The following is a 57671-nucleotide window of genomic DNA, read 5'->3' on the forward strand; positions in this document are numbered from 1 at the left end:
GGGATAGGGGGACAAGGGGAAGAGGGGAAATAATAGACACTCCTTTGGTGAAACTCGAAACCCCACTGAACAGGCAAGATGCCTGTTCCACTGACCTGTTAACAGTCAACAAAAATGCGATATAGATTTTTTGAGAAATGGGCGATAGGGTCGATGAGTTTGGCGATGGGACTGAATGGCTATTTAACAGTTTTAGCAGCACCGGAACCCCCAATAGATACCACTGAAACCATTCAGGAACAAATCGAACTTGCTGATCTTGATAATAATACGGAGACGAATGATGGGGTATTTAATGTTACCTCAGTATCTTATTTATCAGATGTTGATCCGGGGGATTGGGCGTTTCAAGCTTTGCAATCTTTGGTGGAACGCTATGGCTGTATTACCGGATATGAGGATAACCGTTATCAAGGCAATCGCGCCTTAACTCGATTTGAATTCGCTGCCGGATTGAATGCCTGTTTGTCTCGGATTAATGAGATAATTGCTGCTAATACAGGACAGTTGATCACGTCAGAAGATTTAACGCTTCTGCAACAACTACAAGAACAATTTGCGCCAGAACTCAGCGTTTTAACAGGTCACTTAACGGCCTTAGAAGCCCGCACCGCAGAAGTTGAAGCCAATCAATTTTCCACGACGACAAAACTCACAGGGGAAGCCATTACGACCTTCTCTAATGGGTTTAGTGGGTTGGTGGATGGCAATAATATTCCAGTGGTTCAACATCGAGTTCGTCTGAACTTTAGAACCAGTTTTACAGGTCAAGATACCCTCTATTTTCGGATGTTTGGGGGAAATGCGCCTCAATTAACTTTACCCGGAGGTTCCGCCGAGGGGTTAACCACCGTTAATCTCACTTATCCTAATGATGAGATTCGCAATGGTCGTCTCGCTTATTCCTTTCCCATTAATTCCCGACTCTCCGTTAATGCGATCGCCACAGGTGGTGTATTATTTGATCTCGCCCCTACCCTGAGCCCGTTTCTGGAAAGTGGAACCAGTGGGGCGCGAGCGTTATCAGAATTTGCCTCATCAAGTCCTATTTATCGAATTGGGGGAGGCGCAGGAATGGCGGCTAATTACCAACTCAATCCTCAATGGATTTTCAGTTTAGCTTATTTAGCGAGTAATGCCCACAATGCTGGAAATGGAGAAGGTTTATTTAATGGTGAATATGCCGCTTTCACCCAAATTCGTTGGAGTCCAAAACCCAAATTGGGCATCGGTTTAACCTATGTAAATGCCTACAAAAATAGGGGTGCAATTTTTGATTTTGGGACTACATTTCCCTTAGTTGGAACCTTGGAAGCTAATAAACCCTTTCCCCAAATGATCACCAATTCCTATGGATTAGAAGGATTTTATCAATTTAGTCCCCATTTTGCCATAAATGCTTATTTAGGTTATACCCAAGCTAAAAATTCTCCGGGAAATGGCAATGCTGATATTTGGTATTATGCCGTTGGCTTGGCTTTTCCTGATATTGGTAAAGAGGGAAATTTAGGGGGTTTAGTCATTGGTGCAGAACCCTATCGTAGTGATAATCCTCCTCCGGCTAACGATGTCCCTTTTCATATTGAAGCGTTTTATAAATATCGATTAAATGATTATATTGCCATCACTCCTGGGTTAATTTGGTTAACAGCACCTGCCCAAAATAATAATAATAATGATGCAGTTATTGGTGTGATTAGAACAACATTTACATTTTAAGTTAGAATATCGCTAAATCCTAATTGTCACCTAAAATGACTAAAACTCTTGATGTGAGTGGTTTGACTTCCGAACAAATCGAGCAAATTGATGGAATGATCCCCCGTGTAGAGACGTTCCATGGAACGTCTCTACACGGGGGGAATTTGTAGCAAACATTAAGGGATGGAATATAAGCCATTAAAATCCCATTACTTTTGCCACTGCTTCCATTTCCGGTGCAATTCCGGCTTTGAATTTATTGTTGCTGTGAGTAATAGCTGTATCAGGATCTTTTAATCCATTTCCTGTTAACACACAAACAATTTTAATTCCTTCTGGAACCTGATCTTTCACTTTCAATAATCCCGCTACGGACGCGGCACTTGCAGGTTCACAAAAAATCCCTTCCCCAGACGCTAATAATCGGTAAGCATCCAAAATTTCTGCATCAGTAACAGCACTAAAACTGCCTTTACTGGCATCTTTCGCTGCAACCGCAATATCCCAACTCGCCGGATTTCCAATCCGAATGGCTGTGGCTAAGGTTTCCGGGTTTTCTACGGGATGACCTGAAACTAACGGGGCGGCTCCGGCGGCTTGAAATCCCATCATTTGGGGTAAACGAGAACATTTCCCAACAGAATGATATTGACAAAATCCCATCCAATAGGCACTAATATTCCCCGCATTTCCCACCGGAATACATAACCAGTCGGGGGCATCTCCCAAGGCATCTACTACCTCAAAGGCGGCGGTTTTTTGACCTTCTAAACGATAGGGATTGACGGAATTTACCAAGGTAATTGGGTAATGTTCGGCCATCTCTCGGACAATATTCAACGCTCGGTCAAAATTCCCCTTAATTGCTAAGACTTCCGCCCCATATAATAAGGCTTGGGCTAATTTCCCTAACGCCACATAGCCATCAGGAATCAACACAAAGGCTTTCATTCCGGCCCGACGGGCATAGGCCGCCGCCGAAGCCGAGGTATTTCCGGTACTGGCACAGATGACGGCTTTGCTGCCTTCCTCCTTGGCTTTAGAAATCGCCATGGTCATGCCTCGGTCTTTAAAGCTGCCTGTGGGGTTGAGTCCGTCATATTTCAAATAGACTTGCACCTGTTTGCCAATGCGTTCGGCAAGGGTTGGGGCTGGAATCAAGGGCGTGTTGCCTTCTTGTAGGGTAATAACAGGGGTCGCTTCAGAAACAGGTAAATAGTTGCGGTAGGCTTCAATCAGACCGGGCCAGCACTTTAATGAGGACTGGGTTGTAGGCAAAGTCAACGTCATCTTGGTAGGAGTTAATAAATGAAAAATAATCCGTTTAAGGATTGACAAATAGACAAATTCATGATATTTGAGAACTCCCTGAACGGTTTAAATCCATTAACTTGATCAGTTGACAGGATCAGCCGTTGGGTGTATTCCTTATATTGAGTATAACTAAACAACGTAACAACTCAACTTTTATCGGTTGAGCGCGCGGTCACACCTAACAGTGTTGACGTTTAGGAAAGCTAAATTTGGACAAGACTTAAGTAGAAAAAACTTTCTTCTGTACGGTAGGACATACCGGAAGTTAAGCTTTAGGAGAATCGACCTCTACTTAGGCTTGAGAAATCTTGTCTAAGCAAGTTGACTCGATGATTAAAGAATCTCAGTGTTTTCAAACCTGAGAATGTCAATTAGTTTACCTTCTCGTTTACTTTTAATATTTTTTTCAATAAGAGTAAACGTTCAGGGTAGGATATAGTTAAGATTTGTTGAGCTAAAATTTTTTAGATGTCAAATCAACTGCTGATGTCCAATCGTTCCTCGACCGCATCCCGTTCTCAAACCTTAGATGCCCCTTCAAGCCGGACTTCCGGTTCTGTTATGTCTAAGCCTCTAACGATTGATGCGATGAAAAATCTTTACAGCGCTGATCAGCAAGTGAAGTTTCTGCATTTGCACGCTGAAGTTGAAACCTTGCTCTTGGAATTACAAACCATCAAGCAACAGCGCCAAGAAACAATATCACCCCCACAGACTTGTTGAGTAGCCGTCTAAGTTCAACTCCCTATCCTAATCATTCCCAACTGGGTTTGGCAAAGACTGCTAAATACCTCGGTTTTTGACGGACTCTGTTTATAGGAGGTTACTTTTGGAGTCGGGCTTAAATCGGTTGGATTCCCTTGAACATAATTTTTATCAGCAGTCTCTAATTGATCAAAAGTGCCTGCTTGTCTGATGCAGGTAAAGTTTTTCATGGAAAATTGGGGGATTTCTGCGGCTATCCATCGGAAATTAGAGGCAAAAAATCACGCAATTTTAGTATTACCCTAACCCTTAATACTGAGGGATTTAAAAGTTTGCAAGATTCTATGACATTATCATCTGTTCAACCTCAAACTTTAGCATCTTCTGCTAATTCCACATCAAACTTACGTTTAAAAGACATTATCAAAAGTCTACCCCGTGAAGTCTTTCTCAAAGATCAGAAAAAAGCTTGGCTAACGGTTTTTATTAATGTTGTTCTTGTTGTTGCTGGCTATTTTGCGATCGCTTATTCTCCCTGGTTTTTACTCCCCTTTGCTTGGATTTTTACCGGGACAGCTTTAACGGGATTTTTCGTCATTGGTCATGACTGCGGACATCGTTCTTTTGCTGACCGTCGTTGGGTGAATAATTTAGTCGGTCATATCGCGTTTCTTCCCTTAATTTATCCCTTCCACAGTTGGCGTTTAGGACATGATCATCATCATAAACATACCAATAAACTAACGGAAGATAATGCTTGGGAACCCTGGACAATCGAAAACTATGAAGCCTCCCCTAAAATCGTACAAGTTGCTTATAAATTAACACGAGGACGGCTCTGGTGGTTAGCCTCAATTTTACATTGGGCAATTGTTCACTTTGATTGGCGCAAATTTGATGGAAAAGGACGGGAACAGGTCAAATTTTCCTCTTTATTTGTAATCGGATGTGCTGCGATCGCATTCCCCACAATGATTTTTACAATCGGAATTTGGGGCTTTGTTAAATTCTGGTTAATGCCTTGGTTAGTTTACCATTTCTGGATGAGTACCTTCACCCTCGTTCATCATACAACCCCGGATATTCAATTTAAAGAGCCCCAAGATTGGGATGAAGCCTTAGCTCAATTATCGGGAACTGTTCACTGCAATTATCCCGGTTGGGTTGAGTTTTTGTGTCACGATATTAATGTTCATGTCCCGCACCACATTTCCACCGCCATTCCCTTCTACAATTTACGGACAGCCTATCAAAGTCTACAAGATAATTGGGGTGAATATCTCTATCCTGAATCTGATTTTTCCTGGTCTTTAATGATTCAGATTGTGGATCAGTGCCATTTATATGACCCGGAAAATGCTTACCTTTCCTTTAAGGAATACAACAAGCATTAATTAAATCCCACTTGAATTTATTCCTCAAACCCTCTCTAAATTTCAGAGGGTTTTTTAGTAGTGAGTCCTTCAGGACTCTCTATTAAGATTGAGTCCTGAAGGACTCACTACGGTTTTACTGTTTTTTAGTCGTGAGGCGTTCACGCTTCTATGAGAGTCCTGAAGGACTCACTACGGTTTTAATTGTTAATCCGTATTAGACAGGAATCATCGGTTATCTTAAATTGACTAAGATCAGTAATTTAACAGATGTTTTTTGCTGAAGAGGTTGGTATAATCCTTCAAAAGTGCATCTGTTCACTTCATGCTGTTAACAAATTCAACGCTTTCTGAGTGGTTTAAATCCATTACTCCTGCTAGTCGTGAATCAGATATTGAGCAGAATATTATTATTCCTCTGTTAGAAAATTTAGGCTATAATGCTCAGGACTGGCGAGAACAAACTGTTATTCGTAAAGTTAGAGTTGATTTTTGTGTTCACCCCCATGATGCCGTTGCACCTCATCCTCCCTATTTAGTCATTGAAGTTAAAGCACCCCAGAAAAAAATTGTTTATTCGAGTTGGCAAATTCATGATTATATGAGAAAGTCAGGTGCTATTTTGGGCTTATTAACTAATGGCTATGAGTTTAGAATTCTCTATAATTATAGCGGGGATGTCCAGACAATTTTAACCTATTCTCAATCCCAACTGATTCAAGATTTTCAACTGGTGCGTAAATTATTGGGTAAAAAAATTGGATTAAAATTTAGTCAAGCGTTACATAAAAGTCAACAAAAAGTTCATGCTCGGTTTTTAAGAGCGATCGCCAATTCCTTCCAAAATCCAACTATGCTAGGATTATTTAATCGGAGTAAAAAGTCTAATTCTAAACCTCCTAAACCATCAGGAGAGAATTTGGAGCAGACAGAATCCAAATTTATTGCTAATTCTAATCAGGAGAAACAATCAATGATTATTACTGTTTTTAATAATAAGGGTGGAGTGGGTAAAACCACGATGACGATTAATTTAGGAGCCGCCTTAAATCATTTAGGTTATAACGTGCTTTTGATTGATATAGATCCTCAAGCTAACTTAACAACAGGTTTAGGAATTGACCCCTTAGAAGATATTGAAAATCAAGGAAAAAAAAATATTACCCATTTATTACTTCATCCGAGAGTTAAACTAGAGGATACAGTGATTGAAAAACAATGGGGAAATCTAAAGTTACATTTAGTTCCGTCCCATATTGAATTAAGTTATAAGGAACCGGATTTACTGAGTGCTGTTGATATTGATAGAGTTTTAGCTAAGAAGCTTAAAAATCATCATTATGATTTTGTTTTAATTGATCCGCCTCCGTCTTTTAGTAAAGTGAATGCGATTTCCTTGATGGCTTCTTCAGGCATTTTAATCCCCACACAACTATCTCCTTATCCCGTCAGAGCCTTAGAATATGTGATTGAAAAAGCTCGTAAAGTCGGAGAATCTAAAGAAGAAGCGTTACCGATTTTAGGAATAGGCGTGAGTATGTATGATCAACGTTCTTCTAGTTTTAATCTGTCGATGAGAAATCGAATTTTTGAGATATTAGATAAAATCGGAGAACAGGATAATATTGATTTATTCCCAGAACATACTTGGGTTCCTCGGCTGAATATTGTTTCTAATTGTCCCGATAAAGGATATCCAATTTTTTCCTCTGAATTTGATAATCAATTGACTTTTCAAGAAAAGGAAGCCGCCCAAAAAGCCAGTGAACGTTATCTGGAATTAGCTCAACACTTAGTTAAAATTTCTAAAAAAGGGAGTTAAAATCGATGAGTTTATCAGAGCGTCAGATTCAAATTGGTTCTTATTTAGGAATTAAACCCATTAATCATGGTCAAATTTATACGTTTCAAATTGCTATACCGAATGCAGAAACGATAGAAATTTTACCAGAAAGACGAGAACGTTTAGCTCAAACACTGAGGGAACATCAAAGTAATTTAGGATCTTTAGTGGTGCGACGAACCCAAGCTTATGATGAAGAAAAGGAATATGAAATTGTTTATGGTGCAGATTGGTGTATTGTCGCTGAAGAATTAGAAATTGAGCGTCTTTGGGTTTGGGTTTTTGATTTGACAGATGAACAAGCAATTACCATGAAAACCGAATTGGAACAATTGCTTGGTGGTGGTTTTATTCCACCTAGAACTCCAGAATTTCAAACCTTATCTCAAATGATATCCTCTGAAACTACACAAATTAACAATCGATTAAAACAGCTTGAAAATACCGTTAATAATTTAACGGCTAATCTTGATAAACTGACTCAGTTAGTTGAACAGATTATTATCAGGCTTCCGCCTCCCCCACTCAACCTACAAAATGCTAATCATCAAGAAATTCGACAAAAACTTGAAAACGTTGGAGTCAAAGACGAGCAGATTAAAGCGGCACTAAAAGCCATTGATCATTGCAAAGAAGCTGAAGGGGGATTAACTTGGACAAACCTTCAAAACTCAACTAAACCAGGTAAAGACAAAATTAAAAACTTTGGTCAATCTACCTATAAAATGCTTGCACAGATTGGTGAAATTTCTAATACCTGATTTTCCCTCAATCCTAAAAAGTAGTGAGTCCTTCAGGACTCTCTATATTTGAGTCCTGAAGGACTCACTACGGGTTATTGGGTGCGAATATCATGACTCCAGATTCTTGCTCGGTTTTATAGGTAATTTGCAGTTGACCTTCAGAATTAATAGTAAATGTTTTTGAGGCTTGTAAAGCTGAGAGAAATTGATCTTCTTGCTTCATAATTTCTTCAGGACAAGCCATTTGAGTGCTTCCAGCGACACCAAATTTTAATTGATCATCCTTCAGGGTGTAGGATGCGAAATAACGGTTACAACCGGATGAACCACTAATTTGATCATCTTGAAATTGTAAGCTGATTTCCGTTTCTTTTAACACGGTTTGGGGGGATTTTTCATTACCCCAGGAGAGTAATTTCCAATTAGTTCCACTGAGAGAGTCAGAAGCCATAGCTAAATTAATGATTGGTAAAAGAGAGAAACTGGCAATAGATAGGGATAGAAGTAGTTTTTTCATCGTTAGGAATTTGAGTTTTTAATTGTCCAAAAGGGGATTTGTTGAGTGAGTTGTAAACGGATGTTCTCAAGGCCGTTTTTAGCAAAAATAAAGGTTTTATCTTGCCAAAGGGGAACATAGGGAACATCTTCGGCCAGGAGTTTTTGAATTTCCTCAAAAAGTGCTTTCCGGGTTTGGGGGTCTTGTTCTTGACGTTCTTGAGCGATTAATTGATTCATGCGATCGCTATAATAAAAAGAACCCTGATATTGACTCGCTCCTTTTTCACATCCGGTTTCTGCCGAACCTTTACTACAGTCTAAAAAGGGTTGAATATAGTTATCAGCATCGAGGAAATCGGCATACCAATCTAAAACAAAAGTTGGGTAAATTCCCTCCTCTAAATATTTAAAGGCTGTGGTTGATTCTACACTATTGAGTTGCAAGTTGAGTAACCCACCTAAATCTCGGTCTGCTAAGGCTTTTAACGTTAATCCTAAAAATCCTTTATTAGAGGAATTCGACGCATACCAAAGTTCAACAATTGCTGGATTTTCTGGGGTATATCCGGCTTCAGTTAAGAGTTGTTTTGCTTTTTCAATATTGCCATCACCGTATTGTAAATTAAAGCTGGGTTGATAATCGGTAAAGGTGGTGGGAATTAAACTATATAGTAGTTCTCCTTGATTTTGTAATACCCGTTCATTAATAACTGAACGATTAATTAAAGCAGCGATGGCTTGTCTGACTTCTTTTCGGTTTAAGGGTTCCGATTTAACATTCATCATCAGATAACTAATGTTATTGCCATTGGCTGCTATCATTTGCCAATTGCCTTTTTCTGCTCCTTGTTTTAAGCTGGAAATTTGGTCAGCATTTAAGGATAAATAGGCAATATCAACAGCACCACTGCGAAAGGCATTAAATAAATTAGAGGCACTAGAAAATCGTTGAATATCAATTCCGGTATTGGCAGGTTTTTCTCCCCAATAGTTTTCAAAGGCATCTAAGCGAATTACATCAATTTCTGAAGATTTTAATTTATAGGGCCCCGTTCCGACAAATTCATTGGGTTTAAATTTACCTTCTCCAATTTCATAAAATTGAGGAGAAACCGCCACGATTCCTGAAAAAGCTAAAAGGGAAGGAAAGGCAGAAAAAGGTTGTTTGAGTTTAAGGGTTAATTCATAGTCTCCCGTTGCTTGAACGGTATCAACGGCATCGGATAATAAGGAAGAGGGAGAACCTGCATTTTGAATAAATCGTTTGATGGAAAATTCCATGGCTGCGGCATTAAAGGCAGTGCCATCATGAAAGGTAACACCTTCTCGCAGGGGAATAGTATAGGTTAATCCATCGGAACTAACGGTGGGTAAAGCGGTGGCTAATTTAGGAACCAGTTGATTAGTTCCGAGTTCATAATCATAAAGGCGATCGCCTAAATTATACAAGATATTTCCTGACATTAGTTCATAGGCATCTGCGGGATCTAAAGTTCGAGCTTTTAAGGTGGTTCCCATTGTAATTCGTCCGTTATTGGCAGACGTAGAAGCAGATTGATGACTTGTTTGATGGGGAGTACAACTAATAATAATTAGACAACAGAAGCAAAATAAACTGACCCATTGCAGTAAAAATTTTCGGGAAGACGGATGTAGATTTTGCAATCGATTCCACTGGGGTATTTTAGATTTCACCATAAATCGAAAATATTAAAAATAAATTTTAATTACAGATTATAGCATTTGATAGCCACTTAATCAACTTGGAGAAAAGAATTAATCTTCTTTTTTTTAGGATAAATACTGATCTTATCCTGGTTTTTTGTAAATGTAAAATAATATTGCAACTCCCATGAGACAGCCATAAAAAATAGCAGGTATCCATTATGGAGTTATAATATTAGGGAATAGGTGTTGGAGAGGATAGAATATTTTATACCCCAGATCAACGGTTGTGACTGTTTAGGCAACGAAACCGACGGGAAAATAGGGGTAAATGGTTGGGACTCAATATTTTATTAAAGTTACCCTAGAGAAGGTTGAGAAACTTTTAATTTCTTTAAGCTTGTTTAGGAAATGGTTAAATTTTGGCAAACTTAACCCTGATCTATCACAATAGAAATATCAAAGACACGATTAACAGACTGTTTAGGGATTTATTTTATTCCTATAGGGAGTTGACACGGGCACTTTACCACTTCTTTGCTTTAAGTAGATGATTATCTCATCTGGAGGATTTACATTTTATGTCTCCCCAAGCTGACCTCCAAACCTTTATGCAGGTGGTTCCTGTTTGTCGCCATGATTCGCCCTTAGAAGCATTGCGGTTTATTTTTTCTCAGGGAAACTCCGAACAAGTTGTGATTGTCAATTCTGAACATTATCCTTTAGGTCTAATTTCCCTGCATCGGTTTCTTCCCTATCTCCTCAATACCACCTTCCCGACTTCCCCCGACCCTCAACTCTTTCTCAATGAGGTTTTGTCTGCTATTATCGAACCCATTATTGGCGTTCCCTCCCATTTAAGCTTAGAAGACTTTTGGGTATATTTACAATATCAAAGTTCCCATCCGGTACTAGAAAATAGCCTCCCTCAAACGGTATCCCTGGCTTTAATTAATCAGAAAGGAGAGTTTATTGGATTAATTAATAGTTTGCAAGTATTACGATATTTAGCCCAATATTCTCAACGCTTTACTCAGATTCAACAACCTCGACCTTCCCCTACTTTAGACTGCAATTCAGAACCTCATCAACAGTTAGATGGGTTAGCGGCGGGAAATTTTAGCGTATCTCAACATTTAATTCAGTTTTTAGATGAACTACCCATTCCCTTAATGATTCAAAGTGATGATGGCATCATTGTTAATCAAAATTTAGCATGGAGATCCCTGATTGGTCGAGGTTCAGAGGTTTTGCAAGAAGTCGCTGAATCGGTAACCCGTTGGTCAGAAGCCAGTGAAACATTTTCCTCGACTGAAAAATACCCAACTTCCTCCTTAGAATCCTCAATCGATTCTGGATTTCCAAGCCGTCATTTAACGAATGTTTCTCAACCTTTAACCTCGAATTCACCCACCTTACAAATGCCGAGTTGGTGTCAATTAGGTAGCCAACCGGATACTTATATTTGTATTTGTCCCATCGCCCACAATCAAGAACGAGTTTGGCAATTTACTCGCCAACATTTAAACCCGGAATGGGAAATGGCGTTATGTTTAGGAAATCAAGCCAATGACCTCTGGTTAGTCTTAGCTCAAGATATTACAGAACAGCATCGAGTCGCCCAAGAACTAACGGCAAAAAATACGGATTTAATTCAACTTAATCGCCTCAAAGATGAGTTTATGGCTTGTATTAGTCATGAGCTTAAAACGCCCCTAACTGCGGTTTTAGGTCTATCCAGTTTATTAAAAGATCAAGCCTTAGGAGAACTCAACGAAAAACAAGCCCGTTATGCTCAACTGATTCATAAAAGCGGTCGTCATCTGATGTTAGTCGTGAACGATATTTTGGATTTAACTCGGATGGAAACGGGACAACTCGAATTAGTCCCCGAACCTTTACAAATTCAGGCAGTTTGTGAACGAGCTTTTGAAATGACTTTACAACAATACCAAAGTCAAGATAAATCCGATATCAAACTACAAGCGGAAATTTTAGAACAACTGAAAAATCGATTTACCTTAGACATAAAACCCGGTTTGGAAACCTTAGTCGCCGATGAATTACGCTTGCGACAAATGTTAGTCAATTTATTATGTAATGCCCTAAAATTTACTCCCGATGGTAGCGAATTTGGTCTACAAGTTAGCCGTTGGGAAAATTGGATTGCTTTTACCGTTTGGGATAAAGGAATTGGCATTCCTGAAGATAAACAACATCTGATTTTTCAGAAATTTCAACAACTTGAAAGTCCCTTAACCCGGAAATTTGAAGGAACAGGATTAGGGTTGGTTTTAACCCAACGGTTAGCACGATTACATGGGGGAGATGTCAGCTTTATTTCTAAACCGAATAAAGGCAGTCAATTTACCTTATTATTACCGCCGAGTCCCCCTCGATGTAATTGGGAATTAGGCAATCACAATTCCTCAGAAGAACCCGAATTTTTACCCTCTTCTCGTTCTTCTTCTCCTCAACAATCTCGTTTAGTTTTAGTGGTTGAAACGGTTCCTCACTTTATTCAAACCTTGAATGAACAACTCACCCATTTAGGATATCGGGTCGTAATTGCTCGTTCAGGAACAGAAGCCGTTGAAAAAGCCCGTCGCCTCCAACCGAGGATTATTTTGCTTAATCCTTTAATTCCTTTATTGTCCGGTTGGGATGTTTTAACCTTATTAAAAACCGATGTACAAACCCATAAAATTCCCGTCATTGTCACAGCAACATTAGGGGATAAACAACGAGCAGCCGCCAATCATTGTGATGGCTTTTTGAGTCTTCCTGTTCAAGGAGTAGAATTAGAAAAAATCTTAGGAGAATTGCTTCCAGAGGTTTCATCTTCCGAGCCTCAACAGTTAATGATTCTCTGGTTAAGTTTATCAGGAGATCAACATCACTTAAACTCAATCAATACCCTAGACCAGCCTAACTCAATTTATCATTCTGCTTTATTTTTATCGCAGTTTTCTCAGTGTCGAATTTTAGAAGCCGATGATATTAATCAAGCCGCTCTCATTGCTCGAATTTGGCATCCCAATGTTATCGTTTTAGAACGATATACTTCTGTTAAAAATCCCTTATATTTATTAACAGAAATTAGTCAACACGAAAGTTTAGTCCATTTACCCATTGTGACTTTAGACCCTGTAACAACTCAAGTTGCAAATCAAGTTAAAAACTTATCAATTTTTCCCTGTTTAGCGAGTCCCTCGGATGATGGGATGAGTCTTCAATCTTTTTCTCTGGCTATGGGTTCTGCTTTATTAGAAGTGATCCAAATTGCGACCCGTTTAAGTTGGAAACCGAGTATTTTAGTGGTCGATTCTTCCGTTTTACCGCAACAGCAATTAAGTCATCCTGTAGACACTAAAGATCATCCTTCAAAAGCAAGATTAAACCCTAAATCTTCTACCTCAGTTCAAAATTCAACGGTTAATTCTGATTGTTTAGATGCTCCCAATAATGCTAATATTAAAATTGAGCAAGCCTTAGTTCAATATATTGAAATTGCTGGATTTCGGAGCATTATGGGCAAAGGCTGGGAAGAAATTCTTCAGAAAATTCAATGTAAAAGTTTAGATTTAATGCTGATTTGTTTTCGACAACAATCTTTTTCTAATTTAGTTGAAGCTCTCTCGATTTTAGAAAAAATGGAAGCTAGAATTCCTATATTGATTTTAGCACAATCTGATGTTAAAGTCAAAGGTAAATCCCTCGACAAAAAACGTAAAACTAAATCGTCATCGTCTGTTGAAATCCCCAATTATTCCTGGGAAGAAATTATGGTTCATTTACAACGCTTTAGCTCTAGTTTTCCCCTAAAAGTCTTACCCTTTAATCTATCAGTTGAGTCTCTATTAGAAGAAATGAAAACCCTATTAACTCACTTACAACCGTGAAAATCCATCAGGAAAATAAAGCTTAAAACACAGCAGTAAGGAGTGAGAATCAACGCCCACTTTAAGGGTATTGGGTTTCTGACCGGAGTTAGGAACCAAAAGGGAAAAATTGAATCAGATCCCAGGAGTAGGCTATGATGTGACCTTTTAATAAGGCTCTGATCAATGACTTCCTTATCTGTTAAGATGGTTATAAAATGATTGGGGTGCATTTGACAGGATTTTTAAGAACGTTGTAACTGATATTTAGAGGCAATTAACCCCATTATGAATCAACATACACTGGCGATTACAGCCCCATCTAGCTTAACATTAAATCTCTCGTTAAATCGGCGGAGAATTGTGTCTGTACTGGGTGGACTTTTCGCCCTAGCTTTTTCTGCTGTTCCCGTACAAGCAGCCGAAAATGTATCTTTAGCCCTAGGACAAGCTAAAATTTATGTATCCGTACAAGCCTTAGAAAACTATGCTCAATCAGGAACAATTGATCCCGAATTAAAAAGCTTTTTATTGTTATTAAATCAAACTGATCAAAATCAGTTTAAAACAGTCTTATTGGATCAGCATCAATTAGATCCGATAATGATTTCTCAATTTTTAAATTCCCCCACAGGAGCGTTATTTCTGAATAAACTGGGAGATATTATTCAATCCGAAACCGATTCGCAAAATTTATCAACGCTTAAAAATGGGTCGGAAGCACTTAAAATAGCATTAATGAAGGCTAATCAAGATTCTGAAGGCATCACCTTACTCAATATTTTACGTCAATTTCCAGCAGCAGAAATTCAATTAAATATCCACAAGATTTTTCAACTCCGAGAACAAGTCAATAGTCTCGTAAAAGAAACTAATTCTATTATTACAGAAATCGTTAAATTATCCTTAGAAGAATCAGCCTTATCCCCAACTTCAGATTTTAGTAGAAAACCTGATTTAAAGCAAACTGGAGACTTTGATGTTACCCCTAAAACCCTAACCTTAACAGACTCCAAACGCCATCGAGAATTGATTGTCGATCTTTATATTCCCACACCCTTAAATACCGTCAAACGGGGAAAACCGAACACAATTCCTGTGATTATCATTTCCCATGGATTAGCTGCAAATCGTAAAAATTATGCCTATTTAGGCGAACATTTAGCATCTTATGGATTTGTCGTTGCTCTCCCTCAACATCCGGGAAGTGATACCAATCAACTTCAAGCTTGGTTATCGGGTCACGCATCCGATGGGTTCAAAGTGAGTGAATTTATTGACCGACCCCTAGATATTCAGTTTTTAATCAATGAATTAGAACGCTTGAATACAACGGAATTTAACGGTCAACTGAACCTGAAACAAGTTGGCGTTGCAGGGCATTCTTTTGGCGCTTATACAGCCTTAGCTTTAGGGGGAGCAGAAATTGATTTTAATCACTTAAAACAAGACTGTAACTCGGCATTTAATTCTGTTAATCTCGCCCAAATTTTTCAATGTCGAGCCTTAGAAATACCTCAAAAAGACTATAATTTGAGAGATGAACGGGTTCAAGCAATTTTTTTGATGAATCCGATTAATAGTAGCATTTTTGGGCAACAAAGTTTAAGCAAAATTCAGATTCCGGTATTCTGGAAAACCAGTGGTAAAGATAATATCGCTCCTGTTGCTTGGGAACAAGTTCGCTCCTATACTTGGTTAACAACACCCGATAAATATTTACTCTTAGCAGAAGGCGATCATCATATTAATCTAAATTTAACTGCCATGAATCAAAGTATGAGTGCCTCTTTAAAAGAAATTGTGGCTCCAGTTCCTGAACCTGTTAATGATTATATTCGGGCTTTTAGTCTGGCTTTCTTTGAAGTGTATATCAATCAAGATTCAACCTATCGTCCCTATTTAAAAGCCACCTATGCTAAAACGATTAGTGAACCAGCTTATCCCCTAAGTTTAGTTCATTCTCTCTCCCTAGACCAATTCTTTCAAGCGGTAAAACACGTCAAAAATCCATCTGATTCTCAGAATAATTAAACTAGAATTTTAAACATTTAACCCCTCTGTTGCCTAAAAGGAAAAGAAAACGATGCAATGGTTTGTATCTTTTGTATTAACAAGTGTATCTATCCTGTTTGCAACTCTACCCGCAGTTGCCGCAGAATTTATTATTGTCCCCTTGGGAAAAACAAGGATTTCTATTTCCCTAGATTCCTTAGAAAATTATGCTAATCAAGGTAAAATTAACCCTCAAGAACCTTTAGCCAGTTATCTAGGATTATTAAGTCCTGAACAACAACAAAGTTTAAGACAATTTTTGCAAACCCGTTACACACCTCCCGATATTTCAATCCAACAATTTGTTAACTCCCCCTTACTTGTGGCTTTTTTAATTCATATTGGAAACATCATTCAAACTCAATCTGAAGAAAATGGAGCCGATGCCATTCGTGCCAGTTTAATTGATGTCGGGAATGCACCCAATGGGTTTACAGTATTAGAGGTTATGCGTCAGTTTCCCAGTCCAGAAATTCGCTTGAATGTGGAACTCGCCTTAACAACATTAACTAAAGTTTTTGCCTTTATTCGACAAACTCATGCGGTCACGCAATCTTTAGCAGTATTATCAGAAACAGAAGCCCAGAAAGCAACGATTACTGATTTTAGTAAGATGCCAGATTTACGAATTTCAGGAAAACTTTATACATCTACAAAACAAACCCTAACCGTCAATAATCATTACAATAATCGTCGCTTTGAAGTAGATATTTATCTTCCGAAACCTATTTCTCCAGAGGGGGAAAATTCACAGACATTATCTTATCCTGTGATTGTTATCTCTCATGGATTAGCCTCTGATCGCTCACGATTTGAAAATTTAGCTAAACATCTCACTTCCTATGGTTTTGTAGTCGCTGTTCCTCAACATCCAGGAAGTGATTATCAGCAACTTCAATCCTTACTGAATGGAGACGCAAAAGACTTATTTGAACCTGAACAATTTCTGGATCGACCTAGAGATATTACTGAATTACTCAACCAACTTGAAACACTTAATTCCACTGAGTTTAATCAGCAATTAAATTTACAAAATGTGGGGGTTATTGGTCATTCATTAGGAGGATATACAGCCTTAACATTAGGCGGAGCAACCCTTGATTTCACCCAGCTTAAAACCGACTGTCAACAACCGAATATTCCCTTAAATCCTTCCCTATTTCTTCAGTGTCGAGCCTTGGAACTTCCCCCGGAAAATTATGCGCTACAAGATCCCAGAGTCAAAGCTATTTTTATATTAAATCCGGTGAATAGTAGTATTTTAGGAAAATCGGGTTTAAGTCGAATTAAAATTCCAGTTTTCATCACAGCAAGTACCGAAGATTTTTTAGCCCCAGCATTGTTAGAACAGTTAAATGCTTTTACTTGGTTAACCACTCCTCATAAATATTTAGTTTTGCAAAATCATGCCACTCATTTTTATGATATTACTTCTGAAAACGCATCGGAAGTATTAGGAAATTCAAGTATAATTATTCCAACATCAGAAATTAGTCGCTCTTATATTAAAGCTTTCAGTACGGCATTTTTTAAAACCTACCTTAGCCAAAATTCTCAATACAAACCCTATCTAAACGCCGCTTATACTCAAACCATTAGTGATCCCCTTTATCCGGTCAGTTTAATTCAATCTTTAACCCCTAACCAATTAACAAATGCAATTAATGGTGTTACCTCGGAATAACTTTACCGAATTAAAACTTTAATGATAATATCAGGTTATTCATTTTATTCTAATACCCCATGAAACCACCGATTAAACAAGAGAATAATAGACAATACACTCAAAACCAGAAAAATATCGGCTTTCTCGGCTTCCAACTCTTCAAATTTTCATTAGGAATAATATCCAGTTTAAGCACCCTAACCAGTTCAGCAGTTGCGGCTGAAACAATTGCAATTCGGTATAATATTGGTACAGCTTTTATTTCTGTTAAAGACTTAGAAAATTTTGCAAAAACTGGAAATATTTCTCCCGTTTTATCAATTTATGGCAAAGTTTTGAAGGTTGAAGATGCTGAAAAACTACGTCAACTTTTATTGACTCCGATGACCGCCAGCCCTTGGAGTATTGAACAATTTAATAACACGACCATGGGCATGACAATGTTAACTCGCTTTGGGAATTTTATCCAAACAGATAACGGTGACAATGGTGTAACGGCTCTAAAAACGGCAATTAATCAAGCTTCTCAACTACCCGGAGGTTTGACTTTACTGGGCGTTTTACAAAAATTTCCAGGTCAAACCCTAGAAATTGATGTCAACTTTGCTGTAGAAGCTATTAGAGATTTATCTCAAGTCATTTATGAAGATAAATCTGTCATGAATTGGATTAACCAACAGGCGAAAACACAAATCGATAATCCTGCTATTAATAACCGACCCACTCAATTGAAAGAGCCGGGTACAATTCAATGGAAAAAAGAAACATTTACTTATGAACATCCTCAACGAAATATTTCTTCTCCTGTTGATGTTTATATCCCTCAAGTTTCTACTCCGACTCCGGTAATTGTGATTTCTCATGGTTTGGGTTCCGACCGAACGACGTTTAAATATTTAGCCGAACATTTAGCTTCTCATGGGTATTTTGTTGCAGTTCCTGAACATTTAGAAACCAGTGCAAATGGGTTGGCTAATTTCTTGGCCGGGAATGCTCCTCCTCCTGGCCCAGAAGTCTTTATTAATCGTCCCTTAGATATTACTTCTGTTCTCAATCTTTTAGAACAAAAAGCTAAAAATTCAGAATTTCCCAGTCCTTTACTATTAAATAATGTTGGGGTTTTAGGTCAATCTTATGGCGGTTATACGGCTTTAGCGGTCGGGGGTGCAGGATTTAATAGCAGTAAAATTAATCAAGAGTGTGCAGAGTCTGTTAACCGACAACTCACCTTAAATATTTCGATATTACTGCAATGTCAAGCCAGTTCCGTTGCGAATAAAAGTCAAGATCTTCAAGATGAACGAGTAAAAGCGATTATTGCTATTAATCCCATTACGAGTGTTGTTTTTGGTCAAGAAGGGATGAGTCAAATCAAAATTCCGGTCTTAATGATTGGGGGTAGTGATGATTATATCGCTCCCGCAGTGCCTGAACAAATTTATCCCTTTTCTTGGTTAACCAGTCCAAATAAATACTTAATGTTATTAGATCGAGGAACCCATTTTTCCTTCTTAGAACCCGGAGAAGAATCCGTGCTTCCAGTTCCCCCTCAACTCATTGGCCCTAATCCTGAATTAGCTTTTCCCGTGTTGAAAGCGATCAGTCTGGTGTTTTTTAATAGTTATATTCGCAATCAAACCGAATATTTACCTTATTTGAATGCGGGTTATATTCAGAGAGGAGAAACTTCTCCTTTTAGTTTAACTATTGTTAATTCTTTAACCCAAGAGAACATTGAATCAGCCATTAATCAACATCGTTAATTGTCGTTGATAGGCAAAAGTATTACCTCTGCTCCATCAAAAGGAAATAGGGGTAATACTTTGGGCTATTTTATAAAAGGAATTAGGAAAGTTTCAATTCACTAATTTTTTGGCTAATTCGGTAGCTTGGCGATAGGCTTTAACCGCTTCTTTTAGGTTTCCCTGTTCTCGCAAGGTATCTCCTAATTTATGATAAACTTGCCAAGCATCAGGTTCCAATTCCAGGACTTGCCGATAACAACTAATAGCCAATTCCCAGTCCTGATTTTCAAACCCAATATCCCCTAATATTTCCTGAATAGAGACTAATTGGGGGTTTAATTTTACTGCTTCTTGATAGCAAACGATAGCGTCTTGCCATTGTTCCTGCTGTACATAAATATCTCCTAATAAGGCTTGAGTTTCTGCTAACCAATCCGTTTCATAGTAAGGTAAAAAATCCGGGTTAAGTGAGGACTTATGGGTTTTAGTTTGTTGTTGAATTGCAACTTGATAGGCTTGTTGATAATGAGCAATAGCGGCTTCGAGTTGATTTTGTTGTTGTAACCCCTGAGCTAACCGTTGATGAGCAACAATTTGCTGGGGATCACGGTCTAATACCTGACGATAACAAATCATGGCTTGAGTCATTTGCCCCCGTTTCCAGAGGGCATTTCCTAACTTGAGATAATCCTCTAAAGTAGCCTTTTCTGGGGTTAATTGTAAAGCTTCATACAAACAATCTTCGGCATTTTCTGAATGTCCTAATGTTTGCCAAAGATGAGATAATTGATGATAAGTTTGAGCTTGAGGTTGAATGATAAGTGCTTTTTGATAACAGGCGATCGCTTGTTGCCATTGTTGATGTTGGGCAAAAACATCACCTAATTCTAAATACAATTCTTCATTTTGCGGCTGCAAAGCAATTGCTTTTTGATAACACAGTTTTGCCTTTTCTAGCTTTTCCTGTTTAATCAATACTTTTGCTAATAGTTTATAAACAGCAATATCTTGAGGACTTTTTTGTAACAGTTGCTGACATAAACGCAGACAAGATTCATATTCTTGTTGAGTATAATACTCTTGTGCTTCTTGGAGTGAAACAAGCTCAGTAACAGCACGTTTTGGAGTAGAGGCTTCAGGAATAATATTAGCAGAACGCATTTGGCTGGCGAGAATCGGTTGAGTGGGTAAATTTCCTGCCATTAATAATAAAACTTGCCGATAGTCAGAATTTTCGACTACACCTTTATGGTGATGTAAAAGGGCTTGAGTTAAATTTTGTAATGCTAATAGTAACCGAGGATTTAATTCTAAGGCTTGATGATAACAAGAAACAACTTCTTCCCATTTTCCTTGAGCGACTAATACCTTTCCTAAACTATTATAAGATTCAAAGGATTTAGGATTAAGTTGAATGGCTTGTTGATAGAAACTTTCAGCATCTGCCCATTTTTCTTGAGTTGCGAATAGTTCTCCTAAATTATGATACACTTCAACTGGGTTAGAATTTCCCTTAAGAGCATAACGATAACAGCTTTCAGCTTGATTAATTTTGCCTTGACGAAACAGAATATTTCCTAAAGAAAGATGTTCTTCGGGTTTTATAGTGTTCGGCTCTAAACTGAAGGCTTGATACCAACAAGAAGCCGCTATTTTGAGTTTACCAATTTTACTCCAAACCTTTCCTAAATTTCGATAAGCTAGAGCTAAATCGGGTTGTAATTTAATTGCTTTTTGATAGGAGTAAATAGCTTGTTTCCAATGTTTGAGTTGTGCATATAAATTTCCAATATTTGCATAAACAATTGCTTCATCTGGTTTCAAATTAACAACATTTTGATACCATTTAAGAGCTTCTTTCGGTTGACCTAAACCTTGTAAAGCTTTTCCTAAAAGGTGATAAGCATCAACGGCATTTGGATCGAGATCAATCACTCGTTTACATTCTTCGACTACCTGCTGATAGTTTTTTTGTTCAAAGTAGGTGTGAGCCGTTTTTAGACTAATTTCTATAACCGTTATATTTTCTTGTTTAGAAAGACGAAACAAATCTAAGGAAGTTAACCGACTTCCTAGACTATTACTTGAATTTTTAGCTTCAAGGATTGATGATTCTTCGGAAAAAGTAGTGCGGTTTTTATTGTAAGAAGTAGTAACCATGTTAGCTTTTGAACTCCCTTGATCAATTTTTTGTTCAGTCTGTCGTAAATCTATGGAAATTATTCCAGTATCTATTAAGTCTATTGTGGGTGTTATCAAAAAAAAATGATCTTTCTCCTCCGGTTGTCCTCTCGCTTTAAATGGACTAAAACAAGAGTAAATTTGAGTTTGATTTTGGAAAGTAGGAGTTAGAATTTGTAAGATGTTTTCTAAAGTATTTATTTTGACATAAATATCCTCAATTAATGGCGATTGATACATTAACTTTTGCAAGGGATAACAGGAAAATTCTTCTCCTGTAATGTAATAATGTTTCAGTCTTAATTGTTGGCTAATGATCCAATAATAGTGACGAATATAATGGGGAGATACCAGTTCAATTACAAGGGTTTCAGGACGACAAAACATCAAATTTGTCAATCCAGCACCATGAGGAGCAATAATGACTTTAGCATGAGCAAATAAACGAGCTTGTTCTTCAACCGATAAAGTTTCTAACTCAACGGGAACGACCCCCCATTCACTCAGATAAGCAATGACATCACTTTCGTTTAGAATTTGTCGATATTTAGCTCGATTTCGGCGAATAAAAATTCGCTCTGGATAGTTATTTTTAGAGGGGGTAATAGCCACATCAAACAACTGACGATGAAAGTTGATAATTTCAGGCGTTACCCATCCCACTGACCCGGTAAAAGAAGGAATAATTAATTGTTTTGCTTGAATATAAGGATGGCGATCGCTTTCTATAATTTTAGCTTCAGGAATTCCTAACTTTTGTAAGGTTTCTCGCTGAAAGGGTGCTTTAATACTATTCAATAAAAACCAATCAATCGATTGCAAATAATCCGGTTTTTCCTGTAGTAAAATAGCAAAACGAGGTAAAATATCGACCATCCAATGAAAATACACATTTCCTGATAAACCAGATACAACAGCGACGGAACCGGAAATTTTTTCTAAAGGAGGAAATTCTTCTAAAGAAAAGATTTGATGTTGATTCCAATCAATGGTTTCACATCCGGGTAAGGGAGTGGGATAAAATCGGGATAAATCCGTTAAAAGTTCATTTTTGGAGTTGAGAATCGCGATCGCATTACAAACATTCCACCAACTTTTTTGAGGAGCTATCCAGGCTTTTCCATCAGGAATAATAGTAATAGATTGGGGTAAAGATTCCCAAGGAAGATCTTGAGGTTGAGAACAATCATAGATTCCTTCTGCTAACCGAGTGGGATTTAAAACTTTAAACACTTGATTTAAACAAATCGGACAGTCTAAACCTTGACAGTTAGCATGGGTAAGCTCGGATTGATGAAAATTAGCAGAAAATTTAATGTTTAAATTAGATAAATTGTGCTGTTTACAATCTAACTTTTGTTCTTCTAATACCCCAGTTAACTGTTGATAGATTTCGGGTTGATCCGGGTTAATTCCTAAAGCTTTATGGTAATAAATTGCAGCACTAACAAAGTCTTTTTGATGAATAAAGCACTGCGCTAATTTTAGATAAGGATCAATCCAATTTTGATGAGCTTGAATAGATTTTTGATAATAATATTCAGCCTGGGGGTAATTTCGATATTCTGCTAAACTATTCCCGATATGAAAGTTAATTTTAGCAAAATATTGATAAACCTTCCCAGATTGGGGATTATGTTGTAAGGCTTGGATGAATTTTCCACAGCTAATTCTCGCTTGATCAAGTTCGTCCTGACCGTCTAAATGTTCTACACTTTGACAATAGGCGGTAATCCAGGGTTTTTCTAATTCAATAATCGCTTTAAAATTAAGCATCGCTTCAGAAAGTTGACCCTGTTCTAAGAGTAAAGCTGCACATTCACTATGAGCCAAAATTGATTCAGGTTCAAGCTGAATCAGTTGTTTAAAATATTGAATAGCAACACTATGTAACCCTTGCTTTTTAAAAGCTTTCCCTATATTTAAGTAAGCTTCTTTTAAATCCGGTTGTAGTTGAATTGCTTGCAGATAACCGGCGATCGCAGCATCAATATTGCCCTGTTTAAAGTAAGTATGGGCAAGGTTATGATGGAGTTTAGCAGATTGTGGGGAATGAATTAAACCTTGTTTAAATGTTGCAACTGCTTCTTTTAAATTCTCTTTTTGAACCCAAATTAATCCTAAATTAATATAGGAATTAATTCCTTGAGGATTGAGTTGAATTGCGGTTTGATAGTTTTCAAAAGCGGCATCCATTAACCCTTGTTGTTGCAGGGCAACGGCTAAATTATAATAGGCTAAATCTGAGTTAGGATCTTGAACAATTTCTTGTTGATAACGTTCAATTTCGATCCGTAATGACGGATCAATATGGTTAGTCTGAACAGGGATAGTTTGCTCTTCCAGATTCAGTTTTATATCAGGAGATAGCACGATAAAAGGATGGTTTGATAGTTTTTTTGTTTTAACAAAATGATTGTTAATCATGGAAGATAAAATTATCACAAAAGGGTCAATTTTTGCTTAAATTAAGCGGAAGTTATCATCGCTGAGACTCAAGTTTGTCCCCATTTGAATCACAGGTGTTGCTTGTCCTTGTTTATCAAGGTAATACAATGTTCCGGTTACATTGTCATAAACAAGGTTGGCATTACCAGCAACTAAAGAATTGTTGGGATTAAAATTCGCAATCACAGTCAGTTCTCCAGACTGAAGAGAACCGTTTGTTGCTTTACTAATCGCATTAAATAAATCTGCGTCTAGGAAAATCTCGTCTTCTGAGACATTAAAATCAGTGAGGGTATCTAAGCCCAATGCTTCTGTAATATTATTAGCTGTTGATTCGCCTGTAAAGACAAAACTGAATGTATCATCACCTAAACCGCCAATTAAACTATCATTTCCTTTATCTCCACTCAGGTAGTCATTCCCATCTCCACCGATAATCGTATCTTGGTCTTTACCACCATAGAAGGTATCATCGCCTTCTCCACCTATTAGGCTATCCTGACCTTCACCACCATAAATGAAATCATTTCCTATGCCACCGGATACGATATCATCACCGAGATCTCCAAATAATAAGTCATCGCCTTCTCCACCATCTACAGTGTCATTGTCTTGTCCAGCGTAGACGGTATCATCACCAGAACCGGCAATAATAGAATCATTCCCTTCATTACCAAACAAAACGTCTTTGCCCTCTCCACCAAAAATTAGGTCATCCCCTTCATCCCCAAAGATGAAATCATCCCCATCACCGCCATCGATAGTATCGTTTCCTTTACCAGCATAGATAGTATCGTTCCCATCTTCTCCGTATAGTTTATCGTTACCTTGGAAAGCCAGGATAATATCATCTCCATCTCCAGCACAAACTCCGTCATCCTGATTACCCAGAATAAGACGATCACTGCCATTTGAGCCTATCAGATTATTAGATTTATCGATAAAGCCTTCTATAATGAACCCACTATCTTTGGAGTCAGGGTTGGGTTGTATAAGGGTGGGTTCCGTTGGATTTTGACAGGGTAAAGACATAGTAACAACCTAGCTTGTGATGATAGGGTAATAAAGCCACGGGTTCTTAGAGTTGAAATCTCGACCACTTAAAGTTTCAACCCCAAGGCTTTTAGATAGGGACGGTCGGAAAATCAGAGACAAGCGTACAAACTTGTCATCCTTGAGAGGGTACATTATGGAAATCATGATTGATTTGGGGGTTTTTTCGGATGTTACAGTTGTCAAGCAACTGTTGATAACTCTTGCACCCTAAGTGTTTGAGATCTCAGGTTGAAGTTAATTGAAAACTACTATCCCCACATACCAGTATCTAAGTAGTGATCCGGATTGAACTGGGAAAAATTTATCTGAATAAATACTGATGAATCCTACGGATTAATAACTCCGTAGGGATGGGTCTTAATCGGTTGTTAAATCAGTTACAAAACGACTAATAATTTTTTTAAACTTTAAGAATTAATTATCAAAAATCCGTTAGCATTAGGAATTCTATTCTAAAAAAATTTTCCCCATCTGCCGGGATAGTAGAAGTGAAGTATCAAGGACTCATGAACCGGATTTAATCTGAAAATAAAATTAATTTTCTCTTAACTTAGCTGCTAAAAATATTGACAAACAGATTCTCCCCTAACCTGAATAATACTTTGCACAAAAATCAGGATAAGGAAACTCAGAATTGATGTCTTTTTTTAACGTTTAGCCCTATAATTCCCTACAAGGGTTTCTGGAATGAATTTTTGAGTTGATTCTGAGATCATGACAGATGGGATCTCAGCAAAGCCCAATACTAGACGTAATGATTCCCGATTAGTTCCCTAATCATGATAAAATAGTAGAGACGTTGCATCGAACCTCTCTACTGAATAGCGATTTAAGACTCCTGTATTTTAAACAGACATTAAAGGATTTAACCAATACAAAATTTGTTTTTTGAGTTGATTCAAATCTTGATAAACCGCTTGTTTAATCCATTGACCGACAGCATCGAAGGGGGTAAAGGTTTCTCCTACTGACCAGCTAACATTTTGACCGAGGGGAGTTTGATGATCACCGTTGAGTTTTTGCAAGGTTGTTAACCCTGGAAACCGTTGATCTAAAATTTGATGTAAGTTAGAGGTTTGATCAATGGTATCTTTAGAGAATTTAATTAAAAGATTTCGTCGAATTTGATAGCGATCGCTAACTAAACGATTTGTTTCTTCAGGAGAGGGGGTAAATTCTACATCCATAACTTGAGAAATTTGTTCAACCAAAGGAATTGATTGACGAGCGGCATAATTATTAAATGACATTAAAATATTACCCGATCTTTCTATAGGAAATAAAGAACCCATTAACAAATGTACTTTACATCCCATACTATGTCCTAATCCATAAATCGGTAAACCTCGCCGTTTTAAGAATTGCAGATCATATAAATCTTCTAATCCATCTTCAAATGTCCATAAAACCTCTTTAGCAATGGCAGTATGATCGAGGGTATTAACAAAAGGAGTCGCAACAATTGCATAACCTTGATGTGCTAATTCTTCTAATAAGCAACGATAGGTTAAATGGGGTGCTGTTGCCACAAATGCCCCTCCTAAAAAATGCAGTATTGCTTGAGGACGAGGGGGAATTAAAACCCAATTTCCAGAAATTGAAAGCCAGTCCATGAACCCTTTTATATTATAATTTGGTTTCACCTCTGGAGCCATGATTCTGACTTTGTTACAGAGGGTTTTCAATGTATGTTACCTAATTTTTAGACTTTTGGGTTAATCTAAATTATGCTTTAGTTCGATGAGATTGAGCCAGCATTTGTGCAGCGAAGACACCGCCGATAAATCCAAATAAATGCCCTTGCCAAGAAATCCCATATTGTAAGGGTAAAATTCCCCAAACTAAGCCCCCATAGAGCCAACCTACCAGTAAGGATAAGGCAATAGAAACGAAACTGCGTTCAAAAAATCCTCTTAATAGCAAAAATCCTAAATATCCAAAAATAACGCCACTGGCCCCAATATGAATGGTATAGGGAGAACCAAATAACCACACTCCTAAACCACTAACCATCATGGTTATAAATGTGACTACAAAAAAATCTTTAACACCCCGCAGCATGACAAACCAACCCAATGTAATTAAAGGTAAAGTATTGGCTGCTAAATGATTAAAGTTCCCATGTAAAAACGGGGCGAAAAAAATGCCTTCTAACCCTTGTAAACTATGGGGACGAATCCCTAAGCGATTTAATGTGCCTCTAAATACAAAAAAATCAATAATTTCAATGATCCACAGCAATGCCACAATTCCCCCTAAAATGAGGATATGGCTTTTGAGCTCCTGGGTGAGTGAGGTTTCGGTTTGATGAGACATAATGGTTCAGACTTTAAAGATCAGGGGTTTGGGTTAACTACAAAACCAGCTTTCGTCGTTTCGCATTCGGCTATTATCAATTATATGATAATCAAAAATTGAGTCAATTGCCCATGAAAGACGTTCTATTAGGAAAATATCTCAGCTTAAATCATTTTTGCACCTGTACAAATACTTATCAAAAATATTCAGATCAAATTAATCCTTATCCTAATTCTGAAGAATCCATTCAAGCTTTAAAAGCGTTAAATTATTATATTATTGATCCCGTTATTGACTATTATAGTCTGGCTAGATTTAAGCTAACTTACGGTTTTTGTTCCCACAACTTAAGAATTTATTTGGAGAAAAAAGATCCGATAACCGGATTAAAAAATGGTCGAGTTGCTCCTAACCTTGATCAACATATTGCCCATGAAGTTAAACAGAATGGAGAGTATTATTGTAAACGATTAGGAGCCGCTTGTGATTTCCTGATTTTAGAATTAGAGAGTGATCAATTAGTTGATTGGATTTTAAAAAAACGGCTTCCCTTTGATTCTCTTTATTTTTATGGTAAAAATAGACCGATTCATATTAGTTATGGCCCCCAACAAAAACGAAGTATTTGGACATTTACCTCTACTGGTAAACCGACTCAAAAAGGAATTGAAGTTTGGGTTAAAATAGCAAAAGAGTTCTGATTCATCAGTTTTATTTAGGGAGGGGAATCGCTTAAAATGATCAACTTCTGATGTTGTTTTTAATTTCAGTCAACACCAGAAGTGATTTTGTTGAGTTAAATTAAACGGTTAATTGACATTGAGGACAATTGCATCCTGTAATAGCAGTATTGCTGTGATCTGTCGTTGTCCAGGTTGAAGCTAAGGTGGTAGAAATTTGATTGAGGCTGATGTTTTTTTCAATACCCTGATTCGGAGAAATTTGAGGTGTTACCAAGGCAACTTTAGTACGAATGATGGGGATGAATTGAGCCACTAACTGATGAGTATGCCGTGAATTTAAAACGGGTTGTACGATTGCTAACATAGAGACAATCAGAACACTGAAGGTTAAGATAAAAATTGGAAATTTTCGGAGCAATTTCATAGCTAAAATGATCACAATATTGGGTTTTAACCTGTTACCTATTTGGGTGAATCGGATCAGGATGATGTACCCATTATAGAGCAAGTCTGAATTCAGTGTAAAAACTCATCAATACCAAAGGTGCGGGTTTGAACAACAGCAGATGTTCTGTAAAAGTTAAACAAAAACCAAATTACACCCTCAAATTGTTAATCTAGCTTAAACTGGATTAAATCAACTGATCCCAAAATTTGTAAATATTTATTAAAGGATGATCAATCATGAAAATTACTTTATCTCACTGGATGATTTGGCTCCTCGCTATCGGTGGAGGGTTCACCGCTTTATCTGCGATTACATTAGCAGGTGGCCCCCCTCCCGGTAAACCAGTACAACCACAAGCAGCACCTGCCACAACACCCTCTAATTCTAATTCTAATTCTAATTCTTCTAATGCTGAAAAAAATAATATTCCCCCTCAATTTCCTTTACCCAGTGCAAGAGTTGGTGCAGTCAATGGAGTTGTCACCCTTAAATTAATTAATAATGCTAATGTACCCATTCAATATCAAGTGATTGGAGGAACTCGTGAAGAATGGTTAGTGCAAAATTCTACCATTCAAGTACAAGGTTCACCTCCGATTACGTTAACCTATCGCCGCCAAGATGGAGGTTTATTACTTGTTCAACCCAAGCAAACTTCCCCTGGAGTTTTAGAAGTTCAATTCCGAGTGACCAATGATTTCAATATTGATACGAGATCTCTCAATATTACGGAAACAGGAAGTGTATTTTTGAATTAATTTCGATTCGCATTTTCCCTGCCAATTTAAGGCTTTAATATTTGTTGATCGGAATTTTGCTCTAACTGAGAAGCTAAACTCTTTTCATTAAGATAAATTTCCCGAATATCAGTGGGTAAATTTTCCTCTAATGTGCGATAAGCTCCATTCAATAGTTCTTTAACTTCATTCGGAGAAACAGACTCTCCCTCGGCTTGTAAGTAAGCTGAAATTCGAGTTTCACTCCAATGAAAAGTTTGCGCCATGACGAGAATTAACCTTAATAAAGGTTCCATTCGATCTAATACTAATCCCACATAACACCACAGAGGAGGGGGTGCTGCGGATAAAGAATATTGAATTGATTCTACAGGGGGTAACTCGGCTTGATTAATACAAACTGCGGTAACATTAATTAACCAGTTTTGTAGCGTGGTTCCCCCGTCTGTATTCTCTTGTTCCCTTAAATTTAAAGGACGCATTTCATAAAAAATATGTCGCCAGGTTTGAGAGAATAAATAATCGGCTTGTACAGGAGATCGTACCGAATGACGAATTAATGTATAGACAATTAAACCATAGCGGCAGAAAATAGCAACAAAGTATTTCCCCTGATCAGGATAATTCTGAAACAGAGTTAACAATTCCTGGTCTTTGTGATGAAATAGAGATTTGACCAGGGGATGATTTGATTCAGGTAAGTGAAGCGTTTGCACGGCAACTCACAGCGAATTTTAGCTGGATAGTGTTTTCCCGTTGCATGATAGCTGATTTTGGATCAGAAATCAACTCTTGAACCTTAATTTATTCTCTGCTGACCTCCTCATCCTTTGACTCTAATATTCTTAATTTTGATTTATGGCTTTCTTACTGCAAAAACCATCTCATTCAACCCTAGAAACCCGAAAAACAAAAAACTTATTGCTTTTATTACTTCCTCCTATAATTTGGTTACTTGTTTTTTTTATTATTCCTCTGGTGATTGTCTTTATTTATAGTTTTTTACAACGAGGAACTTATGGCGGAGTCACTTGGGAATTTACCTGGAGCAATTATCAAAGGTTAGCCAATGATTTATACCTAAATATTTTTGGACGTTCCCTTGGACTAGCAGCATTAACCACTTTAATTTGCTTAATCATTGGTTATCCCTTAGCCTTTTTTATTGCTACGGCTTCTCCCCGTTGGCGAAATCTCCTTTTGTTTTTAGTGATTATTCCCTTCTGGACAAATTTCCTAGTTAGAACCTATGCTTGGATTATTATTTTGCGTTCTGAAGGTGTAATTAATACCGTCCTCCAAAGTTTAAATTTAATTCAAGAACCTTTAAACTTATTGTTTACTCCCTTTGCTGTGATTATAGGTCTAATTTATGGGTATTTACCCTTTATGATTCTACCCCTCTATGCAACGATTGAACGATTAAACTTTTCTTTAGTTGAAGCAGCCCAAGATTTAGGTGCAAACGATATTAGAACATTTTTGAGAATTATTTTACCTTTAACTTATCCTGGCATTATTGCCGGGTCTATTTTGGTTTTTATTCCGGCTTTAGGCGCATTTATTACCCCCGATATTCTTGGCGGTGCAAAAACAGTTATGGTAGGTAATTTAATTCAAAATCAATTTTTACAAGCTCGTCATTGGCCTTTTGGGTCAGCCTTATCAATGGGATTAATGATTTTAGTCTTAATTCCGGTCATGATTTATTTTCGTAGTTCTAATTCAGAAAATTCTCTTTAATAAATATCATGAAAACCGCAACTCTTGAGACTTTTATTCATGCTTGGGGAAGACGAGGATTAGCCCTACAAGCCACCTTTGCTCTCACGTTTCTCTACTTACCCATTTTAATCTTAATTATTTATTCCTTTAATGCTTCTCGGTTGAATTCCAATTGGACAGGATTTACCTTAAAATGGTATCAAAAGTTATTGAGTGGCTTAACAGAAAGTACCGCCGATATTTCTACTCAAAGTCTCTGGATTTCTCTACAAAATAGCTTAATAATTGCTATTATTTCTACGGTAATTGCCTCTATTCTAGGAACAATGATGGCATTAGCTTTAGAACGCTTTCGGTTTCCTGGTTCTAAACTATTAGAAGCCTTATTATTGTTGCCCATTATTATTCCTGAAATTACATTAGGGGTATCTTTATTGGTCTTTTTTACGTTAGTTTTTAGAATCCTAGAAAATCTGACTGGAATTCGCTTAACATTAGGCTTACCTTCCGTTATAATTAGCCATGCAACCTTTAGTATTGCCTTTATTACTATTACTGTGAGAGCGCGTTTAGCTGACTTAGATCCGGCTTTAGAAGAAGCTGCTTTAGATTTAGGAGCTAATGAATGGAAAACCTTTTGGAGAGTTACCTTCCCTTTGATTTTTCCGGCTATTTTAAGCGGTGCATTATTAGCCTTTACCTTATCATTAGATGATTTTGTTGTCACCTTTTTTACAACAGGAGTTGGCGCAACAACTTTACCTTTATTTGTTTATGGCATGATTAAATTGTCCATCACGCCAGTCATTAATGCGATTTCAACGTTGATGTTATTGGCTTCTCTTTTCTTAGTCATCTCATCTTTAAAATTACAAGATCAAGTCAGTGTTAAACATTAACAACACTCAATCCTAATTAAAATTTAAAAAATCTTGTTTTTAAACCCCATTCAGTTTACAATTATAAGATGATCTTTGCTTATAAGTTTATACATCACAACCCTATCTGTTTTCCCAATATGAAACGAATTTTAACCTTAATTTTACTCTTCTGTTTAGGCGTATTTTTGCCCTTTGGATGTACACAAAATCAATCTAATACCCCCCCAAGTCCCTCTACTGCAAATGTTCTCAATCTTTATAACTGGTCAACCTATATTGACCCGGAAGTTCTGAAAGCTTTTGAACAAAAATATCAAGTCAAAATTAATTATGATACTTATGATAGTGCAGAAAGCCTCTACGCGAAATTAAAAGCGGGAAACCCCGGTTATGATGTAGCCTTCCCACCCGATTATATGGTTAAAATTATGATTAATGAACAGATGTTAGAAGAATTAGAGAGTGCTAATATTTCTAATCTTAAAAATATTGAACCTAAATTTTTAAATCCTCCCTATGACCCCGGTAATAAATATAGTATTCCCTATCAATGGGTGACTTTAGGGATAGGATATAATCTGAAAAAAACAGGAGAAGAAATTAACAGTTGGTCAGCCTTAGTCGATCCCAAATATCAAGGAAAAGTCAGTTTATTAGATGATATGCGTCATACAATGGGGGCTGTTCTAATGTATTTAGGTTATAGTCCTAATACGAAAAACCCCGAAGAAATCCAAAAGGCGCGAGATTTTCTGATTCAAAATAAAGATAATATTGCTGCATTTGTACCCGATACAGGTCAACAATTGTTAAATCAAGGAGAAGTGAGTTTAACCATGGAATATAGTGGTGATATTTTTCAAGTCATGGCAGAAAATCCAGATTTACGTTATGTAATTCCCCAAGAAGGGAGTATTATTGGGATGGATAATATGGTGATTCCCAAAGGTGCACCCAATAAAAAACTTGCTGAAACCTTTATTAACTTTGTTTTAGAACCTGAAAATAGTGCAAAAATTTCTAACTTTATTGATTTTGCTTCCCCAAATAAAGTTGCGATTGATCAAAAATTAATTGAAGCAGAAAACTTAAAAAATCCTGGTATTTATCCCCCTCCAGAAATTTTTGATAAACTTCAATATCTTCAAGATGTCGGAGAAGCGACCCAATTCTATGATCAAGCTTGGACAGAAGTTAAAGTCGGTGTGGGAAAATAAAAGGTGGTTGATTATTGACTCTTTTGGTGCGTTCGAGAAGCTCTTACGCACCCTACAACTGCTCCCCTTCTCTTCTTTTTTTCTATGAATCTTGCTGTAGAATTATTGAACGTTTCTAAATTATTTAAAGGATTAAATAGCAAAGAATTCTTAGCTGTTAGTCAAGTTAATTTAGAAATCAAAACCGGAGAATTTTTTTCCTTGTTAGGGCCATCAGGTTGTGGAAAAACCACAACCTTAAGAATGATTGCTGGATTTGAAATTCCGACTTCTGGGGAAATTTTAATTCATCAAGAACCGATGAAAAATCGTCCTCCCTTTCATCGTCCAGTCAATACTGTTTTTCAAAATTATGCGTTATTTCCCCATTTAACCATCGCGGAAAATGTAGCCTTTGGACTGGAAATGGAAAATTTACCTCGTCCTCAAATTAAGAGTCGAGTCGCAGACGCATTATCTTTAGTTAAATTAACCGATTTTCAAACTCGTTATCCCCGTCAGCTTTCCGGTGGACAACAGCAACGGGTGGCGTTAGCAAGAGCATTAGTTAAACAGCCTAAAGTGTTATTATTTGATGAACCTTTGGGCGCTTTAGACTTAAAACTGCGAAAAGAAATGCAGTTAGAACTTAAAAAAATGCAGAAACAATTAGGGATTACTTTTGTTTATGTTACCCATGATCAAGAAGAAGCATTAACCCTGTCCGACCGCATTGGAGTCATGAATCATGGAGAATTATTACAAGTCGGAACTCCCCTGGAAATTTATGAATATCCTAAAACTAAATTTGTAGCTGATTTTATTGGAGAAACTAACGTTTTAACAGGACGAGTTACCCAAATTCAAGGACAAGAAATCACAGTTTTAGTCGATGAAAAACTCCTTCTTCATCTGACAACCTCTCAACCCGTTATAGAAGGACAAATTATTAATTTAGTGATTCGTCCTGAAAAAATAACTCTCTATCCTAATCCTTGTCAAAATCAGACAAATGATCCCCATATTGAAACCTGGAAAGGAATCCTTGAAGAATCAATTTATTTAGGAACGGATACCCGTTATAATGTCCGTTTAACTGATAAAATAGTCATCATGATTCGCATTCAAAATTGCCATCAAGATGATTTACAACGCTTTACAATCGGTCAACAGGTTAATGTAGCCATTCCGCCCAATAGTATTCGGATAATTGAATATTAAATTAAAAGAGAATGGTATTCTCAATACTGAAGAGTCAATTTTTTATAAAAAAACGCCCATAATTAACACAATGGGCGCTCAATCCGGGTGCAATGCTATCAATTTATATTATAATATTCTAAACTGATTAGAGGAATATAAAATCCCAGTCTTTAACAAAAATTTACAATAATCTCTTCTAAAATTCTCAATTTTTATCTCCATGACTCCAACATTAATCGGACGTTGGCAAACTCGTCTATTTTTGTTTGCAACCATTGGTTTTTTAGTAACCTTAGCTTTTTTTATACTCCAAATCGGTGATCAACCCCGATCAATTTATTTTTGGATTTTAGGATATATTACCTGTTTTGGATTTTTGTGGGATATTCTCTATATCAAGCTTCAACAATTTCGCTGGGATCGAGATTGGCCAGGAGCTTTTCAACTTTTAGCAGGAATTGGGGAAGCGTTATTTTTAGTAACCTTGATCAAAATGATCGGTTTACCGGGTATTTCTCCCTCAAAATTTAACTTAGGATTATTTATTTTTCACTACAGTTGTGTTTGGATAGCTATTTTTATCACCTCTCAAAGTCTAATTAGAATTTTATTCCCCCAATGGCGTTTTCGGGGAGGACAATGGTTTTAAGTCAATAGCCAACTGTTAACTGTCTACAGTTTAATTTTTAATTGTTAAATCCTCCACCGTTTCTTTTAATATTTTCAAAGGAGGAATATTAACAGGAATTACTTCTCGTCTAGCTTGGTTTAAATCATGAAAGCTACCACATAGTAATAAGCGATCGCCTGCTTGCAAATCTAAATTTCGACTCGGCCAGCGATAAAATTTATCCTCTCGACGTAAAGCTTGAACTTGTACTCTAAAACGATTTGCTAAATCTAATTTAGATAAAGGTTTACCGATCACTAGGCTATTTTCAGGAATATTTAACCACTGACAAGAAATACTTTCAGCCGGAATTGTCACTTCCCCTTTTGCCAATTGATCTAAGGTTGCTAACGCTGCTGTTTCCCCTACCACTAATAATTTATCATCCTTTTCCAAGCGAGTTTGACCATCAGGATAATCAATTTCTTCCCCCGTCAAACGGCGAATTGCCATCACACTAATTCCCGTCATCGGACGAATATTACTTTCTTCTAAAGTCATTCCTGTTAAGGGAGAAGTCGAGGGTAAGGTATACCATTTACTATTCATTTCTTGAGTGGCGTGCTGTAAATCCCGTGCCACTTCTTGAGGAGATTGTTTAGGGCGAAAATCTGCATACTGATCTTGACGAATTTCTTGCATTTCCTGTTTAATTTTATTTTCGGGTAAACCCATTCTTGTTAATAAATGAGTGGATAATTCTAAACTCGCTTCAAACTCAGGTTGTACGACTTCTTTCGCGCCTAATTGATACAAAAGCTCAATATCTTTATCCCGATCAGCAATCACAATTACATCTAAATTTGGTGAAAATTCTAAGGATCGTTTTAAGCATAATCGGGTACTCATTGGATCAGAAAGCGCGATCGCCATTGAGGTTGCCCGATCTACTCCGGCGGTTTCTAAAACGTGCAAACTCGCCGCATTTCCATATAAATAAGGAATGTTATTTTTTCTCAATTCTTGTAGGGCTTGTTCTGATTGATCAATCACAACAACTGAATAATTATGACTTTGTAACAGTTTAACTAAATTTTTCCCGACTCGTCCATATCCACACACAATAATATGATTTTGTTGGGGTAATTCTTCAGCAATTTTCTTAATTTTCTGACTTTTTTCTAAAATACTCGACAAATCCCATTTTTCTTCTATCCAGTCTAATAATTTTGGTGCAAATTGCAAAATAAACGGGGTAATAATTAATGTCAGGGCTGTGGTTCCCACAATTAATAAATAAATGCGTCGAGAAACTAAACCTAATCCTTGTCCTGCACTGGCTAAAACAAAGGAAAATTCTCCAATTTGAGCTAATCCCAATCCTGTAATAATTGACGTTCTCCAAGAATAGCCAAATAGTTTAACAATCGGAATAATAATTAAGGTTTTTCCGGCTATAATCAAGACCATTAATCCGATAATTAATTCTAAATGTTCCCAAAGAAATACCGGATCTATTAACATTCCCACCGCCACAAAAAATAAAGCTGCAAAAATATCTCGTATCGGTTCCACATAGGTTAACGTTTGATCCGCATATTCTACTTCAGAAATCATTAACCCGGCAACAAAGGCTCCCATTTCAATGGAAAATCCTAAATGTTCTGTTAATAGTGCAATCCCTAAACATAACGCCACAACCCCTAATAAAAAAAGTTCTCGGCTTTCGGTTTGGGCTAAAAATCGTAATAACCGAGGAATTACCCAAATCCCCGCAATAATAGCCCCTAAAGCAAATAATCCTATTAATAAAAGTGAGCGTCCTACGGCTTCAAAAATCACATTTCCTTGGGGTTGATTTAAAGCAGGTAAAACCGCTAACATTAACCCCAAAGCTAAATCCTGTACTACCAGAATTCCCAGCATCACCTGACCTTGAGGCGTTGCCATTTCATTGCGTTCCATCAAACATTTGAGGACAACCGCCGTTGAAGATAGGGATAAAATTGCCCCTAAAAAGATGCCTTGAATCGGGGAAGTATCCCAACCCAAAATTCCCATAGCTAGGGCAGTAATTAATATTGTAAAAACAATTTGTAATCCGCCTCCCCCCAAACTAATTCCTTGAACTTTCTTTAATTCGGCAAAGGAAAATTCTACCCCCAAGGCAAAGAGAAGAAACGCGACTCCAAATTGAGCCAAGGTTTCCACCTGAACTAATTCTTTAATCACCCCTAATCCACTAGGGCCAACAATCATTCCCCCAATCAAATAACCCAGAATTGCGGGTTGTCGGAGTAAAGATGCTAACAGTCCTCCAATCGTCGCCGCCGCAAGGACAAGAACTAAATCTACAATTAAGCGAAAATCTTCTGACACGGTTTATCTTAGACTAAGTGATTTAATGTAACGTTCTGTTACTTATTCTAAGGATACAAAAATTGTCAACATTCCGACATCAGCCCTAAAATTTTACAGGGATAACCCATCAATATTGGAGAGAGGAAGATGAGACTGAAAGTGCGTCGGGGGATCAAGTCGTTAATGTTAAGCCTGATTACAGTTGCAGTCGTCCTGGCCCTTCCAGGATTCGCCACCCAGGTACGAGTGAATCCTTCCGCTCCTGAGTTGGGAGATACCGTTTCTGTGGTCTTGGAGTCTGCTGCTTCAGGAACCCAACCCACCGTTACTTGGCAGGGGAAAACCTACCCCATGTTTGCCATTGGCTCGAACCGAATGCGGGTTTTATTACCCACCACGCCTTTAGATCAGCCGGGAACCAAATCCCTACAAGTTAATGATGGGACACAGGTACAGAATTTAGCCGTACAACTGCGCGATCGGGATTTTCCCACCCAATCGATTTGGCTACCCCCGGATAAAGAAGAACTCCAGGGAACTGATCACGAATTTGATCGCGTCGATGCGTTTAAAGCTCTTGTCACCCCGGAAAAATATTGGAAGGGCCCTTTTTTACGGCCGAATTCCGGTGAAATTACCACGATTTATGGGGTACGTCGTTACTACAATGGGGATTTTGCGGAGGATTATTATCATCGAGGTGTTGATTATGCTGGGGGGATGGGTTCACCTGTTGTTGCTCCGGCTGCTGGACGAGTCGCCCTGGTGGGGCGAGAATCAGAAGGATTTCAAATTCATGGCAATGTGATTGGTTTGGATCATGGTCAAGGGGTGGGGAGTATTTTGATGCACCTCAGCCGGATTGATGTGAAAGAGGGGGATTTTGTCCAAGCGGGTCAAGTGATTGGGGCGGTGGGATCATCCGGGGCTTCTACGGGCCCTCATCTCCATTGGGGACTGTATGTTCAGGGTCAATCTGTTGATCCGGTTCCCTGGCGTTATGCAGCCATTGATTGAATTTGTATTTCCCCAGAGTCATCCGGTTAATTCCCATCCCCTTGCCAATGGTATCCTAGAAGAAGTAGCCATAGTCTGAATATGATATTCTTAGCGAATATTAAAAAAACAAAACCCTAGATTATGGCTCGGTTCAACCTAATTCCCGGAGTATGTTAATTTCTATTTTTAGGGAATATTTGGGCAAGAGCAGTTAAACATAACAATGATGCGAAGTGTAAAAGAAAAGCATTATGAGTATTGAAAAGATTGTTGAGCAAGCATTGCAAGATGGTTATCTAACCCCCTCGATGGAGGCAGAGGTTGGACGAATTTGTAATACCGCCTCAGAACTGTCTATTGAAGAATATATGGCTCTGGATCGGTTGATGGGAGCCTTGTTAACGGGTGAAGTCGTCGTTTTACCTCGGAAACAATTTATTAATGTCATGGAGGAATTAGTCCTGAGTGAAGCGATCGCTCGGGTTGCAGAAATCGAAGAAAATAGTGAGCAAAGCTTAGATGTGGGGGATATTGCTGCCTATGCGTTAAATCGTCTTCCTCCCCTCTATGCCACAACGGAAGAAGGCGCCCAATATCAACGCTCAAGAGCCAAAGAAGAACTGCAAGTGCTGATTGCCAATCAGGTTAAAGAAGCCATTGAACGCAACTTAAACCGTGCGGCTCAAAATCAAACGGTTCTCGGTAAATCGACAGGGGATGCCGTATTATCTCAAGTCAGTTCCCTATTACAGACCTATGCCCAAAACTATGACCCGACCTCTAACATAACCTCTAAACCGATTAACACCTCGTCAGTTCATGAAATCGGTCAGGATTATTGAGTTGGGGATAGGTTCAGATCAATCACGGTTGCGGATGGACAACTTTGATTAACCTGAACCTCTCATAACTCCTGATTGAGAGATGTTAAGGGGGAACTTTTGGCTGCGTTTAATTTAAGCCAACCGCTTCATTAGCTCGTTGTTCCCGTTTCTTCCGTTCGGCTTGGGTCATTTCTTCAATCATGATCCGGGCTTGCGCCACTTTTTCAAGATTGCTGCGATAGAGATCTAAATCCTTGATCAGTTTATCTTGAGGCAAGTGTAACGCTTCAGCCAGTTGAGTTAAGATTTGCTCTCCTGTAGCTTTGTCATGAATTCCATGGGGATCAGCCACCTCTAACAAGGTAAATAAACCAATGGCATACAAACGACTGTATTTCCATTTGGGGTTAGTTGCGACGCTTCGGAAATATCCTAGCAACTCAGTCTCCGCAACTTGATCAGGAGAAGCCTTTAAATTAACAATTAAATCTTTAACCGATAGAGTTTTGGCTAATTCTGTTAAGTGTTGAGCATCACCCCGATATTTTTGCGGGTCATCTTGTTCTGCTTTGATCAGCGCATTAAAAATCGAGTCTTGATCGGATGACGGTTGATACCCTTGCATAAAGCGATCAAAAGCTGTTACAACACCCAACGCATAAATGGGGTCATAGCTAAAGTCAACATTGACCGAGAGCAAGTGCATTTCCACCATCAACTCCTCGACCACACGACGATAGATGGAATTGATCGGGCGAGTGTGTAGACTGTAAAAAGTACGCTTTGTATCTGAAACCGTGCGGATGTTGTTCACAAGCCAATCTTAAAAGGGACTAAATACTATTTTAATTTTTTTGGGTTCAGGATTTTGAATCCTAGCAATTAAACAATCACAACGGAAACAACCAATGGTAATATCCCCTGAACTCAGAGCTTTAGCGGAATATATGGCGGGAGAGTTTAATAATCAAGCCCAAGCCTTGGCTGACCCCGTTTGGTATGTCCATTTACACCTCTGGCATCGTCCAGTTCCCCTGAATCTGTTTCCCGAACCCAGCTTGATCCTCTTTGCTGAACAAGCCAATATTGTTAACCTGAATCAACCCTATCGTCCTCGGTTTATTCAGTTACGCCCCTCCCTTAATCCTGAGTTCCCTTTAGAGGCTCAATATTATATGCCTCAAAATATTTCTCAGGTGCAAGGTGCGGGACAAGATCCAGAACGGTTACAACATCTTACCCCAGAGGATTTAAAACTTTTGCCCGGTTGTACCTTAAATATTACTTATCAAGTCTTAAGCCCTAATCATTATCGATTCAAAGCCATACCTCCAAAAGACCAAATCTGTTGCTTTAGTTATCAAAACAAAACCTATCAAGTTGAATTGGGTTTTGAAGCCACCCCCGATGAATTTTTCAGTTATGACAAAGGAATTGACCCTAGCACTGGAAAACCATTGTGGGGCGCGATGTTAGGGCCATTTCAATTCCAAAAACAATCTTGTTTTGCCTCGTTACTGCCTAATAACCTCTAATCTCCATTTAAGCTCAAAACCTGTTCAGATTAGGCTTCTGCTGAGAGACGTACAGAAGTACGCCTCTTGTTTTGACAGAAAGCCAAGTCGGGTTAGCGTGCCGTGATCTGATTTCCACTGGCTCTTTTCAGGGGGCGACAAGAGAGATAGAAAGATTACTGGATAAGCTTGCTATTTTTCTGTGGGTTTATGGGTCTCTAACCCTCCCCGGCCCTGTCTGGGTTGGGGGCGATTGTCCCCCCCTGAACTTTCTCTTACCCCACCTTCAAGGGCTTCATCTTCCGTCTCAAAAATTTCAAAAACAGAATCCATCATGGTCACCTCAAATACCAGTTTGGCTTCTGGATGAACATTACAAATTCGGAAGCTACCCTTCACTTTGTCAGCATCTCGCATTCCAGCAACCAGTGAAGTCAGACCCGAACTATCAATAAAGTTCACTTGACCTAGATTTACTACGACATGGCGACTCAATTTAGATATACATTCCTGCAACTTGAGGCGGAATTGCCAAGCTGTTGTGATGTCTAGGCGCCCTGTTGGTGCTAAGACAATGACCTTTGTACCATCCTGGGTCGTATGTTCTTTTTGATCGATATGAATCACTGACCGTCCCCTCGGAATTTTTGATATTGCGTTGGTTGCTTATCTGACAGTAGTTTAACTTAGACCTGTGAGTTGGGAGCAGTCCAGTTCGCCCAATCTTGAGGCTTCAAGAATGTCTCATACAGTTCTGCTTCTGGGGTTCCAGGTTCTGGCTGATAGCCATATTCCCATCGTACCAGAGGCGGTAAAGACATGAGAATGGACTCGGTGCGACCATTGGTTTGTAATCCAAAAATCGTTCCTCGATCATAAACCAAGTTGAATTCCACATATCGACCTCGCCGATATAATTGGAACTGTCGTTCTCGATCTCCGTATTCATGAGAACGCCGCCGTTCTACAATCGGCCCATAAGCAGGTAGAAAAGCTTGTCCACAGTCTTGAATAAAACTGAACAAAGATTCCCAATCTCTCGAATCTGGGGTTCCCACTTCATTACTATACAAGGCTGCTGTTCCTTTCGGATCAGGGCCTTTATAAAGTTGACTTTGGGGATCTTGATAGTCAAAAAAGATGCCCCCTATCCCTCGCGTTTCTTGGCGATGTTTCAAATAGAAATATTCATCACACCAACGTTTGAATACAGGATAATACTCTTGATGGTGGCGATCGCAAGCTTGTTTTAAGGTTTGATGAAAATGGTGAGCATCTTCAGCAAAGGGATAATAGGGCGTTAAATCAGCCCCGCCTCCAAACCACCACACAGGCCCCGCTTCAAAATAGCGATAATTAAGGTGTACCGTTGGAATATAGGGATTGCGGGGATGCAATACCATTGAGGTTCCTGTGGCATAAAATCCCTGTCCGGCTGCCTCTGGGCGTTGTGCCAGAATCGAAGGAGGCAATGTTTCGCCCCAAACTTCGGAGAAATTCACTCCCCCTTGTTCAAACACATCCCCATCGCTGATTACACGAGTCCGACCGCCACCGCCTTCTGGACGATCCCAAGCGTCCTCTCTAAATTTGCCAAGGCCATCGAGTTTTTCTAAGCCTTGACAAATTTCATCCTGGATTTGTTTCATAAACTCACTGACACGGGTTTTGGAGTCAGTCGGAGGGGTCAACTGGGGCGTAGTAATTTCCGATACCTGAGAAGCTGTCATAATTTTTTTTTAACCTATCTTGTTTGGCGAACCATTTGTTTTAATCTCGCCAAGCGTTATGATCATGTCTATATTGTGTCCCTGGAGTCAAGTGGCTAATGGCTGCTTCTGCCCTAAAATCCTGAGACTGTAAATCTTCTTTACTTTAATTTGAAGTTAGCTTAAGCCTTTTTAACACTTATTATCAAAATATGAAGAGCCGTTAAATTGCCGAATTCTTGAATAATAGACGTGGGATAGACTCTCTACTCCCGACAGTAGCCCTTCATCCATCGCTCAAACTGGAAACACCTGATTCAATATGCTTGATTTCAACACAGTCTTAGAGGTGTTACGACCTGTACAAGACCCTGAACTCCAAAAAAGTTTGGTGGAATTAAACATGATTCGTAACCTGAAAATCCAAGGGGGTGAGGTTAGCTTTACCTTAGTCCTGACCACGCCTGCTTGTCCCCTACGGGAGTTTATCGTTGAAGATTGTCAAAAAGCCGTTAAACAACTTCCCGGAGTGGAAACGGTTGTTGTTGATGTTACCGCCGAAACCCCTCAACAAAAAGCTTTACCTGACCGTCAAGGGATTCCAGGGGTTAAAAATATTCTAGCCATTTCCAGTGGGAAAGGAGGGGTCGGAAAAAGTACCGTTGCGGTTAATGTTGCGGTTGCTTTAGCCCAAATGGGTGCGAAAGTCGGGTTAATTGATGCGGATATTTATGGCCCGAATGATCCCACCATGTTAGGGTTGGCTGATGCTCAAGTCATGGTGCAGCAAAGTCCCCAAGGAGAAGTCCTAGAACCTGCATTTAATCATGGGGTAAAGTTGGTTTCGATGGCATTCCTCATCGATAAAGATCAACCTGTGATTTGGCGTGGCCCGATGTTAAATGGGATTATTCGTCAATTTCTCTATCAAGTGAATTGGGGTGAATTAGATTATCTTTTGGTGGATATGCCGCCAGGCACCGGAGATGCTCAACTCACCCTCGCCCAAGCCGTCCCCATGTCTGGGGTCGTGATCGTCACAACACCTCAGTTAGTTTCCCTCCTTGACTCCCGCAAAGGATTAAAAATGTTCCAACAGTTGGGGGTTTCGGTGTTGGGAATTGTGGAAAATATGAGTTATTTTATCCCCCCTGATGCCCCGGATAAAAAATACGATATCTTTGGTTCTGGGGGAGGCGAAAAAACTGCTCACGAGCTTGATGTCCCCTTACTGGGTGCTATTCCTTTAGAAATGCCTGTGCGAGAAGGGGGAGATGCAGGGGTTCCGATTGTTATCTCTGATCCTAACTCAGCTTCGGCTTTAGAATTAACTGCGATCGCTCAACGCATCGCTGGAAAAGTCTCGGTTTTCGCCTTAACTTAGGGGTGTTGACTGTTGACTGGTACGGGTGGGGTAACCCAACGGGTGTCAACTTAACCCACGTTAGCCCTGAACTCAAGTTCGGGCTGTAGAGACCTTGCATGGAAGGTCTCTACGTTATCTAAAGATGACTCAAGACTTGTCTTTCTTAACCCGTTTTAACGGGTTTGTAGGGGCGAGGTAACCTCGCCCCTACGCCTGAAATTGATTTCAAGGCTTTTGGCGTTGAGTTGACACAGATGGGGATAACCCCGCCCCGATATTTTGGGATAATTTTAATATTTTAATCACAGCCAGATAGAATATAGTTCTGCATCAGAGAATCAACTGTAAAAACCATCTGATTATCTAAATTTTGTTTTTCAATTAATCCTCGTCTTTCTAAGGAAAGCAGCACTTTAAACAGTTGATTTTGACGATCAGAAAATTGTTCTAATAATTGCGAGAGTAGAACAGGTTTAGGGTAAGAACACAGAAATGCGATCGCCTGTTTTTCTAATTCCGATAATCGCTGATACTGTTGTTGTAAAATTTGGCTTAATTCATCTCCTAAACAAACAGGTTTATAACTGATATATTGATTGATTTTACCTCCAAATAATTGCTGAATTAAATGATTAGCTAGTTTTAAATAAAGGGGATTTCCTCGAAATAAATCAATTAATTCTGGGTAATTTTCCTCATCCTGTAATCCCTTATTTATTAATAGTTCGGTTGCTTTTTCTCCTAAACCTGTTAAGGGGAATAATTGAGTTAAACCACTCTCTCCACTCAAGGTAACAACTTCTAAAGGAGGTTCCCAACTATTGAATAGTAAGCAACTATTATGGGCTAATTCTCCGATGAGTTTAAATAGTTTACTATAGTTTTGATATTCGGGTTTATAATGACCAACCAGTTGACCGTCTTTAAATAGATACTGAACATCATCTAAGATAATTAAACAACGGCGATCGCGTAAATATTCTAATAATATTGCTAATTGAGCATCAAGGTCATCTGGGAAATTTAATTCAGTTTTATTTGATAAAAATTGAATCAACTCTTTTAAGGTTGTTTCTAAACAGTTAGACGCTCTAAGACTGCGCCAAATAATATAATCAAATTCTGTTTTGATCAGTTCAATTAATTGACGAGCAATCGCACTTTTTCCCATTCCCCTTATTCCTAAAATACCAATCATTCGACATTGTTTTTCTAGGATTAATTGTTTGAGGGTATTGAGTTCAGAAGTACGATTATAAAATGTTGTGAGTTCAGGTGCATCTCTTAAATCGATTTGAGGTTTTATTATAGAATTTTCTGAGTTAAAAATTGATGTTGGTGGGGCGTTTTGTTTAGCTTCTGAAGGTTTTGTTGAGTCTCCACAATAACTAATATTTTCGATTTTAACATCTTTCCAAAAGTAAGCAGAATGAATACTATTATTTAATTGAATTCTTCCAAATGTAGAGCGTAGATTTGATTTATTAACAACTTCTCCAACTTCCTCTGATATAACCTGCCATAATTCCGATGCAGTTTTTCTCACATGAGGTTCAGTACAGTTGTATTGGTTAGCAATATCGTTGTATTTTTGGCTATCCCACACCCCCATTAAAATCGCTTCTTGCACACTACTTAGATGCTTCCCTGTTTTTTCAAATACCACTTGGTCAGCCCATGTTAGTAATTCATCAAAGTCCATCTGACTTAAATATTACAAATGATTGAGAATTATCCCACATTTTCCAATTTTTTGCAACTCTTTCCTACAAAATCCTACTCATTTTAAATTTTACTCCGAATAAATCTTAACACATATCCTACAAATTACTACATTTTACGCCTTTCTAAAATCATAAAGATGCTCAATAATAATGCAGTGAAATATTTATTGGCACTCATTGATTTTCTCGTAAGGTATGAACTTTATGAACTTTATGAATCAATCAAAAGTGAACTTTGAACAAAAATAGGTGAACTTTATGGATTTACTGGTTCATCTCTTTAAGACTACGATCAGACTGTCTTAACTCAATTCTTGTCTAATCTCAATCAAAAGACTATTAAAAAATTAGGAGAACGTGACATTATGGTCTTAATTCCAAATTCAGCTTTAGGTGTTTTAGTCGGTGATGACTCTTCAGAATTGATCTCGTTAATACCAGGACAATTAGCAGGTTTCCCTCAAGGGGTATTAGTTTTAGGCGGTAATGATACGGTACAAGGTGCAGTCGATAGCGAACTGATTAATGGGAACCAAGGTTTTGATCAAATTTTTGGGGGTGGTGGTAATGATAACCTATTTGGAGGACAAGAAGATGATCTTCTTGATGGCGGTGTAGGAGATGATATTCTGTTTGGTAATTTAGGGGCAGATATTATTACGGGTGGAGATGGGAATGATAATCTATTTGGTGGCAAAGATAATGATAATTTGTCAGGTGATTTAGGTAACGATATCCTGTCTGGAGATTTCGGAATTGATGCTTTAACAGGAGGAGGAGGAAGCGATATTTTTGTATTAGGAATTGGGGGAGGCGGTGCGGATATCATTACCGATTTTCAAGATGGTGCTGATTTAATGCAATTACCCGCCGGATTTACCTTTAGTAATATTCTGGTACAAGCATCAGGTAATCAAACAGCTATTGCTTTAGCAACCACAGGTGAAGAATTAGTCCGATTAAATGGTATTCAACCTTCTGTAATTACCAGTGCTGATTTTGTTGGGGGTTCGCCAACTCCAGTACCCCAAGGAGAACCTGGTAGTAATATTGCTACAGCCCTCGATTTAGGCGCGATCCCTGATCTACTTAATTATAGTCAGTTTGTCGGAAAAGATGATCCCAATGATTTTTATCGTTTTACCCTCCAGAATAACAGTGATTTTAGTCTGGTTTTGGGAGCATTGAGTCAAGGAACCTACGTTTATCTTATTAAGGATTTTAACAACAATAATCAGGTGGATGAAGGAGATGGAGATGTTTTAGATGATGCTTATGGATACTCTAGTTCTAATGGAGAAATTAACCGCGCCTTAGAAGCAGGTACTTATTACATTCGAGTCTCTAATGATTCAGGAACTAACTATGATTTAAGGTTGGAAGCCGCTTCAAAACCAGCAACAACTCCATCTAACCCAGGAAATACATTAAATACAGCTTTAGACTTGGGTAGCTTGAGTCAAAATATAAACTTTACAGACTTTGTTGGTGAAGGTGATCAAACGGATATTTATCGCTTCACTCTTAATAACAATAGTGATGTTGAACTGATTGTTGGTGCTGTAAGTCAAGGAACCTACGTTTATCTTATGAAAGATTATAACAACAATAATCAGGTGGATGAAGGAGATGGAGATGTTTTAGATGATGCTTATGGATACTCTAGTTCTAACGCAGAAATTACCCAAGCATTAGAAGCCGGTACTTATTACATTGAAGTTTCTAGTAATGCAGCGACTAACTATGATCTTCGAGTGAATGTTATACCTGGTTAATTTATCGAAGGTTGGGTGGGTGACTGCAAAACATATTAATATCTCAATTAAAAATTGATAAAAGTCACTCACTCTACAATTTTGTAAAACACAGAATCAATAGTTTTTAAGCCTTTTAATTCTCCAAAAAAGCAAGATCATGGAAGAAAACCCTAAGCCAGATAACAACCTTCCTGAACCTACGCCCAATAATAACCCAAGCTTTCAGAAACTTATTCAGGATTATATTAAATATCTAAATAATCAACGCTCATCAGGAAATTGGTTGCCCTATCTCATCAGTATAGCCATATTTTTAATTTTAATTTATGGGTTAGCGAATGGGGTGCTTTCACTTGTACGTCCCTGGATGATAGCACAACAAAACTCTCCTCCAGTTACACCCAATAATACCCCAACTACAACATCCCCAACACCAGAACCTACTATTCCTGCAACTCCTAACCCATTTCAAAGCATTACATTTCCACAGGATGTTTGTGGAGATGAACTACCTGATGATACAACCGCTTATCCAGTGAGTTTGTATCCTGTTTTTGTTAAATATGCAGAAGCAGATTTAGCTAAAGTTCAATCTGAATTTTGCCGAGATGCGTTTAAAAAATTTAGAGATAAAAATAATCGAGATGAAATTCAAGTAGGATCATTTCTGGGAACTGAAAGAGCAAGTCAATTTAAAGATTACCTATCTCAAACTTTTGCAAATGTAGAGGTTGGGGAAGCAACAATTATTGAAGCAAAAAGGGAAACACCTACAGAAAAACCATCTCCATCTCCTATTGCTGAAACAACTTTTAGACCAGATCAAAACACTTTTAAAGATTTAGAAATTGGATGTGGGTCTTCCTCTGAAACTATTAATTTTGGTAATTTAGAAATTACCTGTGAGGATAGAGGAATATACGGGAGCGTTTTAAAGATTAAAAACTATAGTTCAGATTGGTATGAACTACAAATGAATTCTGGGTTTATAACAGAATCTCTTGCAGCTAAAACTACATATGGGACTAAATATCTTCTGATTCCTCCTGGTAGAACCTCAGAAAAGGAGGACATTTATCGTCAGAATTTAAACGGTAATATCTATCAATTTAAAGCTCGAAAAATACCACAAAGTATACCTTCCGTGACAATTACTGTAAATTGTAATGATCAGCCTATGCTTTTTTGGAATATAGCCATGACGCCCAAGTGCAAACCAGAAGGTGGAACATTTATCAATTTATATACAGTAGTAGGAAATACTACTGTTAGTTTAGATACTGGAAGTGGTACTCCTTTAGTATATGAGCCTTCACTGATGGGTCAAAAGGGATGGATATCTTCTGAGAATTCTAAAATACGCATAACTTTTTATGCAGGTAGAAAATGAATTTCCTCTGGACTCCAGCCGTGCGTTTGTTTTTCTTGTATCAGATGAGCAACACGAATACGACTATTAGAAAGGGTAGCTCTACCTTGTTCATCTAATTCTAAGTAAGGCCAAGATAATTGTTGAATTTCGAGCGCGGAATTCATCATAATCTTCTTTGGTAAATAATCTTAACGTTATTATAACCTATTCCTTCACCCTAGAGATTATAGTATAATTAAATAGATTACCCCTAAAATCTATTAGAGTCATGACGATCATACCTATTGAACTCCCTCAAACTGTATTTTCTGCACTCCGTAAGAATCCCGATGAATTTATTCGTGAGATGCGGATAGCAGCGGCAATAAAATGGTACGAATTAGGAGAAGTTTCTCAAGGAAAAGCTGCTGAAATTGCTGGCTTAACTCGAACTGAATTTATTAATGCTTTGTCTCGTTATCGAGTTGATTTTATGCAATATACTGCGGAAGAACTTGCTGAGGAATTAGCCAATGTTGATTAAGCGAGTTGTCATTAATGCTTCTCCATTGATTGTTTTATTTAAGAGTCAACAAGCTGACTTACTTCCTCAGCTTTTCGATGAAATTTTTGTACCCAAAGCGGTTTGGGATGAAGTGACAGTTAATCAAAATGATGCCCCAGCGACTCAGTTACAAACCGTAACTTGGTTGCAAAGAATAGATAACCAAAATGTAGCTTCTGAAGTAGCAGCTTGGGATTTAGGAAAAGGAGAATCAGCCGTTTTAAGTTTAGCTTTAAATATGTCTAATTGTGCTGTCATTATTGACGATAGAGCAGCGCGTCGTTGTGCTCAATCCTTCAATATTATCACTTTAGGAACAGGTCGTTTACTATTACTGGCTAAACAACGAGGGTTAATTCCTTTAGTATCTCCCAGAATTCAAGCTTTGCGTGATGCGGGTTTATGGTTATCCGATAGTTTAGTACATCTTCTCAAAGAACAAGCAGGTGAGTAACTTTTTAAAGACTTAGTTTTTAACTGTTACCGTTAATTTTAACCCTAAAGTATTTAACCATAACCCTAATAAATAAATTTCTCGACTTCCCTCAACGGATAAAAAATAATTTAATTTCTCTAAATGAAGTTTAGCCTGTTCTTCAGACATTCTTTCTTCCCCCAGAGCTTCTGAAACATCTTGAAGCGCGTGTTTTAAAAGTTCAGGTTCAGGATCTTTTTCTTCTAAAATAGCATCAATATAGGCAGCCGCATGAATAGGATCTTTAAGGGCTAAAATCAGAGAGTCTTGATAATTATCACTGGTCAGCATTTTCTCGTCTCCTGTAGTCTTTCCAATATTCTATAGCTCGACAAATATCTTGACTTTGAGAACTATTCTGACAACACCTCAGAGGAGACGGGTCGGGGGAGAGGTCATACCCGTTTTTGCAGAAAATCAAATAGCCCTGTCCCTATTCCCTCCAGTGGGTGCTATAGTTTAAAATTGTCTAACGTTAGCTGCTGTTTATTGTTAAACCTGCAATTATGCTACTGATTACCCTATTGCTCTATGCTGCCCTTGCTGGTGCTTATTTATTAGTGCTTCCGGCTGCTTTATATGCCTATATGAATGCTCGGTGGTATGTAGCCAGTTCCTTTGAACGCGGATTTATGTACTTTTTAGTCTTCTTCTTTTTCCCTGGATTAATTCTTCTCGCTCCTTTTATAAATTTACGCCCTCAACCCCGAAAAATGGCAAACTAATGCGACGAATTGATGTCATTGTCATTACAATTCTTGTCTTTTTGAGCGGTGGATTGATTTACCTAATCTTCCAAGGGATAGGGTTTGATAGCGTCGATGCCGGGATCTGGAGTCAAGCGGTTTTAGTGGGCGGTTTAGTTATTTGGTTACTGACTTATTTATTTCGAGTTGGTACTCATAAAATGACCTATAACCAACAACTTAAAAACTATGAAGATGCAGTATTACAAAAACGACTGGAAGAAATGACTCCAGAAGAACTTGCTCAACTTCAAGCTGAAGTTGAAGAAGAGAAAAAGAGTTAAGTCTTTTATTTTTCTCTTCTTCAATGGATCTGAAATTATTGGATAATTAATTAGTTTATTTGAGTTTAATTTGAATGAATTCTGTTTCTCAATGCTTTGAAGCTTTACGAGTTTCGGACAAAAAAAACTGTGCTTTAATTCCATTTATTACCGCCGGTGATCCGAACTTAGAAACAACAGCGAAAGCCTTACAAGTTCTGGATCAAAATGGAGCCGATTTAATCGAATTGGGGGTTCCTTATTCTGACCCCTTAGCAGATGGGCCTGTCATTCAAGCCGCAGCAACTCGTGCATTACAAAAAGGAACTCGTTTAGATCAAGTATTAGAAATGGTGGCAACGGTTAGCCCAACGCTGAAAGCCCCCATTATTTTATTTACCTATTATAATCCCATTTTGCATCGAGGGATTAAACCCTTTTTAGAACAGATTTATCAAGCCGGGGCGAGGGGTCTAGTTGTACCGGATTTACCCTTAGAAGAAGCCGAAACCTTACTAGAACCTGCCCGTCAAATTGGGATAGAAGTCACGTTACTGGTGGCACCGACTAGCCCTAAAGAACGAATTGAATTAATCGCCCGTCAATCTCAAGGGTTTATTTATTTAGTCAGTGTGACCGGAGTGACAGGAATGCGTACCCAAGTCCAAACCCGTGTTGAAGATATTCTCAAGGAAATGCGAAATCTCACGGATAAACCCATTGGAGTTGGGTTTGGCATTTCTCAACCCGAACAAGCCACCCAAATGCGAGATTGGGGTGCGGATGCGGTGATTGTTGGAAGTGCTTTTGTGAAACGGTTAGCTCAAGGAACACCGGAACAAGCCTTAGCAGATATTGGTCGATTTTGTCAAGATCTAAAAACCGCAATCCAAAATTAAAATACAGGACTTGCTTTGCAAGTCCCTATTCAGGGGAATAAATGTAGCAATTGTAATGTTTTTTGAAGAGCAATGTAGCCTGTTCGACAATTTTTGTGTATAATTTTGAGCAGATGTGTTGTTACTAAATACACTCTGATCTACTTGATTTTTTAATGACTAGGCGAACTTTGACGGGTTTCATTGAAAAAAAGCAAGAACGCTGGAAGTATTGTGCTCCCATAAACACATCACTTCCAGCTCCTTGAAACCCTCGTAATGTGCCTTTCTGTTTTTTATTATTGCAAGCTTGCTTAGGGATTTCAAGAGGTCTTTTGCAATCACCCACTTTTTAGATTAGGGGTGTCTATAAATCCCTTGGCTGGCTGTTTTTAGTTATTTTTTGCTCTAGGGAGAAAGCAAACTCAATAGTTTTAATGTCCTCGGCTAAACCTGATCGCCCTTTTTACAGGGGATTCTGGCTTGATTCTCAATTAATGATGGTCTGTCAAACTGGGGTGAAACCTTGGTTCTTCGTGGGCTGTAATCCTTGGAGATTGTTATTAGTTCCCCTATCTCCCTAGACAAATAGGGTTAACGACGATCAAAAACTGTTTTTGATCGTCGCGTTATTGGTAGAAACAATCCAGGAAAAACAGATCCCACCTAACTATATTGCTGGCTGGAATTTTTTTCAGGCTCTAAATTAAATAAGGTTTGTAAGGTTTGCATCGCCCGACGTCGAGCTTCAATATCCTGTTGAGCGCGAAGTTGTACCATCGGGTCGTGGAGAATTTTATTCACAATTCCTCGCGTTAAGGCTTCTATGACTTCTTGATGCTTATCAGCAAATTCTGAACCTAAGCGAGATAAGGCTTTTTCTAACTCCTGTTCTCGAATTCCTTCAATTTTATCCCGTAAACAATTAATCACGGGTACTGTTTCCAAACTTCGCCACCAAACATCAAAGGCTTGTACTTCCTCTTCTAATAAAACTTCGGCTTCCTGAGCCATTTGACGGCGACTTTCATGGTTTTGCGCGACAACGGCTTTTAAATCATCCACATTATAGGCTTGAACATTTGCCAATTCACTCACATCTGTAGCAACATTTCGCGGAACAGAAATATCCACTAACATTAAGGATTGAGAGACGGTTAAGATTGTTTCTAATTTAGCCCGATCTACAATGGGTTCTGTAGCTGAGGTACTGGTAAACACAATATCAGAATCCGCCATCACAGACATCATTTCCGACATTGTATAAATCTGTATATTAGCATCGGGAAATTGATTTGCTAATTCTTTTGCCCGTCCTAAAGTTCGATTCAAAATTGAAATTTGGTTTGCACCTTTAGAGATTAAATGCTGAACCAATAGGCGAGACATTTTACCAGCCCCTAAAATGACAACGCGATAATTACTTAAGTTCTGCACTTTCATTTGAACTAATTCCACCGCAGCAGAACTAATTGAAACTGCACCTGTACCAATGCTAGTTTCGGTTCTGACCCGTTTTCCGGCTGTTAACGCTTGGGTAAATAAACGGTTCAGAATGCGACTAATCCCTTTATGTTGTTGACTTAATTTATGAGTTTGTTTAACTTGGGATAAAATTTGTCCTTCCCCTAAAACTAAACTATCTAAACCCGCCGCCACTCGCATTAAGTGCATAATGGCATCATCATGAAGCAGGGTAAATAAATGGGGACGTAATTGATGTAAAGATAACTTACTTTTTTCTGATAAAAATTGAGTCACTTCCCGAATTCCGGGTTGAGTTTCTGTGGCGACTAAGTAAATTTCTAAACGGTTACAGGTGCTGAGAATCGCAACTTCTTCAATATGAGGATAACTTAATAAATGAGCGATCGCAGCTTCTAACTGAGGTTCAGGAATACTCAATTTTTCGCGAACTTCAACAGGCGCGGTCTTATGGCTTAAACCGACAACAGCAATATTCATACAAAAGTTGTTATAAATACGGGTTGAAAAATGGGTAATTAAACAGTAAACAGTTATCAGTAAACAGTTATTAGTCGTTAACCGTTAATCGTTAATCGTTAATCGTTATCAATGGGTGGATAAAAACCAATAACTGATAACTGATAACTGATAACTGATAACTGATAACTGATTACTTAGCGCAACTGAATATTCTTAGGTGACTCAAACATATGGATAGTATCCACAAAACGAGCCGTTTTCGACTGAGAAGAAATGACTAAACTTTGAGTCCGAGCACCACCGTTAAAGAAGCGTACCCCTTCCATTAAAGTACCCGGTGTAATTCCACAGGCTGCGAATAACACCGTTTGACCAGAAGCTAATTCCTCTGCATTATAGACTTTATCCGGTTCAGTAATTCCCATTTCTTTGAGGCGAGCAATATTGCCTTCTTTGCTTTCCCCAATTAATCCGGTTTTCACCACTTCAGGATCATAAATTAACTGACCTTGGAAGTGACCACCTAAAGCCCGCATTGCCGCCGCAGAAATCACGCCTTCGGGTGCAGCCCCAATTCCCATGAGTGCGTGAATATTCGTTCCCGAAAAGGCACAGGAAATCGCAGCCGAAACATCACCATCACTGATCAAACGCACACGGGCACCAGCCGTCCGAATTTCATTGATCAGATCTTTGTGACGGGGACGATCCATCACCACCACCACTAAATCCTCAACGGCGCGGTTCATGCAGTCGGAGAGAATTTTCAGGTTTTCAGTGGCGGATTTATTAATATCAACATGGCCTTTAGCTACCACAGGCGCTGCTAACTTCTTCATATAGAAGTCAGGTGCTGCAAATAAACCGCCTTTTTCAGAAATGGCTAATACAGCCATCGATCCATTTTGACCGTAGGCGACTAAGTTTGTCCCTTCGCAAGGGTCAACGGCGATATCAATTTCGATCAGTTCATCGGGGTTACAATATTTGGCAGCATCTTCTTGAGTACAGATGCCGACTTGTTCACCAATATAAAGCATAGGGGCTTCATCCCGTTCCCCTTCTCCAATTACGATCCGTCCTCTCATGTGAATTTGGTTCATGCGTTGACGCATGGCTTCCACCGCCACATGGTCGGCTTCATTTTTGTCTCCCTTACCCATCAAACGAGCAGAAGCGATCGCAGCTTGCTCGACGACTTCAATAATCTCTAATCCAATAACATTATCCACAGAATTTTCTCCTCCCAACAGTTTGAGATTGCCGGATTGATTACATACTCCCAGTGTTTTAGTCTATCAGAGGGGGGGATATTCCTTTGCATTTAACAGCGTATAGTTTTTGTTAATTTTTACTGCATTTCAACCTAAACTCAGTGGCAAGGGGATAGTCTGCCCGACTTAAGAGTGCTAAGACAGTTTAATCTGGAATAAAGATTTGTATCGAAGTCAATCACGCAAATACCCATGAGTAATAACGTTCTTGTGATTCGAGATTCACAATTTGACTCCGAAGTCCTGAAAGCTGAACAACCCGTTTTAGTTTATTTTTGGGCAGATTGGTGTGGCCCTTGTCGGCTCGTCTCCCCGTCCATAGAGGCGATCGCCACCACCTATCACGAGCAAGTAAAAGTGGTTAAGATGGAAATAGACCCCAATCCCGATACCGTCAAACTGTGTAAGGTTGAAGGAGTTCCGGCTTTGAGATTATTTAAAAGTCAAGAGATTGTACAATCTCATGAGGGGGCGATTAGCAAACCTAAGTTGATCGAATGGCTCAACACGGGTTTGTCATAAAACAGTAATCAGTCAACAGTTATCAGTTATCAGTCATGAGTTAGTAGGGGTTGACTACAGACTAAAAACTAAAAACTCACGATTGATAACTGATAATTGTTAACTGGCAACTGACAACTGATAACTGATTATGAAATTTGCTAATCGTTTAGACCTGTTACGCTCTAATGTTTTTGCTGATATGGATCGAGCCAAAGCCAAGGCTGTATTAGCAGGACAGGATTTAATTGATTTATCCTTGGGTTCTTCAGATTTACCCGTTGCTGATCATATTATTACGCCGATCCAGGACTCTGTGTCTGATCCCGCTACTCATGGTTATCTGTTATTTCGCAATACTCAAGGGTTTCGAGAAATCGTTGCTCAGTGGTATACCAATCGTTATGGCATCGCCGTTAATCCTGAAACGGAGGTTTTGCAACTCATTGGTTCCCAGGAAGGAACGGCCCATTTACCCTTAGCCATTCTCAACCCTGGTGATTTTGCCTTATTACAAGATCCCGGTTATCCCTCCCATATTGGCGGCGTATACTTAGCGGGGGGTCAAATGTATCCCATGCCCTTACGGGCGGAAAATGGCTTTTTACCCGTGTTTGAGGAAATTCCAGAAACAGTCTTAGCCCAAGCTCGGATGATGGTGTTGAGTTATCCTCATAACCCGACATCTGCAACGGGGTCTTTATCATTCTTCCGTCAGGCTGTGGCCTTTTGCCAAAACCATGATTTAGTTTTAGTTCATGATTTTCCCTATATGGATTTTGTGTTTCCAGACGGAGAAGATCAGACGGTTGCAGAATTAGCTCCCTCAATTTTACAAGCTGATCCCGATAAAAGCGTTTCGATTGAGTTCTTTACCTTTTCTAAGTCCTACAATATGGGCGGGTTCCGCATTGGCTTTGCCATTGGGAATGCGGAGTTAATTTTGGCTTTACGCCAGATTAAGGCAACGGTTGATTTTAACCAATATATCGGGATTTTGAATGGGGCGATCGCCGCTTTAACGGGGCCACAGGATCATATTATTCAGAATATGGGGATTTTCCGTCAACGACGGGATGCGTTTATTCAAGCGATGCAGGATATCGGTTGGAATGTCCCCAAACCCAACGCCACGATGTATATTTGGGCTAAACTACCCGAACCCTGGTTACAGGATTCTATTGGGTTCTGTCGTCAACTGGTGGAACAAACGGGAGTAGCGGTTTCTCCAGGGGTTGGGTTTGGCAAATCGGGGGAAGGATATGTGCGGTTTGCCTTAGTCCATCCTCCAGAAGTCTTAGTTACGGCGGTTAATCGCATGGCTAAGTTTTTACAATCATCTCTATAAACCTTCAACCCTTGATTTTTTAGGGTTTTCACTCTTTTTTTGTTCATCCCCTGTTCTAGCATTTGCCTGGAAACAGGGTTTTTTCAATGGAAATTCCCTAAAAACCGAGGATGAACGCTGGGTAATATATAGTTCTGTCGGACTCTCTTTTTTCTAGGGGAAATTACGCAAAGTAGAAGCTCGTTAATTTTTTGAAAAACCTCAATTCCGTAAATCTACGGATATTGATTAATCTTATTTCTAGTTGAAATTACAGATTTACCCAATCTTTACATAAATCCCGATAAATTGACCAAAAGTTTATAGACATCTGCACGAGATTGTTTATAATAACAACAGAGAAACAAAAGAACTCGAAAAGCTTACTAGCTCAAAGCGTTCAGAAACTCACTATTAAACTTGGGTGCTAAAGTTCTTACAAGAAATGAGAACTTTATATATTAAGAAAACCTAGTCAGCAATCATCGTCTAAAGTGACATGAATCACAAAAAAATCTAACAAAATCGATTTTAATTAAGATTCAGCATCACACTATAGACAAAATTCTAAGAAAACCTTCTACTTTCTGGAGAAAACCCATGGCAGCTTTATTAAAAAAACTCTTAATTGGCACTTCCGTCGCAGTGGGAATGAGCGCGGTTGGAATAGCCCCGGCTTTTGCTGGGAGCTTAACAGGGGTTAACGTTAGCGGTCAACACCTCACCTACGGATACAACGGAAGCCAAACCTATAAAGTTGACAATAATGCTGCTAACTGGGCAGCTGCTCTGGAAGCAGGCGCGGGTAATATTGAGTTAGCTGGTCAAACTGGATCTCCTAACACATTTGGCTTTGGAACCCCCGATGGCTGGGGAGGATACGAAAATCAACAAGCCTCCACGTTAACAGGTTTCATGGGGGGCAAAAAATATACGTTTAGCAGCTTAACCTACGATGACTGGTATTATACGTATGATGAAAATGGCAACAGTTTAGCTGATACTTGGTTTACTGATGCTTGGAATAATGAAGGATCTGGTTTAGAAGCTTATGTAAAAAAAACGTTAACAGCTTATAAGTTTGATGTTGATGAAATAGATGTTGAAACCGCACTGTTCGGGTTACGAGCCTTGGGCAAAGACGTAGATCTGTTTTCACGGGTAAGTAATGCCAATATTGACTATGTAAATGATGATAACGGAATGCTCAATCTGGGATTAGTGGGTCACTGGGATCACATTTCTGGGTTAAAGTTCAGTGAAGTCCTGAAAGTGACAATAGGCGAAGGCGACAATGCTCTTACAAAATTCCTGTACAAAACCGGTCAAGCGGATGAACAAACTGGATACACGGAAAAAACCGATAATGTTTCCCACAGTGGTCTTTATCGTTTCGGTCTAGCCATTCCTAATGATGTGGCTTCTGTTCCTGAAC

At 38.6% G+C, this 57671-nt stretch carries 47 protein-coding genes and 1 pseudogene (1 of these 48 running past the window's edge); 30 read left to right on the plus strand and 18 right to left on the minus strand.

What is annotated here, in order from left to right:
* Positions 1 to 114 precede the first annotated feature (114 nt).
* Positions 115 to 1719, plus strand: a complete 1605-nt coding sequence (locus IQ236_RS11680; RefSeq protein ID WP_193869408.1) for an iron uptake porin — start codon at positions 115 to 117, stop codon at positions 1717 to 1719.
* A 180-nt stretch (positions 1720 to 1899) separates the two neighbouring features.
* Here IQ236_RS11680 and thrC read toward each other — a convergent pair whose 3' ends face one another.
* On the minus strand, positions 1900 to 2991 hold the full coding sequence (gene thrC, locus IQ236_RS11685) for a threonine synthase (protein WP_193869409.1): 1092 nt from the start codon (positions 2989 to 2991) through the stop codon (positions 1900 to 1902).
* A gap of 492 nt (positions 2992 to 3483) precedes the next feature.
* Between thrC and IQ236_RS11690 the strand changes: the two genes are divergently transcribed.
* The 4 genes from IQ236_RS11690 (at position 3484) to IQ236_RS11705 (ending at position 7697) form a co-directional block, all read left to right on the plus strand.
* The gene (locus tag IQ236_RS11690) at positions 3484 to 3738 is read left to right on the plus strand and encodes a hypothetical protein (protein ID WP_190519280.1); all 255 of its coding nucleotides are present in this window, start codon (positions 3484 to 3486) and stop codon (positions 3736 to 3738) included.
* Between the two features lie 326 nt (positions 3739 to 4064).
* On the plus strand, positions 4065 to 5114 hold the full coding sequence (locus IQ236_RS11695) for a fatty acid desaturase (RefSeq protein WP_193869410.1): 1050 nt from the start codon (positions 4065 to 4067) through the stop codon (positions 5112 to 5114).
* Between the two features lie 304 nt (positions 5115 to 5418).
* Positions 5419 to 6915, plus strand: coding sequence for an AAA family ATPase (locus IQ236_RS11700; RefSeq protein WP_193869411.1), 1497 nt, complete (start codon positions 5419 to 5421; stop codon positions 6913 to 6915).
* Positions 6916 to 6920: 5 nt separating this feature from the next.
* The gene (locus IQ236_RS11705) at positions 6921 to 7697 is read left to right on the plus strand and encodes a ParB N-terminal domain-containing protein (protein WP_193869412.1); all 777 of its coding nucleotides are present in this window, start codon (positions 6921 to 6923) and stop codon (positions 7695 to 7697) included.
* 67 nt (positions 7698 to 7764) lie between these two features.
* Here IQ236_RS11705 and IQ236_RS11710 read toward each other — a convergent pair whose 3' ends face one another.
* Positions 7765 to 8130 carry an META domain-containing protein gene (locus tag IQ236_RS11710; protein WP_193869413.1) on the minus strand — a complete coding sequence of 122 codons (366 nt, stop codon included), beginning with the start codon at positions 8128 to 8130 and terminating at the stop codon, positions 7765 to 7767.
* Positions 8131 to 8198: 68 nt separating this feature from the next.
* Positions 8199 to 9875, minus strand: coding sequence for an ABC transporter substrate-binding protein (locus IQ236_RS11715; protein WP_193869414.1), 1677 nt, complete (start codon positions 9873 to 9875; stop codon positions 8199 to 8201).
* A gap of 548 nt (positions 9876 to 10423) precedes the next feature.
* Here IQ236_RS11715 and IQ236_RS11720 point away from each other — a divergent pair.
* From IQ236_RS11720 to IQ236_RS11735, 4 genes are all read left to right on the plus strand, one after another.
* Positions 10424 to 13744 carry an ATP-binding response regulator gene (locus tag IQ236_RS11720; protein ID WP_193869415.1) on the plus strand — a complete coding sequence of 1107 codons (3321 nt, stop codon included), beginning with the start codon at positions 10424 to 10426 and terminating at the stop codon, positions 13742 to 13744.
* A 267-nt stretch (positions 13745 to 14011) separates the two neighbouring features.
* Positions 14012 to 15757 (plus strand): alpha/beta hydrolase, encoded by a 1746-nt coding sequence (locus IQ236_RS11725; RefSeq protein ID WP_193869416.1) that lies wholly within the window; start codon positions 14012 to 14014, stop codon positions 15755 to 15757.
* 52 nt (positions 15758 to 15809) lie between these two features.
* Positions 15810 to 17462, plus strand: coding sequence for an alpha/beta hydrolase (locus IQ236_RS11730; protein WP_193869417.1), 1653 nt, complete (start codon positions 15810 to 15812; stop codon positions 17460 to 17462).
* 59 nt (positions 17463 to 17521) lie between these two features.
* Positions 17522 to 19207: an alpha/beta hydrolase gene (locus IQ236_RS11735; protein ID WP_193869418.1), complete on the plus strand. Its 1686-nt coding sequence runs from the start codon at positions 17522 to 17524 to the stop codon at positions 19205 to 19207.
* Between the two features lie 93 nt (positions 19208 to 19300).
* On the opposite strand, the gene IQ236_RS11740 is transcribed toward IQ236_RS11735, so the two are convergent.
* From IQ236_RS11740 to IQ236_RS11755, 4 genes are all read right to left on the minus strand, one after another.
* Positions 19301 to 23797: a tetratricopeptide repeat protein gene (locus IQ236_RS11740; RefSeq protein ID WP_193869419.1), complete on the minus strand. Its 4497-nt coding sequence runs from the start codon at positions 23795 to 23797 to the stop codon at positions 19301 to 19303.
* Positions 23798 to 23833: 36 nt separating this feature from the next.
* Positions 23834 to 24850 carry a calcium-binding protein gene (locus IQ236_RS11745; RefSeq protein ID WP_193869420.1) on the minus strand — a complete coding sequence of 339 codons (1017 nt, stop codon included), beginning with the start codon at positions 24848 to 24850 and terminating at the stop codon, positions 23834 to 23836.
* Between the two features lie 869 nt (positions 24851 to 25719).
* Complete coding sequence (locus tag IQ236_RS11750; protein ID WP_193869468.1) at positions 25720 to 26487, minus strand: DUF1350 family protein; 768 nt, start codon at positions 26485 to 26487, stop codon at positions 25720 to 25722.
* A gap of 112 nt (positions 26488 to 26599) precedes the next feature.
* Positions 26600 to 27190, minus strand: coding sequence for a rhomboid family intramembrane serine protease (locus IQ236_RS11755; RefSeq protein WP_193869421.1), 591 nt, complete (start codon positions 27188 to 27190; stop codon positions 26600 to 26602).
* 113 nt (positions 27191 to 27303) lie between these two features.
* On the opposite strand from IQ236_RS11755, the gene IQ236_RS11760 reads away from it, so the two are divergent.
* Entirely contained in the window at positions 27304 to 27873 is a 570-nt protein-coding gene (locus IQ236_RS11760) for a hypothetical protein (protein WP_193869422.1), read from the plus strand.
* Between the two features lie 100 nt (positions 27874 to 27973).
* On the opposite strand, the gene IQ236_RS11765 is transcribed toward IQ236_RS11760, so the two are convergent.
* Positions 27974 to 28219 (minus strand): hypothetical protein, encoded by a 246-nt coding sequence (locus IQ236_RS11765; protein ID WP_193869423.1) that lies wholly within the window; start codon positions 28217 to 28219, stop codon positions 27974 to 27976.
* 320 nt (positions 28220 to 28539) lie between these two features.
* On the opposite strand from IQ236_RS11765, the gene IQ236_RS11770 reads away from it, so the two are divergent.
* Positions 28540 to 29061: a hypothetical protein gene (locus tag IQ236_RS11770; protein WP_193869424.1), complete on the plus strand. Its 522-nt coding sequence runs from the start codon at positions 28540 to 28542 to the stop codon at positions 29059 to 29061.
* A gap of 26 nt (positions 29062 to 29087) precedes the next feature.
* Here IQ236_RS11770 and IQ236_RS11775 read toward each other — a convergent pair whose 3' ends face one another.
* A complete protein-coding gene (locus IQ236_RS11775) occupies positions 29088 to 29756 on the minus strand; it encodes a sigma-70 family RNA polymerase sigma factor (RefSeq protein ID WP_193869425.1) in 669 nt (222 codons plus the stop codon).
* Between the two features lie 142 nt (positions 29757 to 29898).
* Here IQ236_RS11775 and IQ236_RS11780 point away from each other — a divergent pair, with 142 nt between their 5' ends.
* The 5 genes from IQ236_RS11780 to IQ236_RS11800 all read left to right on the plus strand — a co-directional run bounded on the left by IQ236_RS11780 (position 29899) and on the right by IQ236_RS11800 (position 34694).
* Positions 29899 to 30783, plus strand: coding sequence for an ABC transporter permease (locus IQ236_RS11780; RefSeq protein ID WP_193869426.1), 885 nt, complete (start codon positions 29899 to 29901; stop codon positions 30781 to 30783).
* Between the two features lie 8 nt (positions 30784 to 30791).
* Positions 30792 to 31664: an ABC transporter permease gene (locus tag IQ236_RS11785; protein ID WP_193869427.1), complete on the plus strand. Its 873-nt coding sequence runs from the start codon at positions 30792 to 30794 to the stop codon at positions 31662 to 31664.
* Between the two features lie 119 nt (positions 31665 to 31783).
* Complete coding sequence (locus IQ236_RS11790; RefSeq protein WP_193869428.1) at positions 31784 to 32863, plus strand: ABC transporter substrate-binding protein; 1080 nt, start codon at positions 31784 to 31786, stop codon at positions 32861 to 32863.
* Between the two features lie 84 nt (positions 32864 to 32947).
* Positions 32948 to 34063 (plus strand): ABC transporter ATP-binding protein, encoded by a 1116-nt coding sequence (locus IQ236_RS11795; RefSeq protein ID WP_193869429.1) that lies wholly within the window; start codon positions 32948 to 32950, stop codon positions 34061 to 34063.
* 202 nt (positions 34064 to 34265) lie between these two features.
* Positions 34266 to 34694, plus strand: coding sequence for a hypothetical protein (locus tag IQ236_RS11800; protein ID WP_193869430.1), 429 nt, complete (start codon positions 34266 to 34268; stop codon positions 34692 to 34694).
* Positions 34695 to 34724: 30 nt separating this feature from the next.
* Here IQ236_RS11800 and IQ236_RS11805 read toward each other — a convergent pair whose 3' ends face one another.
* Positions 34725 to 37034: a cation:proton antiporter domain-containing protein gene (locus IQ236_RS11805; RefSeq protein ID WP_193869431.1), complete on the minus strand. Its 2310-nt coding sequence runs from the start codon at positions 37032 to 37034 to the stop codon at positions 34725 to 34727.
* A gap of 129 nt (positions 37035 to 37163) precedes the next feature.
* Between IQ236_RS11805 and IQ236_RS11810 the strand changes: the two genes are divergently transcribed.
* Positions 37164 to 38033 carry a M23 family metallopeptidase gene (locus tag IQ236_RS11810; protein ID WP_193869432.1) on the plus strand — a complete coding sequence of 290 codons (870 nt, stop codon included), beginning with the start codon at positions 37164 to 37166 and terminating at the stop codon, positions 38031 to 38033.
* 233 nt (positions 38034 to 38266) lie between these two features.
* Complete coding sequence (locus IQ236_RS11815) at positions 38267 to 38857, plus strand: late competence development ComFB family protein (protein ID WP_190519173.1); 591 nt, start codon at positions 38267 to 38269, stop codon at positions 38855 to 38857.
* Between the two features lie 109 nt (positions 38858 to 38966).
* Here IQ236_RS11815 and psb29 read toward each other — a convergent pair whose 3' ends face one another.
* Positions 38967 to 39653 (minus strand): photosystem II biogenesis protein Psp29, encoded by a 687-nt coding sequence (psb29, locus tag IQ236_RS11820; RefSeq protein WP_190519174.1) that lies wholly within the window; start codon positions 39651 to 39653, stop codon positions 38967 to 38969.
* A gap of 94 nt (positions 39654 to 39747) precedes the next feature.
* On the opposite strand from psb29, the gene IQ236_RS11825 reads away from it, so the two are divergent.
* The gene (locus tag IQ236_RS11825; RefSeq protein ID WP_193869433.1) at positions 39748 to 40374 is read left to right on the plus strand and encodes a chromophore lyase CpcT/CpeT; all 627 of its coding nucleotides are present in this window, start codon (positions 39748 to 39750) and stop codon (positions 40372 to 40374) included.
* 246 nt (positions 40375 to 40620) lie between these two features.
* Here the strand turns inward: IQ236_RS11825 and IQ236_RS11830 are convergent.
* Positions 40621 to 40980, minus strand: a pseudogene (locus IQ236_RS11830) (STAS domain-containing protein); the annotation flags it as partial.
* 59 nt (positions 40981 to 41039) lie between these two features.
* Positions 41040 to 42083: an oxygen-dependent coproporphyrinogen oxidase gene (gene hemF / locus IQ236_RS11835; protein ID WP_193869434.1), complete on the minus strand. Its 1044-nt coding sequence runs from the start codon at positions 42081 to 42083 to the stop codon at positions 41040 to 41042.
* Positions 42084 to 42384: 301 nt separating this feature from the next.
* Here hemF and IQ236_RS11840 point away from each other — a divergent pair, with 301 nt between their 5' ends.
* Entirely contained in the window at positions 42385 to 43446 is a 1062-nt protein-coding gene (locus IQ236_RS11840) for an Mrp/NBP35 family ATP-binding protein (protein ID WP_193869435.1), read from the plus strand.
* Between the two features lie 280 nt (positions 43447 to 43726).
* Here the strand turns inward: IQ236_RS11840 and IQ236_RS11845 are convergent, their stop codons facing one another.
* Positions 43727 to 45130 carry an NB-ARC domain-containing protein gene (locus IQ236_RS11845; protein WP_193869436.1) on the minus strand — a complete coding sequence of 468 codons (1404 nt, stop codon included), beginning with the start codon at positions 45128 to 45130 and terminating at the stop codon, positions 43727 to 43729.
* A gap of 387 nt (positions 45131 to 45517) precedes the next feature.
* On the opposite strand from IQ236_RS11845, the gene IQ236_RS11850 reads away from it, so the two are divergent.
* A complete protein-coding gene (locus tag IQ236_RS11850; RefSeq protein ID WP_193869437.1) occupies positions 45518 to 46927 on the plus strand; it encodes a pre-peptidase C-terminal domain-containing protein in 1410 nt (469 codons plus the stop codon).
* Positions 46928 to 47066: 139 nt separating this feature from the next.
* Positions 47067 to 48299: a hypothetical protein gene (locus tag IQ236_RS11855; RefSeq protein WP_193869438.1), complete on the plus strand. Its 1233-nt coding sequence runs from the start codon at positions 47067 to 47069 to the stop codon at positions 48297 to 48299.
* Here the strand turns inward: IQ236_RS11855 and IQ236_RS11860 are convergent.
* On the minus strand, positions 48281 to 48448 hold the full coding sequence (locus IQ236_RS11860; protein WP_193869439.1) for a hypothetical protein: 168 nt from the start codon (positions 48446 to 48448) through the stop codon (positions 48281 to 48283). The two genes, IQ236_RS11855 and IQ236_RS11860, sit on opposite strands and share 19 nt — an antisense overlap.
* A gap of 101 nt (positions 48449 to 48549) precedes the next feature.
* Here IQ236_RS11860 and IQ236_RS11865 point away from each other — a divergent pair, with 101 nt between their 5' ends.
* Positions 48550 to 48804: a UPF0175 family protein gene (locus tag IQ236_RS11865; protein ID WP_193869440.1), complete on the plus strand. Its 255-nt coding sequence runs from the start codon at positions 48550 to 48552 to the stop codon at positions 48802 to 48804.
* Positions 48794 to 49279, plus strand: coding sequence for a DUF3368 domain-containing protein (locus IQ236_RS11870; RefSeq protein WP_193869441.1), 486 nt, complete (start codon positions 48794 to 48796; stop codon positions 49277 to 49279). Before IQ236_RS11865 ends, IQ236_RS11870 begins: the two co-directional genes overlap by 11 nt.
* Before the next feature lie 12 nt (positions 49280 to 49291).
* Here the strand turns inward: IQ236_RS11870 and IQ236_RS11875 are convergent, their stop codons facing one another.
* On the minus strand, positions 49292 to 49591 hold the full coding sequence (locus tag IQ236_RS11875; protein WP_193869442.1) for a helix-turn-helix domain-containing transcriptional regulator: 300 nt from the start codon (positions 49589 to 49591) through the stop codon (positions 49292 to 49294).
* A 215-nt stretch (positions 49592 to 49806) separates the two neighbouring features.
* Here IQ236_RS11875 and ndhL point away from each other — a divergent pair, with 215 nt between their 5' ends.
* The 3 genes from ndhL to trpA all read left to right on the plus strand — a co-directional run bounded on the left by ndhL (position 49807) and on the right by trpA (position 51208).
* On the plus strand, positions 49807 to 50025 hold the full coding sequence (gene ndhL, locus IQ236_RS11880) for an NAD(P)H-quinone oxidoreductase subunit L (RefSeq protein ID WP_193869443.1): 219 nt from the start codon (positions 49807 to 49809) through the stop codon (positions 50023 to 50025).
* Positions 50025 to 50330, plus strand: a complete 306-nt coding sequence (locus IQ236_RS11885; protein ID WP_193869444.1) for a DUF3007 family protein — start codon at positions 50025 to 50027, stop codon at positions 50328 to 50330. The genes ndhL and IQ236_RS11885 overlap by 1 nt, the downstream gene beginning before the upstream one ends.
* Before the next feature lie 74 nt (positions 50331 to 50404).
* Positions 50405 to 51208, plus strand: a complete 804-nt coding sequence (gene trpA, locus IQ236_RS11890) for a tryptophan synthase subunit alpha (protein WP_193869445.1) — start codon at positions 50405 to 50407, stop codon at positions 51206 to 51208.
* A 645-nt stretch (positions 51209 to 51853) separates the two neighbouring features.
* Here trpA and IQ236_RS11895 read toward each other — a convergent pair.
* Positions 51854 to 53152, minus strand: a complete 1299-nt coding sequence (locus IQ236_RS11895) for a glutamyl-tRNA reductase (RefSeq protein ID WP_193869446.1) — start codon at positions 53150 to 53152, stop codon at positions 51854 to 51856.
* A 176-nt stretch (positions 53153 to 53328) separates the two neighbouring features.
* Positions 53329 to 54366: a class II fructose-bisphosphatase gene (glpX, locus tag IQ236_RS11900; protein ID WP_190519190.1), complete on the minus strand. Its 1038-nt coding sequence runs from the start codon at positions 54364 to 54366 to the stop codon at positions 53329 to 53331.
* Positions 54367 to 54600: 234 nt separating this feature from the next.
* Between glpX and IQ236_RS11905 the strand changes: the two genes are divergently transcribed.
* The 3 genes from IQ236_RS11905 to IQ236_RS11915 all read left to right on the plus strand — a co-directional run.
* Positions 54601 to 54930, plus strand: coding sequence for a thioredoxin family protein (locus IQ236_RS11905; protein WP_193869447.1), 330 nt, complete (start codon positions 54601 to 54603; stop codon positions 54928 to 54930).
* A gap of 130 nt (positions 54931 to 55060) precedes the next feature.
* Positions 55061 to 56257 (plus strand): LL-diaminopimelate aminotransferase, encoded by a 1197-nt coding sequence (locus tag IQ236_RS11910; protein ID WP_193869448.1) that lies wholly within the window; start codon positions 55061 to 55063, stop codon positions 56255 to 56257.
* A 579-nt stretch (positions 56258 to 56836) separates the two neighbouring features.
* Positions 56837 to 57671, plus strand: partial view of an NF038130 family PEP-CTERM protein gene (locus IQ236_RS11915; RefSeq protein ID WP_193869449.1) — the 5' portion only. It continues 71 nt past the right edge of the window; only the first 835 of its 906 coding nucleotides appear in the window; the start codon lies at positions 56837 to 56839; its stop codon lies beyond the right edge, outside the window.

It is taken from the genome of Planktothrix mougeotii LEGE 06226 (assembly GCF_015207485.1).
Lineage (GTDB): Bacteria > Cyanobacteriota > Cyanobacteriia > Cyanobacteriales > Microcoleaceae > Planktothrix.

What these genes read in the sequence shown, in the direction of transcription:
- IQ236_RS11725 (WP_193869416.1), top strand. Translation starts at nt 14,012, where the DNA reads ATGAATCAACATACACTGGCGATTACAGCCCCATCTAGCTTAACATTA.
- IQ236_RS11810 (WP_193869432.1), top strand. Translation starts at nt 37,164, where the DNA reads ATGAGACTGAAAGTGCGTCGGGGGATCAAGTCGTTAATGTTAAGCCTG.
- IQ236_RS11750 (WP_193869468.1), bottom strand. Translation starts at nt 26,487, where the DNA reads ATGGACTGGCTTTCAATTTCTGGAAATTGGGTTTTAATTCCCCCTCGT.
- IQ236_RS11715 (WP_193869414.1), bottom strand. Translation starts at nt 9,875, where the DNA reads ATGGTGAAATCTAAAATACCCCAGTGGAATCGATTGCAAAATCTACAT.
- IQ236_RS11815 (WP_190519173.1), top strand. Translation starts at nt 38,267, where the DNA reads ATGAGTATTGAAAAGATTGTTGAGCAAGCATTGCAAGATGGTTATCTA.
- IQ236_RS11825 (WP_193869433.1), top strand. Translation starts at nt 39,748, where the DNA reads ATGGTAATATCCCCTGAACTCAGAGCTTTAGCGGAATATATGGCGGGA.
- IQ236_RS11840 (WP_193869435.1), top strand. Translation starts at nt 42,385, where the DNA reads ATGCTTGATTTCAACACAGTCTTAGAGGTGTTACGACCTGTACAAGAC.
- IQ236_RS11800 (WP_193869430.1), top strand. Translation starts at nt 34,266, where the DNA reads ATGACTCCAACATTAATCGGACGTTGGCAAACTCGTCTATTTTTGTTT.
- IQ236_RS11705 (WP_193869412.1), top strand. Translation starts at nt 6,921, where the DNA reads ATGAGTTTATCAGAGCGTCAGATTCAAATTGGTTCTTATTTAGGAATT.
- IQ236_RS11795 (WP_193869429.1), top strand. Translation starts at nt 32,948, where the DNA reads ATGAATCTTGCTGTAGAATTATTGAACGTTTCTAAATTATTTAAAGGA.
- thrC (WP_193869409.1), bottom strand. Translation starts at nt 2,991, where the DNA reads ATGACGTTGACTTTGCCTACAACCCAGTCCTCATTAAAGTGCTGGCCC.
- IQ236_RS11765 (WP_193869423.1), bottom strand. Translation starts at nt 28,219, where the DNA reads ATGTTAGCAATCGTACAACCCGTTTTAAATTCACGGCATACTCATCAG.
- IQ236_RS11740 (WP_193869419.1), bottom strand. Translation starts at nt 23,797, where the DNA reads ATGATTAACAATCATTTTGTTAAAACAAAAAAACTATCAAACCATCCT.
- IQ236_RS11785 (WP_193869427.1), top strand. Translation starts at nt 30,792, where the DNA reads ATGAAAACCGCAACTCTTGAGACTTTTATTCATGCTTGGGGAAGACGA.
- IQ236_RS11720 (WP_193869415.1), top strand. Translation starts at nt 10,424, where the DNA reads ATGTCTCCCCAAGCTGACCTCCAAACCTTTATGCAGGTGGTTCCTGTT.
- IQ236_RS11780 (WP_193869426.1), top strand. Translation starts at nt 29,899, where the DNA reads ATGGCTTTCTTACTGCAAAAACCATCTCATTCAACCCTAGAAACCCGA.
- IQ236_RS11695 (WP_193869410.1), top strand. Translation starts at nt 4,065, where the DNA reads ATGACATTATCATCTGTTCAACCTCAAACTTTAGCATCTTCTGCTAAT.
- IQ236_RS11875 (WP_193869442.1), bottom strand. Translation starts at nt 49,591, where the DNA reads ATGCTGACCAGTGATAATTATCAAGACTCTCTGATTTTAGCCCTTAAA.
- IQ236_RS11870 (WP_193869441.1), top strand. Translation starts at nt 48,794, where the DNA reads ATGTTGATTAAGCGAGTTGTCATTAATGCTTCTCCATTGATTGTTTTA.
- trpA (WP_193869445.1), top strand. Translation starts at nt 50,405, where the DNA reads ATGAATTCTGTTTCTCAATGCTTTGAAGCTTTACGAGTTTCGGACAAA.
- IQ236_RS11710 (WP_193869413.1), bottom strand. Translation starts at nt 8,130, where the DNA reads ATGGCTTCTGACTCTCTCAGTGGAACTAATTGGAAATTACTCTCCTGG.
- IQ236_RS11790 (WP_193869428.1), top strand. Translation starts at nt 31,784, where the DNA reads ATGAAACGAATTTTAACCTTAATTTTACTCTTCTGTTTAGGCGTATTT.
- IQ236_RS11680 (WP_193869408.1), top strand. Translation starts at nt 115, where the DNA reads ATGCGATATAGATTTTTTGAGAAATGGGCGATAGGGTCGATGAGTTTG.
- IQ236_RS11745 (WP_193869420.1), bottom strand. Translation starts at nt 24,850, where the DNA reads ATGTCTTTACCCTGTCAAAATCCAACGGAACCCACCCTTATACAACCC.
- IQ236_RS11770 (WP_193869424.1), top strand. Translation starts at nt 28,540, where the DNA reads ATGAAAATTACTTTATCTCACTGGATGATTTGGCTCCTCGCTATCGGT.
- IQ236_RS11690 (WP_190519280.1), top strand. Translation starts at nt 3,484, where the DNA reads ATGTCAAATCAACTGCTGATGTCCAATCGTTCCTCGACCGCATCCCGT.
- IQ236_RS11885 (WP_193869444.1), top strand. Translation starts at nt 50,025, where the DNA reads ATGCGACGAATTGATGTCATTGTCATTACAATTCTTGTCTTTTTGAGC.
- IQ236_RS11700 (WP_193869411.1), top strand. Translation starts at nt 5,419, where the DNA reads ATGCTGTTAACAAATTCAACGCTTTCTGAGTGGTTTAAATCCATTACT.
- IQ236_RS11760 (WP_193869422.1), top strand. Translation starts at nt 27,304, where the DNA reads ATGAAAGACGTTCTATTAGGAAAATATCTCAGCTTAAATCATTTTTGC.
- IQ236_RS11910 (WP_193869448.1), top strand. Translation starts at nt 55,061, where the DNA reads ATGAAATTTGCTAATCGTTTAGACCTGTTACGCTCTAATGTTTTTGCT.
- IQ236_RS11855 (WP_193869438.1), top strand. Translation starts at nt 47,067, where the DNA reads ATGGAAGAAAACCCTAAGCCAGATAACAACCTTCCTGAACCTACGCCC.
- IQ236_RS11735 (WP_193869418.1), top strand. Translation starts at nt 17,522, where the DNA reads ATGAAACCACCGATTAAACAAGAGAATAATAGACAATACACTCAAAAC.
- IQ236_RS11905 (WP_193869447.1), top strand. Translation starts at nt 54,601, where the DNA reads ATGAGTAATAACGTTCTTGTGATTCGAGATTCACAATTTGACTCCGAA.
- hemF (WP_193869434.1), bottom strand. Translation starts at nt 42,083, where the DNA reads ATGACAGCTTCTCAGGTATCGGAAATTACTACGCCCCAGTTGACCCCT.
- IQ236_RS11860 (WP_193869439.1), bottom strand. Translation starts at nt 48,448, where the DNA reads ATGATGAATTCCGCGCTCGAAATTCAACAATTATCTTGGCCTTACTTA.
- IQ236_RS11895 (WP_193869446.1), bottom strand. Translation starts at nt 53,152, where the DNA reads ATGAATATTGCTGTTGTCGGTTTAAGCCATAAGACCGCGCCTGTTGAA.
- IQ236_RS11865 (WP_193869440.1), top strand. Translation starts at nt 48,550, where the DNA reads ATGACGATCATACCTATTGAACTCCCTCAAACTGTATTTTCTGCACTC.
- IQ236_RS11730 (WP_193869417.1), top strand. Translation starts at nt 15,810, where the DNA reads ATGCAATGGTTTGTATCTTTTGTATTAACAAGTGTATCTATCCTGTTT.
- IQ236_RS11755 (WP_193869421.1), bottom strand. Translation starts at nt 27,190, where the DNA reads ATGTCTCATCAAACCGAAACCTCACTCACCCAGGAGCTCAAAAGCCAT.
- ndhL (WP_193869443.1), top strand. Translation starts at nt 49,807, where the DNA reads ATGCTACTGATTACCCTATTGCTCTATGCTGCCCTTGCTGGTGCTTAT.
- IQ236_RS11850 (WP_193869437.1), top strand. Translation starts at nt 45,518, where the DNA reads ATGGTCTTAATTCCAAATTCAGCTTTAGGTGTTTTAGTCGGTGATGAC.
- IQ236_RS11845 (WP_193869436.1), bottom strand. Translation starts at nt 45,130, where the DNA reads ATGGACTTTGATGAATTACTAACATGGGCTGACCAAGTGGTATTTGAA.